A 57,324-nucleotide genomic window follows, 5' to 3' on the forward strand; every position below is an offset into this window, starting at 1 on the left:
GTATCCCCCCGCGGCTGTGCCGCTGCCCCCGGTCGGGGGCGGGTACCATGGGCGGCGTGCTCCGAAAAAGGGGATGCGGAGGTACCGCATGGTTTAGAGGAGTCCCCCCTCTGTCGCCTGCGGCGACAGCTCCCCCGCTGGGGGAGCGGACCGTGCACAAGGCCCCCGCCTGTGTTTGCCCCGTGGGTCCATAAACATCGAATGTATGTCCGCTGCGACAGCTGAGAACCATACGATTGCGGTATGATTTTGAGAAAGGATGAATCTTGCTATGGCTGACAACAACTCTCTGAACTTTGACTTCGACATGCCCGCCGCCCCCAGCCTGACTCTGGACCCTACCGGGGACCTGAGCGCCCCCGCGCCGGAGGAAGAAAAAAAGCCGGAACCGGAACAGAAGGAAGTCCGCCTGTCCCCTGAGGAACAGAAGATGGTGGATGACTTCGCGGCGAAAATCGACATCACCAACAGCCAGCAGGTCCTCCAGTATGGCGCCGCCAGCCAGAAAAAGATCGGCGACTTCTCCGAGGCGGCCCTGGCCAAGGTTTCCACCAAGGACCTGGGCGAAGTGGGCGGCATGATCACCGACCTCATCAGCGAGCTCAAGAGCTTTGACGCCGCCGAGGAGGAAAAGGGAATTTTCGGCTTCTTTAAGAAAAAGCAGAACCAGCTGGAACAGATGAAAACCAAGTACAACAAGGTGGAGACCAACGTGGAGAGCATTCAGTCCATGCTGGAAAACCATCAGGTTCAGCTGCTCAAGGATATCGCCATGCTGGATAAGATGTATGAGCTGAACATGGCCTACTTCAAGGAACTGTCCATGTATATCCTGGCCGGCAAAAAGAAGCTGGCGGATGTGCGGACCGGTGAACTGCAGGCCGCCATGGACAAGGCCAAGCGCAGCGGCCTGCCCGAAGACGCCCAGTCGGCCCGTGACCTGGCCGACCAGTGCGAGCGGTTTGAGAAAAAGCTCTATGACCTGGAGCTGACCCGGAACATCAGCCTGCAGATGGGCCCCCAGATTCGCCTGCTGCAGAACAACAATACCATGATGGCCGAGAAGATTCAGTCCACCATCGTGAACACCATTCCCCTGTGGAAAAACCAGATGGTGCTGGCCCTGGGCCTGGCCCACAGCCAGCAGGCCATGGAGGCCGAGCGGGCTGTCACCAATATGACCAACGACCTGCTCAAGAAGAATGCCGAGGCCCTCAAGCTGGGCACCATCGAGACGGCCAAAGAGAGCCAGCGGGGCGTGGTGGATATCGAGACCCTGCAGCAGACCAACAAGAGCCTGATCGAGACCCTGGACGAACTGAACAAGATCCAGACCGAGGGCCGCAGCAAGCGCCAGGCCGCCGAGCAGGAGCTGACCCGCATCGAGGACGAGCTGAAACAGAAGATGATGGAGATCCGCAGCTGATATGGCAAACGCAGATTTTGAACCGAAAAAGGCGGCATCCGGAGGCTTTGACGCGTCCAGCTACCGCACAGTGGAACAGGACGCGCCGTCCCGCAGCCTGACGCCCTTTCAGAAAAAGCTGGCCGGCCTGGAAAAGGCCCTGCCGGGTGCTCTGCGCACCCGGGCGGCGGCTCTGCTGCTGGCGTTGGTGATTGTGGCGGGGGCTGCCGTCGGCGTGGGCGGCTTCAAGCTGCGCAGCCGCTACAACGAGGCCAGGAGCTGGTACACCGTCGGCGTGGCCGCCGACAACGGCTACACCCTCAGCGATGAGCTGAACGAGCGGGCCTATACCGCGGCCAATGTCATCACCACTGCCCTCAACACCCCGGGCCTGGGAGCCGACAGCGCCGCTGTGACGGCGGCCCAGCAGGCTCTGGATGCCTTTGAGGACTGCCAGGAACGGGTGGCCCAGGGAACCGCAGGGATGGGGGAGATGTACGACGCCGACGAGGCGCTGGACTCGGCCATCAACCTGCTGTATGGCGAAATGCAGGCCCTGGCGGATGATCCCCTGAACATGGGCGCCGTCCAGACCCAATACGGCCGCTTCAACAGCGCCGGCACCGTCCTGGGCAGCCTGCACTACAACGAAGCAATCACCGCGTACCAAAACGACACCGACGGTTTCCCGGCAAGCCTGCTCAAGGGTCTGTTCGGTGTGAAAGAACTGGAGGTGTTTGGATGATCCATCTTTGGAAAAAGATTGCCGCCGGCACAGCCGCCCTTGCGGTGGCCGTGGCGGTGGTGGCGGTTCCGGCTTCGGCCGCCGTCACCCTGCCCAGCCTGCCGGCCGACCAGTGCGTGGTGGATGACGCCGGCGTCCTGTCGGAGTCCACCACCGCCTATATGAACGAGCTGAACGGCAAGCTGGAGGCCAACTGCGAGGGCGCACAGATCGGCGTCCTGACCGTCCAGTACACCGGCAGCGCTTCCACCGAGGAGTACGCCCTGGAGGCCTTCAACACCTGGGGCATCGGCGACAAGAGCGAAAACAACGGCGTTTTGATCCTGTTGGTGATGGAGTCGCCCCTCTACGCCGACGGCGACTACTATGTGACCTACGGCGACGGGTTCCGCAACAGCACCCTGGACCGTCAGGCCAGCACCCTGGCCCAGACCATGGAAGATGACTTCGTGGCCAAAGACTACGATGCGGCCATCGAGACCTGTGCCTCTGCCGTCGCCAACACCATCGCCGATATCTACGGCGTGGACCTGAACAGCGGGGAAGCCGTGCCCCAGTCGGGCGGCTTTGTCAACGTGGGCGCCATCGTCATCGCCCTGGCCCTGCTGGTGGTCATGGTAATTCTGGTCTTTGGTCCCCTGCTGAACAGCATGTTCCCCTTCTGCTTTGGTTTTGGTCTGGGCAGCGCGTTCCGCGGGCCCCGCTATTACCACCACTACCATCATCACATGCCCCCGCCCCCTCCGCCCCGTGGTCCTCGCGGGCCCCGCGGGCCTCGTCCGCCCTATGGCGGCGGATTCGGGGGAGGATTCGGCGGCGGTGGTTTTGGAGGCGGCGGCTTCGGCGGCATGGGCGGCGGTTCCAGCCATGGCGGCGGCGGTGGCCGCGGCCGCTAACTTACTTTTCTGGAAGTTTTCACTGTGTACCATGCAGTTTCTGGGTCTCCGAAGGCTCCACGGGGCCTTCACGCTTCGGCTCGCTCCCGGCGTTTGGGCCTGCGGCCCGGTACGATGCAAACTCCTTCATAGCCTGGGTTATCCTTTTTACAGGGTACGGTATACTCTGGCTGCGCATAGGTCCGAACTTTCAAGCGGACTATATCCGGCGCAGAAAATCGGCTAAGCGCAAGAGGTTTTACCTGGTACCATCGGCTGCTGCAATCCTCACCGGGCCCTGCTGACAATCAGGTTCCGGCTGCTTTACAAGGCTCCCGGCCTGCGGCCCGCTTCACCGCGGGCAGAGTGGTTTATTGAATCAATCCTGAGCTGGGTGACCGGCTGCCCCGATGACACCAAGCGGGACCTGTCCCGCTGGATGGAAAGGAGATGAGGGCATGGAAATTCTCATCGTAATCATCATTGCGGTGGTGCTTCTCGCCATCCTGATGCCCCGCGGACCCCGCGGGCCCCATGACGGACCTCCGCCTCCGCCGCGCGGCGGTGGTGGATTTGGCTTCGGCCTTGGGCTGGGCATGGGAATGGGCCGGCCCCATCGCCACTATCATCCGCCCCGCCCGCCCCGTCCGCCTCGCGGACCCCGGCCTCCCATGGGCGGTGGATTCCGCGGGCCCCGGCCGCCGCACGGCGGATTCGGCGGACCCCGCGGCGGCCGTCCCGGTGGTTTTGGCGGCATGGGCGGCGGCAGAAGCCACGGCGGCGGTGGTGGCCGCAGCCGGTAATCAGGTTCCAGCCGCTTTACAGGGCTCCCGGCCTGCGGCCTGCCTCAAATGGTAGGATAGCTGCTGGCGGAGAAAAGGACGCCTGGATCGGTAAAAAAGCAAAAAGAAAAACCCCGTTCTGCAGCTGTGCAGAGCGGGGTTTTGTGGTCTTTGGGGGAAGGGGTTTACTTGGTGCCGTAGATACGGTCGCCGGCGTCGCCCAGGCCGGGGACGATATAGCCCTTCTGATCCAGGTACTCATCCAGGGCGCCCAGGTAGATCTGGACGTCGGGGTGAGCGGTGCGCAGAGCCTCCACGCCTTCGGGAGCGCCGATCAGGCCGATGAACTTGATGTGCTTGGCGCCGCGCTTCTTAATCATGGTGATGGCGTCCACAGCGCTGCCGCCGGTGGCCAGCATGGGGTCCAGAACCAGGACGTCGCGCTCGCTGATATCGGTGGGCAGCTTGCAGAAGTATTCCACAGGCTGGAGGGTCTCCTCATTGCGGTACAGGCCGATGAAGCCCACCTTGGCGGCGGGGATCAGGGTCAGCATGCCGTCCAGCATGCCCATGCCGGCCCGCAGGATGGGCACCAGAGCCAGCTTGCGGCCTGCCAGGACCTTGGTCTTGGCCATGGTGATGGGGGTCTCGATCTGGACTTCTTCCAGCGGCAGGTCGCGGGTGGCCTCATAGCACAGCAGGGTGGCGATTTCGCCCACCAGGTCGCGGAATTCCTTGGTGCCGGTCTGCTTGTTGCGCAGCAGGCTGATCTTGTGCTGCAGCAGGGGATGCTCAACGATCATCGGGTTCATAAATACACTCTCCTTTAAAAGGTTTGGTACAGAGGATGTTGGGTCCGCTCAGCGCTGCTCCAGCGCCATCAGTTTTTCGATGCGGCGGTTGTGCCGGCCGCCCTCAAAGGGGGTGGACAGGAACAGATCCACCAGCTGGCAGGCCAGGCCGGGGCCCACCACACGGCCGCCCATGCACAGGGCGTTGGCGTCGTTGTGGCGGCGGGTATACTCGCAGCTGAAGCTGTCCGAGCAGCAGCAGGCACGGATGCCCTTGACCTTGTTGGCGGCCATGCTGATGCCCACGCCGGTGCCGCAGAACAGCAGCGCCTTGTCGCACTGGCCCGAGACCACGGCGTCGCAGGCGGGGACGGCCATATCGGGATAGTCCACGCTGTCGGTGCTGTGGGTGCCGAAATCAATGTAGGGGATGCCGGCCTCGTCCAGATGGGCGCGGACCGCTTCTTTCAGCTCAAAGCCGCCGTGATCGGCAGCGAGCGCGATGGGTTTTGCCATGAAAAATACCTCACTCACTCTTGTTCAGTTTGGGCAGCGGCCAGGCGTTCGGCGCGTTCCCGCTCGGCCTGGCTGAGCCGATGATAGTCGGGCAGCAGGGCCGCCGGCGGGACGGTAAGGCCGGCCTCGGCCATCCGCTGGGCGGTCAGGGCCACCCCTGCCCCGTGCCCGCCCCGCAGGGCAGGGGGAACAGGCAGGACGCCTTCCGCCTCACTGTAGATATTATAACACAGATGGGCCCCGTCACCAACAAAAAATAGGGGCTTTTTGCAGCTTTTTACAAAATCCTCAAGGCTGGCGGCGGCCCGGGCGTCGTCCTCCATCAGGCGGGCGTGGGTTTCCAGGTCAAAGGCGGCGCAATAGACCTGTCCGCGCCGGGCGTCCAGGGCACAGAGAACCGTTCCCACGCCGGCATGGCAGGCAGCCAAAGCCTCCAGGGTGGAGACCGGGGCACAGGGGGTCTGGCGGGGCAGGGCCAGGCCCTTGACGGCGGCCAGGCCGATCCGCAGGCCGGTAAAGCTGCCCGGTCCGGCGTTGACGCCGTACAGGTCAATGTCGGCGCAGCTCATCCCGCAGGTTTTCAGACAGGTGTCGATCATGGGCAGCAGGGTTTCGCTGTGGGTCAGGCCGCCGTCCAGAAAGGCTTCGTACAGCAGGCGGCCGTCCTTCATCAGGGCGACGCTGGCGGTCTTGCCCGCGGTGTCTACGGCAAGGATGTTCATAGCTGCACCCCCTCAATGGTGATCCGGCGGGTGGTGGGGTCCAGCGGCTGGATGTCCACCCGGACGGGATTTTCCTGGTCCAGCAGAGGGGCCAGGTTTTCGCTCCACTCCGCCGCCACAATGGCGCCCTGGTCCAGATAATCGTAGAAGCCGGCGGCGGCCAGGTCGTTTTCGGTGTGGATGCGGTAGAGGTCGAAATGGGCCATGGGGCGGGGGCCCCGGTAATAGTTGACAATCGCAAAGGTGGGGCTGCTGACCGGGTCGGTGCAGCCCAGGCCTTCGGCCAGGCCGCGGCAGAAGGCGGTTTTGCCTGCGCCCAGCCCGCCGGTAAAGGCGATGATCGCCCCGTCGGGGAGGACATCGGCCAGGCGGCGGCCCAGCGCGGCGGTCTCCTCGGGGGAGCGGGTGATAAATTCAGCCATGTTGTCACCTCAAAAACAAAGATGCAGCGGCCAGGCACAGCCGCTGCATCCAGTATAGTATAAATCGGCAAAAAGTGCAATCCGGTGCTGGGCGGCGGAAGGGCCGTCCGGCCCGGATGGCGGGGATTAGGCGGCTGCGCTGCCCTCATCCAGCGTGTAGAGGGTGGCCTGGTCGTTGCCGTGGACCAGGACAAAGGCCGCATAGCGGTGGGGCGAGGTGCCGCCCTGGGACAGGTACCAATAGACGTCGTCGGAGCCGTAGGTGGCGACGGCGGAGTCCACAGCCTGCAGAATGTTCTTGCCCATGATCAGCTGGTTGACGGTGCCCCAGAGGATGTTGCGGGAATAGATGGTGTAGACGTTGTTCACAAAGCCCACCACCGCGCTGGCGCCGCCCTCCAGCAGCGCCTTGGACATGGCCAGATCCAACTGGTTGCTGCCGCCGAAGAACTCACAGGCCTCCGAGAACACCATGGTGCCGTTCAGCTGGCCGCCCCGGTAGGTGGAGGAGAAGAAGGAGGGGGTGATGCAGTAGACGCCGTTCACCTTGATGACCCGATGGGTCAGCAGGTCAAAGCCATACCGCAGGTCGTTCCAGAGAGAGGACTCCTCCCGCAGGATCAGGACGGGGGCGGTGGACAGGCGCGGGAACAGCCAGCCAGAATTGTAGGTGTAGTAGGCGCCGTGGGTGCTGAGGATGCACAGGTCGTAGTCGTCCATGTGCTTGAGGTCGTTGACGGTGACCTCGGTGTCCAGGGTGGTGTTCAGCCCCCACTTGGTCCAGTTTTCCTGCATCACGGTGTAGTTGGGGTAGCGGCTGGAATTGACGGTGTTGTCAAACGCATAGTAAATGATGGCGTTGCCCAGAGGAAGGGTGTCGTTCTGCTCGTCCAGAGGGCTGACGGCCAGCTCCTCGGGCATATCCAGCGGCAGCTGGACCAGGGTCTCGTCCTCTTCCTCCCAGTCGGTCAGCAGGATGCCGCCCAGAACACCGCAGTCGTAGGTGAAGGAGTACATCCCGTTTTCTTCATCGTAATAGATGGAGTCGGCCCGGATCAGGCCTTCCTCCGCCAGAGCATCCAGCTGGGTCTGGGCGGCCTCCTGGCGCTGGTCCAGCTCCATTTCGGCGTAGGCCTCGCTTTGGACCAGGGCTTCCACGGCGGCGTCCGCCTCCGCCATCTGGGCGGCGTCGGCCTGGGTCAGGGTTTCAGCGGTGCCGGAAGCAGCCGCTTGGTCGGCCGCAAAGGCGGCCGGGCTGGCCACGGTGACCAGCAAGGTAAGAGCACACACGGCGCACAAAACGCGCCGTCCGAGGTGCGAACGATTCAAATTCATGTTCTGTCCTCCCAAATCAAGCGGGCCGGTCAATCCGGCCCTTCGGGATATTCAGGAATCATTTCCAAATATCTTGGTTCCATTGTAGATTCATCCAAAGTCTTTGTCAAGAATCGAACTTTGCTTTTGGGTTGTTTTTGCAAAGCTGTCACAGTTTGGCTGGGGGCCCGGCTTGAATGGGAGCGAAAAATGCGGTATACTGATGGAGAATCAACTTTTTTCGCCCTGTGCCGCTGCGCAGGGCCGCGCGGCGCAGTGCGCCCTGGCGGGCAGGAACGCCGCAGGGCCGGGGGAGCGCCGCCTGAAATCGTTGGATTTGCTGTGAGAGGTGGTGCTTTTTTGCTGGAAAGCGTTCGACTTTATGTCAAGCGGACCGACAAGGTCTTTTGGTTTTTCTGCCTGTTCAGCAGCGCCATGGCGGTGCTGATGCTGGCCTCCTGGGCGGCGGAACAGGGCGGCGGGTTTGCAGTGGATGAGATCACAGGCCAGATCACCGGCATCGGCGATTTTCGCCGGGCCATGGTTCAGGCCGCATCGGCCGGGCTGGGCATTGTCATTGCCCTGATTTTGTCTACGGTGGATTACCGGAGCCTGGTGAAGGTGTGGCCCTTTCATGTGGTGTTCACCTGGGGCCTGGTGCTGCCCACCCTGTTCATCCACAATCTGAGTCTGGGTCCTCTGACCATTGGATACAATGCAGGCGACACCGACAACTATTCCTGGTATAAGCTGGCGGGTTTTACCTTCCAGCCCACCGAGCTGGCCAAGATCAGCTTTATCCTGACCTTTGCCATGCACCTGAACAACGTCCGCAGCCGGATCAATGAGCCCAAGGAGCTGGCAAAGCTTCTGGTTCATCTGGCGGCGCCGATTCTCCTGATTCACATTCAGGGCGACGACGGCACCGCCATCATCTACGGCATCATCGGCTGCTGCATGATGTTTTCCGCCGGACTGAGCTGGAAATACATTGTGGCGGCCCTGGCGGGGGCGACGGCGGCCATTTCGGCGGCCTTCATGTTCCTCAGCGACAGCATCGGCAAGAGCTATCAGTGGTACCGGATTCTGGCGGTCATCGACCCCGAAAACGAGACCAACTGGGCCCCCAGCGAGGATGTCTGGAAGAACATCGTCTACCAGCAGGACCGGGGCGAGGTGGCTCTGGGCTCCGGCAGGGTGTTCGGAAACGGATTGTTCAGCGGGGGCTATTACAGCGTCCCCAACGCCCACAACGACTTTATTTTCAGCTGGGTGGGCAACGCCCTGGGCTTTGTGGGGTGTCTGGTGGTGCTGGTGGTGCTGATTGCCCTGGTGATCCGCACCTTTGCCATCGGGGCCCGCAGCGAGGATATGCTGGGCAGCTTCATCTGTGCCGGTGTGGGCGGGGCCTTCCTGGCCCAGATCGCCGTCAATGTGGGGATGAACCTGCGGGTGCTGCCGGTCATCGGCGTGACCCTGCCCTTCTACTCCGCCGGCGGCAGCTCGGTGACCATGCTGTATATCTGTGTGGGCCTGGTTTTGTCGGTTCACATGCACAACAAGAAAAAACTGTTCGGCTGACGCCGGGCAGAAACGCAAAAGGCGCGCCATTCCGGCGCGCCTTTTCCTTTTGTTTACTTCTGGGCTGAGAAGGCGGCGGCTTCTTTCAGCCAGTCCATCAGCTGGTCGTCGATCTGGTCGGGGGCCGACACCACGATATGATGGGTCCACCGGCCGGGATAGGGTTCTGTGGCCACCGCCACCCGGGGAGATTCCAGCTTTCGGGCCAGGCCGACGGTCACCATAATATAACAGGGCGGCATCTCTTTCTTCTTTTTTACCCGCAGGAAGGAGACGCAGCCGAACAGGTGGCGGTTATAAAAGGAAATCTGGCTTTTCTGCACCTTGATGCGGACGTCGGGGATTTCGTCCAGGATGCGGGCCTCCAGGGCCTCGTAGAGGGGCAGAGCTTCCTTTTGCAGTTCAAAAAAGTGCAGGGTATCCCAATCCATGGTCCGGCCTCCTCTCACCCTTGACGGAGAATCTTCTCCATGGGGCGGCCCTTGGCCAGCTCGTCCACCAGCTTGTCCAGACGGCGGATCTCCTGCATGAGGGGGTCTTCGATGGTCTCCACCCGCACCCCGCAGACCACCCCCTGGACCAGTTCCCGGTTGGGGTTGGGAGCGGGGGCCTGGCGGAAGAAGTCCCCATAGGTGACTCCGGTTTCCACCGCCTGGGCGATCTGGGCCGGGGTGTAGCCGGTGAGCCAGCTGGTGACCTGGTCCACCTCGTCGGCGGTGCGGCCTTTTTTGACCGCCTTGTTCACCAGGAGGGGATAGACTTTGGCGAAGGGCATGGCGTAGACTTTTTCGTTTGTCATGGCAGGGGACTCCTTTCCGGTTGGTTCTGTTCCTATCATAGCATGGAAGGAGCCCCGGGGCAAGGCAAAAGGGGCGGGAGAGCACAAAAAAGCCCGGAACCTGTTTTGCACAGGCTCCGGGCGGGATGGTTGAAAATCAGCCGGGGTAGCGGTCCACCATCAGCAGCTCCTCTGCGCGGCGAACTTGTTCGTCGGTGGGGGGCTGGGCGTCGGTGAGGGAATAGGGGATGCCCAGCTTCTGCCACTTGAACAGGCCCAGGGTGTGGTAGGGCAGAACTTCCACCCGCTGGACGGTGGGCAGGCTGGCGATGAAGGCGCCGGTCTGGCGGAGACCCTCCTCGTCGTCGGTGAGGCCGGGAACCAGCACATGGCGAATCCAGAGGGGAACCCCCAGGTCGGCAATGTGCCGGGCCATGGCTAGAATGTTCTCGTTGGACTTGCCGGTCAGACGGCGGTGCTTTTCGGGGTCGATCTCCTTCAGATCCAGGATCACCAGGCTGGTGACCTCCATCAGGGCGTCAAAGGCCGCCAGATAGGCGGGGTCGTCGGGCCGGAAGGGCTCGCCGGCGGTGTCGATGGCGGTATGTACCTTTTTGGCCCAGGCCAGCCGGAACAGTTCGGTGACAAAATCCATCTGGAGCAGCGGCTCTCCGCCGCTGACGGTGATGCCGCCCTTTTTGCCCCAGTAGTTCCGGTAGCGCCAGACATGCTGGAACAGGTCGCCGGCGGTCCAGGGCTGGCCGCAGCCGCAGGCCCAAGTCTCGGGATTGTGGCAGTAGCGGCAGCGGAGATTGCAGCCCTGGAGAAAGACCACAAACCGGACCCCCGGCCCGTCCACCGAGCCGAAGCTCTCCAGGGAGTGGACCAGCCCCTGTGTATTACATCCGGGCATGGCAGGTGCGGCTGATGACATCCAGCTGCTGCTCGCGGGTCAGGTCGATGAACTTGACCGCGTAGCCCGAGACGCGGATGGTGAAGTTGGCGTACTCTTCCTTCTCAGGATGCTCCATGGCGTCCAGCAGCTTCTCCTTGCCGAAGACGTTGACGTTCAGGTGGTGTGCACCCTGGTCGAAGTAGCCGTCCATGACCTGGACCAGGTTCTCCACACGCTCGCCCTCGCTGTGGCCCAGGGCGTCGGGGTTGATGGTCTGGGTGTTGGAAATGCCGTCCAGTGCCCAGTGGTAGGGCAGCTTGGCCACCGAGTTCAGAGAGGCCAGCAGGCCGTTCTGTTCTGCGCCATAGCTGGGGTTGGCGCCGGGGGCGAAGGGAGTGTAAGCCTTCCGCCCGTCGGGCAGGGCGCCGGTATACTTGCCGTAGACCACGTTGGAGGTGATGGTCAGGATGGAGGTGGTAGCCTCGGAATTGCGGTAGGTGTGGCGCTTCTTGATCATCTCCAGGAAGGTGCGCAGCAGCCAGACGCCGATCTCGTCGGCGCGGTCGTCGTCGTTGCCGTACTTGGGGAAGTCACCCTCGGTGACAAAGTCCACCACCAGGCCCTTCTCGTCCCGGACGGTCTTGACCTTGGCGTACTTGATGGCGCTCAGAGAGTCAATGACGTGGGAGAAGCCTGCAATGCCGGTGGCAAAGGTGCGGCGGACGTCGGTGTCGATGAGGGCCATCTCGGCTTCCTCGTAGTAGTACTTGTCGTGCATGTACTGGATCAGGTTCAGCACGTTGACGTACAGGCCGGCCAGCCAGTCCAGCATCCGGACAAACTTGGGCAGGACCTCGTCGTAGCTCAGGTACTCGCCGGTGACGGGGGCGTACTCGGGGCCCACCTGCTCGCCGTTCTTCTCGTCCACGCCGCCGTTGATGGCGTACAGCAGGCACTTGGCCAGGTTGGCGCGGGCGCCGAAGAACTGCATTTCCTTGCCGGTCTGGGTGGCCGAGACGCAGCAGCAGATGGAGTAGTCATCACCCCAGACCGGCTTCATGACGTCGTCGTTCTCGTACTGGACCGAGCTGGTGTCGATGGACACCTTGGCGGCGTACTTCTTGAAGTTCTCGGGCAGGGCCGAGGAGTAGAGAACGGTCAGGTTGGGCTCGGGGGCGGGGCCCATGTTCTCCAGGGTGTGGAGGAAGCGGTAGCAGGTCTTGGTGACCATGCTGCGGCCGTCCATGCCGATGCCGCCCACCTCCAGGGTGGCCCAGACGGGGTCGCCCGAGAACAGCTGGTTGTAGCTGGGGATGCGGGCAAACTTGACCATGCGGAACTTCATGACCATGTGGTCAATCAGCTCCTGGGCCTGGGTCTCGGTGAGGGTGCCGTTGTCCAGATCCCGCTGGATGTAGATGTCCAGGAAGGTGGAGATGCGGCCCACGCTCATGGCAGCGCCGTTCTGGGTCTTGATGGCGGCCAGATAGCCGAAGTAGAGCCACTGGCAGGCTTCCTTGGCGTTCTTGGCGGGCTGGGAGATGTCGTAGCCGTAGATCTCGGCCATCTTCTTCATCCCCTTGAGGGCGCTGATCTGGCGGGCCAGCTCCTCGCGCAGGCGGATGACGTCGTCGGTCATGGTGCCGTCGCCGCAGTTGGCCAGGTCGTTCTGCTTGGACTCGATCAGGTAATCAATGCCGTACAGGGCCACACGGCGGTAGTCGCCCACGATGCGGCCGCGGCCGTAGGTATCGGGCAGGCCGGTGATGATGTGGCTGTGACGGGCCTTCTTCATCTCGGGAGTGTAGGCGTCAAAGACCGCCTGGTTGTGGGTGCGGGCGTACTCGGTGAAGATCTTGTGCAGCTCGGCGCTGGGCTGGTAGCCGTAGGTGGTGCAGGCCTGCTCCGCCATCTTGATGCCGCCGTAGGGCATGAAAGCACGCTTCAGGGGTTTGTCGGTCTGCAGACCCACGATCTGCTCCAGATCCTTCAGGCTCTCATCAATATAGCCGGGGCCGTAAGAGGTCAGGCTGCTGACCACTTCGGTCTCCATGTCCAGAACGCCGCCCTTGGCGCGCTCCTCTTTCTGCAGCTTCTGCAGAGCGCCCCAGAGCTGATTGGTGGCCTCGGTGGGGCCGGCCAGGAAACTCTCATCCCCGTGGTAGGGGGTGTAGTTCTTCTGGATAAAGTCCCGGACGTTGACCTCTTCCTTCCAGATGCGGCCCTCAAAGCCTTCCCACTGCATATAATCCTTCATTGGTTGCCTCCTCTAGGATTTGGGTAGATAAAAGTTAGGATAAACTAACTTATCGGAATAATAGAAAGGGCACTGACCAACGGGCAGCCCCTTCTGACGACATATGCGCCGCCCGGCACGGGTCGACCACACCATTTTGTGGTTGGTGAGTTTGTCCCTGCCTTATTTATCATAGCATGAAACGACGAAAAATCAAGAGGAAACCACTAGGATTTGTCGCCCGGTCACAAAACTTGGTGCTTTGCACAAAGCCGGGGGAGCGGCGCGGCAAGGATTGTGCGGAACATCCAGACAGAAATTTTGGAAAATTTGTTCTGGGGTATTGACAGATACCCACAGGTATGGTATCCTTTTGACGCAGAGGTTAGAAAACACTAACCGATGAAGCCTCAGCAGGAACAGCGCGAGGATTCCTGCTGATACGAGAACTCCTCCATTCCATTCTCTCTTTATATCTGGGGGCAGCGGACGGTTTTTTGGTTTGCACCGCAGCCGCGCCCCACACGGCAAAACAAAAAAGCGGGTCGTCCGGTCTGACCAGCCGGAGGCCCGCCTTTTTGTTTGGTTCAGCCGGATTTTTTGGGGCGGGCGCGGGTCCAGCGCCGCTGGATGAAGAAAAAGCCCACACAGCTCACCACAAAGGGGAGATAATAGGTGGCGGCCCGGTAGACCACCAGGGCGGACATGGCGGCGCTTTCCCCAAGAAAGCCGGTGAAAATCAGATAGAAGGCCGTCTCGATGGAGCCCATGCCGCCCACGTTGGGCAGGGCGTTGGACAGCAGCATCATCAGGGCTGCCAGGGTCTGGACCTGTCCGAAGGTGAGGGGAGCCAGACCCATGAACCGGATGCTGAACCAGGGGATGGTGTACATCAGGGCCAGCTTGCACACCTGCAGAGCAAAGACCTGCAGGCAGAGGAACCGGTTCTGGAGCAGACGGCGGCTCTCGGTGCACAGGCCGTCCAGCTGGGCGGTCCAGCTCTGACGCCGGGCCTGCCACTTGTCGGTCCGGGGCAGCAGACCCAGCAGGCAGTAGGCCAGCTTCTGGATGGTGCGGCTGGTGCAGACCAGCACCAGCGCCAGAATGATGACGGCCACCACCAGACAGGCGGGCAGCAGATAGCGCATCAGCCCGGCCGAATCGGCGTCCAGCAGCCAGCGGCCATAGAACAACAGCAGCACCGCCGCATACAGCAGGACGGCTCCCTTGTGAAAGACATACTCCAACGTCATCAGGCCGATGCCGGGGCCCACGTCCAGGCCGTTCAGGCTGATGTCATAGCCCTGCATGGGCATGGTGCCCGCGCCGAAGGTCACCACATTGCCGAAAGCTCCCAGAAAGGACAAATCCAGACCCCGGAGGAAAGGATAGTCGGGCACCCGGCTGGAAAGAACCCGCTGGTTGATGATTCCCTCCATGAGGGGATAGGTGAGGCCCAGCAGAAGCAAAAGGGCAGTCTGGCCGACGGTCAGACTGTGAAGGGCGGCAGAGATCTCGGACAGATGGTCCTTGAAGATGTAAAACATCAGGCCGGTCAGGGCTACAAGGGTCAAAACCGAGAGCAGGCCCCGCCGAAGAGAGAGTTTGTTGTCGGGCTGGGCGGGATGAGGGGATGACATAGAGGACAGACTCCTTTCCAAAATGGGACATCCGGACGGGATGAATACAGGATAAGTATACCACGCATGGTCGGGAAAGTTTATAAACAGAATGGAATTTTTGTGGAAAAAGGCCGCCCCGGCGCGAAGAAAGCAAAAATACAGCCCGGAGAGAAGCGCGAACTTCTTCCGGGCTGTAAAAATATACGCGAGTAACTTTTGTAATATTTAAATGAGATATTACAGATCGGCGGGATGGCTCTGGGCCAAAAGGGTCTCCACCTGCTGCCGCAGGGTGTTGGCAAAGGCCTCCTTGGAATAATACCGCTGGTAGAGGGCGCGGCAGGCGGGCGCCATCCGGGCCGGGAGGCCGGGGTTCTCGATCATCTTGGTCATGGCCTCGGCCAGCTCGGCGGGGCTGTCGTTGTGGTAGACGAAGCCGTCCACCCCCTCGGTGATGAGGCCGGCGGTGCCGGTATGTTCGGAGACAATGCCCGGCTTGCCGAAGATCAAACCCTCGGTCACAAAGGTGGGCATGGGGTCATCCCGGGAGCTGCACACGGTGCAGGCGCACTGATCCATCAGGGACTTGATCTCCCCGCGGGTGAGGCGGTTGACATAGAAGACGTTGGAAGGATAGTCGGCCGCCAGCTGCTTGACGTCGGCCAGCAGCCGCTTGTCGGCCCCCTTGCCCACAAAGAGGAAGGCCGCTTTGGCCCGGGTTTCGCCGGGCAGCATCCGGATGGCCTGGACCAGCAGGTCCTGGCCTTTCCGGATCTCAAAGGCGCCCACGCTGACCAGCAGGGGCAGACCGCCCGCAAAGCTGATGTCGTAGTGCTCGAAGTCGTCCTGTGCGTAGTCGGGCAGGCCGTAGATCAGCTGGCCGATTTCAAAGTCGGGGCGGTGTTCGTGCATGGCGGCGGTGGCATGGCTGCCCACCGCGCAGACCCGAATGTTGGAGGACAGGGTCCGGGGAATCAGGTGGGACAGATACCCGTACCCCACAAAGGCGTCGTGCAGCCACCAGAGGATGGGCACCGGCGCGCCGTTCAGGGCGCGGATGGCCTTGACTTCCACAATGGTGTTGGCCACCACCAGGTCGGCGGAGGTGGCCAGCCCCCACAGCATGGGGGAGCTGACGCAGTCGGGGTGGGTGATGACGGTGGCGCCCGCCTCCACAAACAGGGGCAGGGAACCGCCGTCTCCGGGGCCCAGCACCACCACTTCATAGCCCATCTGGCGGAGGACCGGCACCGCGCTCACCAGCACGATGGGGGCGCCGGTCATGTCCAGCACATGGCTCAGCAGCAGGGCCCGCTTGCCCTCGGCAGAAAAGAGGTCGGAGGCGTCGGGCTCCCGGCGGTAGCGCAGCAGGGCCTGGGGAATGTGGGCCGGCTTGTCCGCCAGGCGGAAGGCCAGCCGCAGCAAAGAGGCGGGATCGTCGGGGTCCCGGGCCTGGGCCCGGCAACGCAGCAGCAGATCCCGGGAGACCACGGCGCACTTGGCGCCGGAGGGCTGATGGGCGGCGCGGTAGACCAGGGTGTCCCCTTCAAAGCCGAATACCGCATCACAGAAGGCCAGGTCAGCGCCGTCCTGCAGGGCGGCTGCAAAATAGGTCAGGGTGGTGCTCAGGCATTCCACATCTTCGGCCGCCAGCACCACGCCGTCCAGACCCTGGGGCAGGGCGTCCAGGCTCTGGATCAGCCGGAATTTCCGGTGGAGCTGCAGCTCCATGCTGCAGGTCAGCGCCGCACAGCGCCCCGGCGCATAGACCGCCAACCAGGTGCGCTGGGTGTCCTGGTAGGGCTGGTTTGCCAGCTGGAACTGCTGGAATTGACTGTAACTGGAAAACATAAGGTACCTCGTTGGACGTCCCTTTATTTTTTGCGGCCCAGAAAGGCACGGAGCGGGGCGGTCAGTTTCCAGCAGGCGCTGGACAGCACCGCTTCATAGCTGACCCGGAAGTGTTCTTTTTCCGCGATGGCAGCCGCCAGCTGTTCTTCCAGATGGGCGGCCCGGCGCTCCTGGCCGGCCAGCTGTTCGCCGAAATTCTCAGCCAAGGCCCGCTGCTCGTCGGCCGCGGCTGCGGCCGCGGCGGCCCGGTCCTGGACCTGCTCAATGCCCCGGCGCATGGCAAAAAAGACGGTGTCGTCGGCCCCCAGCTGAAGGGGGTAGTAGGTGTAGGACACCGAGAATTTGGTTCCGGCAGGCAGACGCTCCGGGCATTCCGCGTAAAACTGGGGGTCCACATTCAAAAACAGGGTTTTCTCCTCGTCGAGGGAGAGGGCGGTGACGGGGGCGGCATGAATCCGCTCGTCCGAAATCGTCATTCCGACCACATAGCAGGGCAGCTCGCCGGGGTCCAGACGGATGGCCTTGGCCTCCCGCGGCAACTCAAAGACCGCCGATACCGTGTGGTTGGCGGCGGAGTAGGCCGACACCGGCGCGGGAATGGTGTCTTGCTCCGAAAAGCCCAGGCCACAGTCGTAGTAAAGGGTCAGGCGGAACAGGGACATGTTGTCGTAGGACTCGTGCTTTTCCAGCTGGGCAAGCTGCTGCTCCAGCGCCAGGCACCGCTGTGCCAGCTTGGACACGCCTTGATCCGAGAGGGAGAGCTGTTCTTTCAGTTCAGCGATCTGCTCCTCCGGAGTCTGTTTGGTTGCAGGGGGCATGAATCTTCACCTCATATCCATAGTCTATCCGGGCCGGCGGCCCGGGAATCACTTTGCTGAATAAAAAGCCGCAGAAGGGAAAGCCGGACCCCTGCCCGGCCGTCTGGAGACATGCAAAAATTCTGCGGCCAGGGGCAGGCCCTGCCGCAGAAACAGTCAGGAACGACGGATGTTCGATTTCAGGAGGATTTGGCGCCGAGAGGGCCGGCCTCAGTGGCGGGCCACATAGCGCTGGAAACGGGCCCGGCTGCGCTCCATCCGGGCCTTTTTGGTCCGGGGCGGGACGATCCGCTTGCGCAGCTCCAGCAGCACGCAGCTCAGGGCAATGAAACTACACCGGATGGCGTACTGGGACAGCAGGCCCACAATGGGGCTGGAAGCAAACTGGGCGGCGTACAGATACCAGGGCACCGCGGTCAGCTCCACCGTGTGGAGACAGAAAATGTTCAGAGAACGGCGGCCCACCGCTTCCAGGAAGTGGGTCAGGAAGTTCTCGCTCCGTGCGCTGAGACGGACAAACAGGTTGACGATCCACAGGCCGATGATGCCGTTGATGAAGATGCCCACCGGGCCTAGGGTCCATTCACCCATGGACATGTTGTCGGTGGTGCCGGACACCAGGGCGCCTACGGCCGAGATCACCATGCACACCATGGCGGAGGGGAACAGCCAGGTCAGACGGGGCTGGTCAAACCAGCGGCGCTTCTTTGCGATGTGGCCGATGTACAGGTAGGGGACCACAGCCATGCCCTGGGACAGGCAGAAGGGCAGCTCCCATACCAGACAGGTACCCCAGCCCAGAATGGCGGTGACCGCCACGGCGCAGGGTATGTACCGCTCGGGGAAGGCGTTGAACAGGATATCCAGAATGATCCAGCCCACCGCCATGGTCAGCAGGTACCACATGGGCCCGCAGGAGAAGATGCTGAAACCGAAATAGGTGGAGGTGTGGGGCAGGCCCAGCAAAAAGCCCGCCAGCACCTTTTGGCTTTCCGAGATGGCCGCCGGCCAGGAGCCGAAACAGTAGTGGTGCAGGATCAAATGAAAGCCTGATGTGGCCAGCGCTGTATAAAGAAAGGGCGGCAGGATGCCCCGCAGCTGCTGCTGGACACATTTGCCCACCGACCTCTTGCGGAAGCCGAAGCCGCTGGCGATGTAGAAAGCCGACATCAGGGCTTCGCGGTAGATGAAGAGCAGAAAACTGGAAACCGACAGCCCGCTGCCCAGATTCAGCGAATACGCCTCCGCTGTGTGGACAAAGATGACGGTTGCCATGCCTATGCCTTTGAACAAGTCAAACATCCCGAGGGAGTTGACGGTGCGCGTTTTGGTTCCTTTCATCAAAGGGGTCCTCCTCGCAGAAATAAAATTCCTTCCAGCAGGCCCGGCGAAAAAAGGAAGGATTGGCAGGTTCTACACATCATACCCGGATTTTCAGACAAAGATTGTTCAAATCTAGTATAATGCTTTTTCTTCCGGCTGTCAATTTGAATCGGGTTTTGAGGCGATTCGCAGCCGGGTGGCCGGGCGGCCTGGAATCCACTATAACATAAATTTCGTCCTGACCAAGCGAAAGGAAAGATTTACACAAGGGAAGGCGTTCCAGCCGGGGTCAAAAGGACGGCGGCAGGCGGCTTTCTCAAGGTGCGGCCTGCCTTGGGCCCCCGGCGGAACGTCCGGGCGCCGGGGCGGGGCCGCTGTCCATTTTACATAAAAAATGTTTCAAAAAATAGAGAGAACGGAGAAAACCTTGGCCCGGGCCGCCATTGACACCAGGACGGGAACGTGGTATCCTTTCGGTATACCTGTATTACAAGTCGAGACCCGCTGCGGAGAATGTCGGATTCCGGTTGCAATGGGGTGGAGGATTCTATATAATAAGTACAATCTTGCCCAAGGCCCGGGCCGGGCGGCGGGCACACAGACAGGAGGAGAGACAATGATCTCGACAGTCTATCAGCTGGTCAACCATATGGAGGCCGACCAGGCCGAGAAAACGGCCATCCAGTATTACGACGAAGCGAAGGGCGGCGTGGTGAGCATCTGCTATGGGCAGTATGCCCAGGACATCCGCCGGGCAGCGGGCCTGCTGCTCCACCGCAAACCCGACATCAAGGGACAGAAAGTCTGCCTGCTGGCCCGCAACGGCTACGATTATCTGGTCAATCTTCTTTCGGTTCTGCTGGCCGGCGGGGTGCTGGTGCCCCTGAACCTCCAGAAAAACTGGGACGAGATCCAGTATGAGATCGACCTGGTGGAGCCGGCGTACATCCTGCACGACGGGGAGTTTGCCGAGCGGGAACCTGCTCTGACCGCCACCTACGGCGACAAGCTGCTGCCCATGGACGGCTACAAGACCTCCCGGTGGAGCGAGCGGTGCAGCGAGTGCGAGGACGTGGACGCTTTGTCGGTGATTCTGTTCACCTCGGGCACCACCGGCCGCAGCAAGGGCGTCATGATCAGCCACCGGAACCTCTTTGCCCCCATGGACTTCTTCTGCCTGCCCTTTGAGGACATCCAGAAGCAGACCGGCTGGGACACCAGCAAGTTCCGCTCCTTCTCGGTCCTGCCCATGTTCCATGTGGCGGCCCTCACCAGTTCCATCTCCTGGGCCATCATGGGCAACACCGTCAACCTGTGCAACGACCTGAAACACTTCTACCGCGACCTGGCCGCCATGGACAGCGAGGTGATGGCGGTGGTGCCGGTCCTGCTGCAGAGCATCTATCGGGATGTGAAGCGGGGCCGCCGGGACCGTCTGGGCAGCCTGAAGGCTCTGACCTGCGGCGCTGCCTCCATGGACGCCGAGACCATGTCCGACCTGGTAAAGGCGGGCTTCTTTATCTGCCAGATGTACGGCCTCACCGAGACAGTGGGCGACGGCACCTGGAACAACTCCCAGGACCCCGCCGACATCCATTCGGTGGGCCTGTGCGACCCCAAGCGGGAGTACAAGCTGGAGGACGGCGAACTGTGCATCCGGGGCGACTCGGTCATGATGGGCTACTATAAGGACCCCGAGGGCACCGCCGAGGTGCTGGACGCCGACGGCTGGCTCCACACCGGCGACCTGGCCCGCATCGATGAGCGGGGCTTTGTATTCCTCACCGGCCGCAAGAAAAACGTCATCATCCTGGGCAGCGGCGAAAACGTCAGCCCCGAGGAGCTGGAAGCTCTGCTGAACCAGTGCGAGGCCGTCACCGAGAGCCTGGTCCGGGAAGAAAACGGGAAGATCGGCGCTCTGGTCTACTGCGGCGAAGGCGGCCAGACCAAAGAGGCCGACGTCCAGGCCTACGTCACCGAGATGAACCGCACCCTGCCCCTGTACAAGCGGATTTCGGCGGTGCACTTCTCGGCAGAACCCCTGCCCCGGAACACCGCAGGCAAGCTGCTGCGCTGAGCCGCCGAACCAGAAGAGGGAACAGCCATGGGATTTGAAGGACATCTGGTAGATACCGTCTACCGCCTGATCACCGAGAATATGGAGGACATCTACGCTGACCGTCCGGGCCTGCGCTACCGCGGGGCCGACGGGAAGATTGTGACGGTGACCTTTGGGGACTATGCCAAGGACATCCGCCGCTGCGTGGGCTATCTCAACGAAAAACTGGGCGGCGCCCAGCGCCGCAAGGTCTGCATTCTGGGCCAGAACAGCTACTGGTATGCGGTGGCCATTCTGGGCCTGCTGGCGGCGGACAGCATCCAGATTCCCCTCAACCAGCACAAGCGCTGGGAGGAGCTGAGCTACGAACTGGATCTGGTGAAGCCGGATGTGATCCTCTGGGATGGGGACAATTACCCCTGGCGGGATCAGCTGCTGAAGGAATGGGGGGACCGGCTGCTGCCTCTGGAGGAGTGCACCCGGGCCGACCCGGCGGAACTCCATGAGACCGCCAACCCCTACGCCCTCTCGATGATTATGTTTACCTCGGGCACCACCGGCCGCAGCAAGGGCGTCATGCTGAACCAATGGTCCATCATGATTACCGGCCGCGACAGCATCTGCAGCTGGCGGGCGGCGGTGGCCCGGGCCAAGGAGATGGGCTATACCGAGGAGACCTTCCGCCTGAGCCATTTTTCCACCCTGCCGCTGTTCCATATCGCGGCCTATGCCAACCTGCTCCACTGGCCCCTGTACGGCGCCGCCACCAACCTGGGCGACGCCCGGAGTTTCTACCGGGATCTGGCGGATATGCCCAGTGAGTCCGTGGCGGTGGTGCCCTCCATTGCCGAAATGCTTCACCGGGACATCCTGCGGGACCGCCGGGATAAAATCGGCCCGCTCTGGATTCTGATGTGCAGCTCGGCATCCTTCTCCCGGGAAACCCTGCTGGACCTGAGCCGCCGCGGCATCCTCATTATTCAGAATTACGGCATGACCGAGACCGGCAGCGGCGGTCTGGTCAATGAAGCCCAGGACGAAAAGCACATTGCCGCCGGCCACACCATCCCCTGCATGGAGTACAAGCTGGAAAACGGCGAGCTGTGCCTGAAGGGCGAATGCCTGATGCTGGGCTATTACCAGAACCCCGAAGGCACCGCCGAGGTGCTGGACGCCGACGGCTGGCTCCACACCGGCGACCTGGCCCGCATCGATGAGCGGGGCTTTGTGCTCCTCACCGGCCGCAAGAAAAACGTCATCATCCTGGGCAGCGGCGAAAACGTCAGCCCCGAGGAGCTGGAAGCTCTGCTGAACCAGTGCGAGGCCGTCACCGAGAGTCTGGTCCGGGAAGAAAACGGGAAGATCGGCGCTCTGGTCTACTGCGGCGAAGGCGGCCAGACCAAGGAGGCCGATGTCCAGGCCTACGTCACCGAGATGAACCGCACCCTGCCCCTGTACAAGCGGATTTCGTCGGTCCACTTCTCGGCAGAACCCCTGCCCCGGAACGCCGCAGGCAAGCTGCAGCGCACCTGAAATGCATACTGTCCAGGCCTGGATGAAATACTATCAGGGCCTGCCGTTTGGAATCAATCAAAGGAAAACATGGAAAGGAAGTTATCACTATGAACCGTACCGAAATTATGGCACAGATTGTGGGTATCCTGGAGGATGTGGCCGAGATCAGCCCCGATGAGGTGAACGAGGACAGCGTCCTGATGGACGACCTGGACCTCTCCTCGATGGAGATTCTGACCATCGTGGCCGACCTGGAGGAGACCTTCGGCATCCGCATCCCCGAGAAGGAGCTGCGCAGCTTTGTCACCATCAACGACCTGATTGACTATCTGAGCACACGGGTGGGCTGATTTATGACGGAAACCATCACCCGCGTATCCCAGTATCTCCTGCAGGGAGCCATGTACTTTTACCGCCCCAAGACCATCTACTGCCGGTATCAGTACGCCCTGCGGGATGCCGTGGACCCTGTGCTGCTTCAGGAAGCGGTGGACGCCGCCCTGGAACAGGCGGACTACTTCAAGATGAAGCTGGTCCGGGACAAACGGGAGGTTCGGCTGGAAGAAAACGAACAGCCCTTTACCATCTGCCCCGGCAATGAGCTGCGGGCCATGCCCGAGGAGACCGGCGGCTATCTGTTCAACGTCTCCTATGAAGGGGACACCATCTTTTTTGACTGGTATCACTTTGTGGCGGACGGCCACGGGGTGACCCGGTTTCTGACCCGCATCCTGATGGAGTACTGCAACCGACGCTATCAGACCGGCTTTGCATGCCCGCCTCTGGGTTCGGCTCCGGCCTACGATATGCAGGCCCTGCTGGCCTATGACCCCACCTCGGGGGAGGAGGGAATGCCCGAGATCGAGCCGGTGCCGGTTCAGGAGAGCCAGCTGCGCCGGACCATGATCCGGCTGGACAAGCAGAGCCTGGTGGATGCCGCCCTGAACTGCGGCGTCAAGCCGGTCAGCGCCCTGCTGGGTCTGCTCAGCCTCTCCATCCAGCCCTTTGTGGAGCGGGAAAAGGTGGAGTACTGCTATTCCACCGATACCCGCCGCACTCTGGGTGTGCCCGAGGCCTTCTATAACTGTGTGGCCTCCTTCCGCCATGGAGTGGACGCCGGCCCGGAGGTGCGGCTGGCGGACATCGCCGCCGACATCGACGCCAACCTGCGCGCCAGCCTCCAGCCTGAGGCCCAGCTGACCCAGATGGCCAAGATGATGGGCTGGGTCTGCCGGGTGGACGCCCTCAAGGCGCCCCTGCGGATCAAGCAGCGGGTGTTCCGCATGGGCGAGACCATGGGCAACTTCCCGGCGGATTTCTGGATCAGCTATCTGGGAGACCCGCTGGGCCCCGACCGGGATTATCCCCCCGCCCTCAACGACTATATCCGGGATTTTGAAGTCTGGGTTCCCCCCGACGGCGCGTCGGTGGGCTTTGAGATCGCCAGCCTTCACGGGCAGCTGATTTGCTGCATCCAGGATAAGCTGGGCCGCGCCGGCCTGACCGACGCCATCCGCGCCGTCATGGAGCGGGAAGGGGTCAAGGTCATCGGCACCGCCGACATCGGCCCCGCGCTGCCCTATCAGGAATAAGCATACATACCAACACCAAAGCCCCGAAGGCGTCCTGCCCTCGGGGTTTTTCTGCAGCGGGAAAAAGAAATGTTTTCCAGATTTTTAGAACGCATCCCATCGGAAAAACACGAAGAAACATTTAAAATGGAGGGCGTCGCCGGCCGGAACGCCCCGGCTGGGCCGGGGGCCTGCAAAAAATTTTTGAGATATCTGAAAAAAACTAAAGGCATCCCTCGTATTAGTAGACAGAACGGGCCGTTCATCAGATCCAAAGGAAAGGAGGCGGGGAAGAAGTGATATGACAGCACAGGAATTTACATCCATGGTAAAAACCTATCAGGGGCTTGTGTATACCGTGTGCTTCCAGCTGGTCCAGGATGCAGATACAGCCCAGGACCTGGCGCAGGACACCTTCCTCGCCGCCTGGCGCGCCATAGACCGGTGCCCGGCAGGCTACGAAAAACAATGGCTGGCCCGTATCGCTGCAAACAAAGCGAAAGACCACCTGCGCAGCGGCTGGGTGCGGAAGATGAGCACCCCCGGCGACGAAGTGATGGCACTGGCGGGCGCACCACCCGACCAGGGCCCCGAGGCGAAAGCCCTGGCCGGCGTAGGCATGGACGAACTGGAGCGAAAGATTTTGAATCTGCGGGAGCCCTATAAAACCCCCTGCCGGCTGTGTTTGCTGGAGGGATATACTCCGGCCGAGGCGGCCAGGATCTGCCGCCGGCCGGAAGCAACGCTGAGCGCCCAGCTTTGGCGGGCGAAAAAAATCCTGCGGCAAGAGATCGAACAGGAAAGGAGGACCGAGGATGGAACTATTTCGAGATGATGGATGTCTGACCGACGAGGGGCTGCAGGCCCTGCTGGACGGGACGCTGGATGAACTGGGACGGCTGGAAGCCGCCGAACACCTGTCCTTTTGCGACCGGTGCCTGGACCGCTATACGGCGCTGCTGACCGGCAGCGCGCTGGAACAGCCGGCGCGGGATTTGTCCCGGCCGGTGGGCCGCACCATCCTGATCCGCCTGATGCAAAACGTCTATGGCCGCATGGTGGTGGCCGGCGTGGCGGCGGTGCTGGCGCTGACCCTCTGGCGGGGCGGCAGCCTGGGGCTGATTCTGGCCCGGAACGCTTCCTCGCTGGAAGCCTATGTGCCGGAGCAGATTGATCCCCCGGCAGCGTCTAAGCTGCCCCCCAAGAGCAATTACACCGAGCCGCCCCGGCCGGAAGAGAAAACCTCTGTGGCTCGCAGAGCCCATGAAGCGGTCAGCAGCCTTTGGGATGCCCTGACCGGCGCCGCCGATGAGGCGAACACTACCAACTGATGGGAGAGATAACGATGAAAAAGAACGGTTTCTTTACCTTCTGCTTTGCCTTTGTCCCGGGCGCAGGGCAGATGTACCAGGGTTACATGAAACGGGGCCTGTCCCTGATCGGGATTTGCTGCGTGGCCGTGATTATCGGTTCGCTGTTTCAGCCGCTGGTGGCGGCGGCCATGTGCATCTGCTGCGTGGCGTGGATGTACAGCTTTTTCGACACCTTCAATCTCCGGGCCATGCTCAGCGCCAATATGCCCCCCGAGGATGACTATCTGATCCACCTGGGCCACGATGTGACCCTGGATCAGCTGCTGCATCGCCGGCACAAGCTGTTTGGCTGGTGCCTGGTGGCGGTGGGCGTCTACACCCTCTACGATGAGCTGGTGATGGACTTCCTGCGGGAACTGTACTGGAACACCAACAGCAGCTGGATCATTCGTGTGATCTACAACATTATGAATGAGGTCCCCACCGTGGTGATCTGCCTGGCCGTGATTGCCCTGGGCATCTGGCTGGTGCGCGGTCCCCGGAACAAGCCGTCTCAGGCCGACCCCTTCGATCAGCTGGAGGAGTTCTGCGAGTATGGCGTCAAGGAGGAGGAAAGCCATGACGGAGAAGAAAACTGAGGCTGCCCCCGGCACCGCCGGGCCGGCTCCCAATACCCCGCCCAGGGCTTCCGCCCCTGGGCCCCAGGACGGCCGCAGCATCCGCCGGGTGGGCAGCGTCACCCTGGGCCTGTGCCTGATTGCTGTGGGCATCTGCTTTTTGTGCTATTACTTCCTGCCGGTGTTCAACTGGCTGCTGGTGGTCAAAATCGGCGCGCCGGTGGCCCTCATCGCCCTGGGCGCCGAGGTGCTGTGGTGTGCCTCCCATCCCGGCCGGTGGAAATACGACTTCCTGGCGGTGCTGGGCTGCCTGGTGCTGATGGGCGGCGCCTTCTGTCTGACTCTGCTGCCCCTGTTCTGGCAGACGGCCAACCCCACCAAGCGCATCCAGCTGGACGATCTGGGGGAGGCATACGAGAGCAGCCTCTACCAGGCCCTGGAGGATCAGGTGGAGCTGAACGGGGTGGAAGCCTATCTGGAAACCCGTTTCGGGGTAGATGCGCCCCGGACTCTGGAGGAGATCGGCGGCGCCGGGGTGCGGTTCTGGCTGGATATCGACCTCTATGGACCCTATGAGGGCACCGAGGCCTTTGCCGCCGACTGTGCCCGTGTGATGGAGGCCGTCCGGGCCCAGGGCGTGCTGCCCGACCGGGTGAATATCGAGTGGGTGAGCCCCGACCGTCAGTCCAGCCTGGAACTGAACCTGGACACCCCCGCCAAGATGGCCTGGTCCACCGACCAGATGGCCCAGCGGACCGAGGTATGGGCCGCGGAGGCCTACCCGGCCACCGACGACCAGAATCTGGACCAGGAGAACAGCCCAGACTCTGCCGCCAGCACCGCCCCGGCGGACCGCGTCTCTGCATCGGACAACACCGTGCAGCCCTCGGACCAGGCGGTCCCGGCAGGGGAAAACACCCGTTACCCCGACGAGGCGATGGTGGAAGCGGTCTCCTGAGCGCACAAACCGGAAATAACCCCTTGCAATGAGATAGAGCAGACCCCCGGCCCCGACGGAAAACCATCGGGGCCGGGGGTCTTGTTTTGTGTTTTGTTTTAGGAGATGGGATAGGTTAGTTCTTTTCGGCGATCATTTCGGTGTAGGCCAGGATCAGGGGGCCCACGCCCTTGGCGTCGTTGCAGACCACCGGCTCACTGTAGTAGTAGGCCAGGCTGCCGTCCCGGTGCTGGGCGCCGCCCAGACCGGCCACCAGGCAGATGCCGTCCAGCTGGAGGCTGCCGTCCGGGTTCTTGGACAGGTACTTGTCGCAGGTGCCGTAGAAGGCTTTCTCGGCCCAGGCGGTCATCCGCTTGGGCAGCAGGCCCAGCCGGACGCCTTTGAGGACCGCGTAGGCAAACAGGGCGGTGCCGCTGGTTTCCAGATAGTTGCCCTCCTCGCCGCCGTGGTCGATCACCTGCCAGAACATGCCGGTCTCCTCGTCCTGGTACTTGTGGATGTCCTCGATGGTCTGCTTGAGCATGGCCTGGATGCCGCGGTACTCGTTGTAGAGCTGCTCATCCATCCGCTCCAGCACGTCCACCATGGCCACCATGAACCAGCCCATGGCCCGCAGCCAGAAGTTGGGGCTGCAGCCGGTCACCGGGTTGGCCCAGTACATCTGGCGGCTCTCGTCGTAGCCGTGGTAGTACAGGCCGGTCTTGGGGTCCCGCATGTACTTCTGAATGTTCATGAACTGATGGTAGCTGTCGATGCAGCCGCTCATCTTGTTGAAGCGGGTCTCATACTCCATGTAGAAGGGCTGGGCCATGTAGGCGCCGTCCAGCCACACCTGCCAGGGGTAGATGTTCTTGTGCCAGAAGTTCCCCTCCTTGGTGCGGGGCTGGGTCTGCAGCTGGCTGTCGATGACGTCGATGGCCTTGCGGTACTTCTCCTCGCCGAAGATGTCGTAGAGGATGAACAGGTTTTTGCCCTGATTCACGTTGTCCAGGTTGTACTCCTTGGGGTCATAGGTGAGGATGGAGCCGTCGGGCTGGACGAACCAGTCGATGAACTCCTTGGAGAAGTCCAGATACTTTTTGTCCCCGGTGGTGTTGTACAGGCTCAGGCAGGCGGTAATCATGCAGCCGTCGATGTAGTTCCACTTGTTGGGCTGGCCGCTGCGGACCTTCTCAATGTTCCACATGGGGGCTTCGGCGCTGGAGTTGGCGATGAGATAGTCAACGTACTCCCCCAGCATGGTCAGAATTTCCTGGTGCGTCATGGTTGTCAGTCCTCCTCAAAGCTGCCTACATTGGCAAACTGGAGCCGCTCGCCCTCGTATCCTTCGATCTGGACGTTGTGCAGCTCGATCTTCTCCACGTTCTCGGCGTAAATGGCCAGTTTCTTGACAAGGGGCCGGTTGTCCGCCATGGCGGCCTGGCCGGCTTCGGCGTTGGGATCAAAGGTGATCTTCACGTCCTTCATGATGACTTCCCCGATGGGCATTTCAGGCAGGCCGTCAAAGTAGCAGCCGGCGTACTGGGCGTCGGTGGCCACAATGTTCTCCATGGTCAGGCTGCCCAGCCGCGGGGTGTAGTCGTCCACCTTCATGGCCTGGCGGCACTGGACGTAATCGCTGTGGCCGTCGGGGTCACAGAAGTAGAACATGTTGATGACAAAGGGAGCCTTGACGCCCTTCATCTCCACATTGCGGAACACCAGCCCGTCGATGACGGCGGTTTTGCCGCGGCCCCGGCGGGTCTTGACCCGCAGGCCCCGGTCGGTGTGGTCCATCAGGCACTGGGTCACCACCATATCCTTGACGCCGCCCGACATCTCGCTGCCGATGACAATGCCGCCGTGGCCCTTGTCCAGCAGGCAGTTGCGGATGACGGTCTGTTTGCAGCTCTTCTGGAGCTTCATTCCCAGAAAGACCTTGCTGGCCTTCATGGCGATGCAGTCGTCGCCCACATGGATGTCCACGCCGATGATCCGGGTGTTGACGCAGCTCTCGGGATCGATGCCGTCGGTGTTGGGGGCGTCATAGGGATTGCGGATCTTGAAGTCCAGCAGATCCAGGCCGGTGGAGAACATGGGGTGGATGGTCCAGGAGTAGCTGTTCTTCACCGTCACGCCGTGGAGCACCACGTACTTGCTGTCGGTGATGGAGACCACCCGGGGACGCCAGGCGATCTTTTTCTTTTTGGCGTCCTGCCACCAGTCGCCGTTCTGGGCGTCGGCGTCCAGCTCACCCTGGCCGGTGATGGTGACGTCCTCCGCCTGGGTGACGTTGATGAGGCTGGCCATGCTGTCCAGGGGGTTGCCCTCCCAGCCGGTCAGATAGTATTCGTCCACCTCGTTCTCACTGGGCAGCACACCCGGCAGAATGGGGTAGTGGGTGCGGTCGTTGTCGCCCAGAATCACAGCGCCCTTTTCCAGATAGAGGGTGGTATGGCTCTTGAGGAACAGGCTGGCGCAGCGGTAGCGGCCCGCCGGCAGATAGACGGTGCCCCCGGCCGGGCAGGTGGACAGGGCGGCCTGCAGTTTGGCGGTGTCGTCGGTGACGCCGTCGCCCGCCAGGCCGTACCGGGACGCATCCACAAAGAAGGTCTCGGCCCGGGTGTCAAAGTCCAGGGTCAGTTCCTCGCCGCTGGCCCGGACGGTGAGGGTGTAATGATGGCCGGGCAGAAGGGAGTAGACCGAGAACACGTTGGTGTTGCAGGCATCGTAGACCTCCTGACCGTCCAGCAGAACGGCGAAGGGCTCGGCCGGACGGAAGCACAGGCCGTTCTCCAGCTCAAAGACGGCGCTGCGGGTCATGGAACGAATCAATGTCAGTTTCATAGAAAATCATCCTTGTACTATTGTTTCGTGTGGGCAAAGTGTGTTATGATGAGAAAAAACAACACAGGAAAGGGGAACCCAAGATGAAAAACGACCCGGGCGGCAAAAAGAACAGCCAGGACGGCAAACTGGAAGTCCGGACCATTCAGGTCACCCAGACAGCCCGGCTGGCCAGCGCCAGCAGCAACGAGGGCTGTCTGGTTATGGTGCTGAGCGGCAGCGGAATGCTGTACTGGAACCAGGTCCCGGGCAACGGCGTAGGCGCCGGGCCGGACAGCGTCCTGCTGCTGGGCCGCCGGGACTATGACTTTGAGCCGGCGGGGGGCTGGCCTGCGGAACTGCTGGTCTGCCGGTTTCCCCTGGAGATGATGAGCGAGGTGCAAAAGGCCCAGCTGCTGGACAACAGCAAAGCGCCGGTGGTGCTGCTGGGAGACCCGGTGTGGTCGGGCCGGATGCGCACCCTGCTGGAACTGGCCGCCGGCGCCTGGCAGGAGCCGGACTGTCCCGGGCGGCTGTACCTGGCCCTTTTGCTCCACTATGTAGGCAAAGAGGCCGCCGACGAGAGCGGCAGCGCGTCCCAGCAGCGCAACGAGACCATCGAGAAGATCTGCGCCTACCTCAACGCCAACTATAGCCAGAAACTCAACCTCAGCGGGGTGGCGGCACAGTTTTACCTGTCGCCCTACTACCTGAGCCGGCTGTTTCGCCGGGTGACGGGCCAGTCCATCGTGGACTTCATCAACGTGCGCCGCATCGAGGAGGCCCGCCGCCTGCTGGAGAACACCGACCTGCGGATCAACCATGTGGCCGAACAGACCGGCTTCTCCACCACCGCCCATTTCCGGCGGGTGTTCCGGGAACAGGTGGGGGTCAGTCCGGTGCAGTACCGCAAGGTGCACCGGGGCGGCGAAAAGTGAAAACGTTTGGGTTCCAACAAAAAGTCCCCTGTGCCATGACCACGGCACAGGGGATTTTGTTCAGTGGGTCGTCAGGTGACCGGGCGCGGGGGGATTAGCCCTTGACTGCGCCGGCGGAAATGCCCTCGACGAACTGGTCCTGTGCACAGAAGAAGACGATCAGCTGCGGCAGGATGGAGATCAGGGACAGAGCCAGGATACGGTTCCACTGGAAGCCGGTATCACCGTCCATCGACAGCTTGACGAAGAGGGACATGGGGTACTTGGCGGGGGTGGAAACGTAGAGCAGCGGGCCCATGAAGTCGTTGCAGCTCCACATGAACTGGAACAGCGCGCAGGAAACCAGCGCGGGCAGCAGCATGGGGACGATAACCCGGTACAGGGTCTGGAAGGAGGAGCAGCCGTCGATGGCGGCAGCCTCGTCCAGGTCACGGGGAACGTTGCGCATGAACTGAATCAGCTGGTAGACAAAGTAGGTCTCGGTCGCGAAAGCGGTGTGGACCCAGATTGCCAGATAGAAGGGGCTGTTGATCCAGCCGAAGCTGTTGTACAGCAGGAACTGGGGCACGTTCAGAACCACCTGGGGCAGGAACAGGGTGGCCAGCATGACGCTGAACATCAGTTTCCGGCCGGGGAAGTCGAAACGGCCAAAGCCGTAGGCGGCGATGCAGGAGGAGACCACCGTGCAGATGACCTTGGGCAGGACGTAGCTGTAGGTGTTGACCATGGCCTGCAGGATGTTGATGGAGCCGCCGAAGTCGTTCAGAGCATTGCGGTAACCATCCAGCGTGGGGTTCTTGACCCACAGGCTGATGCCCGCGAAGATCTCACTGTTGTCCTTGAAGGTGGCGCTGACCATCCACAGCAGGGGATAGATCATAATCAGACCCACCAGAATCAGGACGAAGTACTTGAAGAAGGTAGCGATGCGATGTGCAGCTTTCATTCCCATACTCATTCACCTTACCTTTCGTCCGAGTAGTAGACCCACTTCTTCTGGCTGGTGAAGGCGATGATGGTCAGCACGCAGACGATGAGGAACATGATCCAGGCCAGAGCGGAGGCCATGCCCATTTCGTTCTGTTTGAAGGCGTACTGGTAAACCAGCAGGGAGATCAGGGTAGTGGAATTGCGGGGGCCGCCGCCCGTGATGATGTAGGGTCCGTTGAACTCCTGGAAAGCCTGGCAGATCTGGGTGACCAGGTTGTAGAAGATGATGGGGGTAATCATGGGGACGGTGATGGAGAAGAACTGGCGCCACTTGCCTGCGCCGTCGATGGTGGCGGCTTCGTACAGGTCGGCGGGCACGCCCTTCAGGGCGGCCAGGAACAGCACCATGGCCGAACCGAACTGCCAGATACGCAGCAGGCAGATAACCCACAGGGCATAGCTGGGGTCAGACAGCCAGGACGGGCCGTCGAAAGCGCCGAAGGTGACCATCTTGATCAGGGTGTTGATCAGACCGTCGTCACGGAAGACGGCGCGCCACAGCACGGCGATGGCCACCGAGCCGCCCAGAATCGAGGGGATGTAGTAGGCGGTACGGAAGGCGTTGACGAACTTGATGTTGAAGTTCAGGATGTAAGCGATGAACAGGGCGAAGATCAGCTTCAGGGGCACCGTGATGAAGGAGTACTGGAAGGTGGTGATCAGGGCCTTGGTGATACGGGTGTTGGTGAAGGCATCCACGTAGTTCATCACGCCGTACTGGCTGATGCCCGAGAAGAAGTTCATGTCGGTGAAGCTGTAGAACAGCGACTGGCCGAAGGGAATGGCCTTGAACACCACGAAGCCGATGATCCACGGAATCAGATAGAACAGGCCCTGGTATTTGTCGCACCATTTCTGAAAGGGTGTGCGCCCGACCGCAGGCGCATTGTTGGCTTTCATCAAGGGATTCCTCCTTTTTGGCAGGATTTTACGTTATCATGCAGCAACCTGCCGCAAAAATGCCAACAAACCGAAAAACTATCAGGCAAAAAGCTTAGACCTTGGCCTGAAAAAGGGGATACCCGCTTCGGATGAGGGAAACAGGTACCCCCGCTTGGCATTGTCACAGCAGGGCTGCTTTTTTAGAAAAGGAGCCTTTGTGCGTAAATTTTAGGCGTTGATGGTGTAGCCGACGCTCTCCATGCCGTCCAGCAGGATGTCCACAACGTCTGCGCCCGAAGCACCGTCGTAGTCGATGGTGTCGAAGACTTCCTGGTAGATGCCAGTGCCGTCAGCCTTCAGGTTGTTGTGCTCGAACAGGGGATCCAGCTGGAAGGAGCAGAAGGCCAGAACCTTGCTGTTGGCCTCCTCGACCAGGGTGTCCACAGCGCCGGCAGCCTCAGCAGCAGCCAGGCCGGACTTGGAAGCGGGAATGCCGCACTCGGAACCCATGATGGAAGCGCCAGCCTCTTCGTTCAGCAGGAAGTTGATCAGCATGGCAGCCTCGGCGGGGTGCTGGCAGGTCTTGGTGATGGCCAGGCCCATGGAAACCTTGGTGAAGCCGCCCTTGTAGTCGCCGAACTGGATCTCCTCGCCCACGGTGAAGCCGTCGCGGTTGTCGGTGTCCAGAGCGTCACGGTACTTGGAAGCAGCGGAATCCCACTCGAAGATGCCGGCCAGCTTGCCGGTGATCCACTCGTTGGACTGGTTGGCAGCGGTGGAACCGTTGTTGCCGTAGTAGGTGGGCAGGGGCATGATGACGTGCTTGTCCACCAGGCTCTTGATGAAGTCCAGGCCCTCGGCGATCTCGTCGGCGGTGTAGTTCAGGGTGGAGGTGGAGGGATCAGCCCAATCCTTGCCATAGATGGACTCCAGATAGAAGACGGTCAGGATCATACGATCGTAGCCGCCCAGGTGCAGGGGGTAGTAATCCTCGCCCAGCTTGGTCTGGAAAGTCTCGCCTGCAGCGTACAGGTCGTCCAGAGTCTTGGGAACTTCGGTGATGCCAGCCTTGTTGAAGGTGGTCATGTTCCAGAAGAAGATACGGCCGGTCATGGAGACGGGGACAGCCTGCTGCATGCCAGCGACGACGCAGGCGTTCAGGGGGCCCTCATCCCACTGGGTCAGGTCGATGTAATCGGAAACGGTGTTCAGATCAATGAAGGTCTGGCCGTTGCTGGAGTAGTTGTACAGCCAGTTCCAGTTGACCTGGCAGACATCCTCAGCCACGCCGCCGGCGAACTTGGTGGACATGGTGTCCTCCCAGCCGGACCATGCAGCGAAGGTGGGGCTGACGGTGATGTTGGTGTGCTCCTCCGAGAAAGCGGTGATGGCTTCCTGATAAGCAGTGTGACGGGTGTCGCCGCCCCACCAGCTGATGGTCAGGGAGACGTCGCCCTCAGCGGGGGCGGCCACAGAAGTGGCGGTGGAAGCGGCAGTCGAAGAACCGTTGCCGCCGCAGGCTGCCAGCAGGCCGGCTGCGCCAACAGCGCCCGTAACCTTCAGGAAGTCACGACGAGAAATTGCGTTGCTCATTTTTTCTCCTCCTAAATTGAAAAACACAAAACTCCTAGAGGGGCTTTACCGGACCCCCTTGTATACAATTATGATGGCAAAAAACTGCGCGAAAAGAAAGACGCAAATTGTGGATTTACGGCCAAAAACGCGCATATCTTGCTGTGCTGTGGAAGGCTGTTTGTGACCCTTTGCCGAAATATCCAAACTTGCCACAAAAAGTTGTGCAACTTGTACACAACACGGCTTTGTACAAATTTGACAGAAATAAGGGGTCTGAGCTTTTGAAAATACTGATATATTAGCGACTTTCCCGGGATACAACTGGTATTTCAGTTGAAAAAGGCAAAATAAAACGCCGCAGGAACGTGCTGCGGCGCAGTGTAAACCGGGGGCAAAATTTGTGCGGGAAAGCGGGTTTTCGCCCTCCCGGCAGCCCTGGAAAAGGATGGGCCCCTTCCGCTTTGCCGCCGGGGCAGCCCGGACGGCAGAAATGAAGGGGCCGGAAAAGAGAACCATTCTTGTGAAAAAGATGACAAATAAAATTCGCTTTGGAACGGCGCAAAGAGAAAGATTTTACCGCCGGGCGGCATAAAAGGCCCGCCGCTCCCGGAAGTAGCACTGGGGGCACATGCTGACGTACTGGACGTCGTTTTCCATGTCGATGGCCACCTGTTCGCCCTCAAAGACGAACTTTCCGCCCACCTTGCGGGCGTTGCAGATGGCCTTGCGGCCGCAGGAGCAGATGGTTTTCATCTCCTCGATGGTGTGGGCCAGCTCCATCAGACGGGTGGAGCCGGGGAAGCCCTTGAGGGAGAAATCACTCCGCAGGCCGTAGCAGATGACGGGGACTCCCAGGTCCACCGTCACCATAAACAGCTGCTCCGCCTGGGCCGGGGTGAAAAACTGGCTCTCGTCGCACAGGACGCAGGCCAGGGGCGCGTCGTGGGCGGCGCGGTCGGCCTCCACCGCAGCAAAGACGTCGTCGCCGGGGAGGATCAGCAGGTCGGCGGCCCGGCGAACGCCCAGCCGGCTGACCAGGTCGCTGCCGCCCTTGGAGTCCACCTGGGGTTTGAGGATCAGCACCCGCATCCCCTGTTCTTCGTAGTTGTGGGCCACCTGCATCAGGGCGGTGCTCTTGCCGCTGTTCATGGCGCCATAGCGGAAATATAACTTAGCCATAGAATTCCTTTTTATAAAATCGTTGTATGCACAAAGCCGCCCCGCCCGCCACAGGCGGACAGGGCAGAATCTTGGATGCAGAAAATCGAAGGCTTTTGACTTGAGACTTTAAAAAGTAAGGGCGGTCAGTCCCCGTTGCGCAGACGGTAGCCCAGACTCATGAGGCTGTCGCCCAGGTGGACGTTCTCCACCACCGCGTCCGGGAAGGGAACCGACAGGTCGTAGTGGGAGAAGTTCCAGTAACCCCGGATGCCCAGCTGAACCAGCCGGCCGCTGATTTCCTCGGCGCCGCTGCGGGGCAGGCAGAGGACCGCGACCTGGGGGTGATGCTCGGCGCAGAAGGCGTCCAGATCGTCCAGGTGGCGGATGGGGATGCCGCTGATGGTCTGGCCCATCAGTTCGGGCTTGACGTCAAAGGCGGCAATCAGGCTGAAACCGTTGTTGTTGTTGGCAATGAAGCTGCTGACGGCGGTGCCCAGACGACCGCAGCCAAACAGGATGGCGGGCAGACGCTCGCCGTTGCCGAACAGAAGTCCTTCCAGAATGGCCAGCAGGTTGTCCACCGAATAGCCGATGCCCTGGCGGCCGTTGACGTCGCCGATGCAGTTGAAGTCCTGACGGACCTGGGAGGCGGTGGTGCCCATCTGGGCGGCCAGCTCTCGGGAAGAGATGCTGGTGATGTTGGCATCCTTCAGGGCTCGGAGATAGCGGTAATATTTGGGCAGGCGCCGGATGACCGGTACCGAAGCCTTGACGGACGGATTCATGGCAGGACCTCCTCTTGCATTTACCTGAAATTTTGGATAACTTGGCAGGAAAAAGGAAACATTTCTCTCTATAAGTATACGACATTTGCTGAGAATGTCAAACCCTTGTCAATGTTTTTGACAAAATTTTAAATTTTGGTGGGATTCCTCTGTCTTATACAGACAAAATCAATGGGTTTTAACCCAAACAAGACAAATTGCTTCCCAAAAGAAAGCAGAGAAAAAGCCTCTGCGCTGCGGCAGAGGCCAAAACCCGGTCAGGATTCGATCTGACGGTAGAGCCAGCGCATGGCGTCGGACAGACCGCCCAGCTCGTCGATGAGCCCCTCCTCCACGGCGCGGCGGCCGTCCAGCACGGTGCCCATGTCCAGCACCAGCTCCCCGGTGTGGAGCATCAGCTCGTTGAAGCGGTCGGCGGTCATCCGGCTGTGGCCGGTGACAAAGCCGGTGATCCGCTCCTGCATCTGCTCAAACCAGCGCATGGTCTGGGGTACCCCCAGAATCATCCCGGAGTGGCGGACCGGGTGGACGGTCATGGTGGCGGTGGGAACAATAAAACTGCGCTGGGCACTCACCGCCAGGGGAATGCCGATGGAATGCCCGCCCCCCAGCACCAGGGTGGCGGTGGGCTTGGACAGGCTGGCGATCAGCTCGGCCAGGGCCAGCCCGGCCTCCACGTCTCCGCCCACCGTGTTGAGCAAAACCAAAAGGCCCTCAATGGCGGGGTCCTCCTGGACGGCCACCAGCTGGGGGATGACGTGCTCGTATTTGGTGGTTTTCTGGCCCTGGGGGGCCTCCACATGACCCTCGATCTGTCCGATCACGGTCAGGCAGTGGATGGCGTGGGGACCTTTGGTCAGGTTGACGGTGCCCATCTCCTGAATCTGGCTTTGCTCAAAGGCCCGGCGCTCGGTGTCCTCGCCGCTGCCGGGTGCAGGTGCCTCGTCCGCCGGAGCTTCGGCGGCGTGCTTTTTCTTTTTCTTCTCCATAGGTTGAAACAGCCCTCCTTTTTCTGCTGGGGTGTATCTGAGAATGCAAACATGCTGGACCCTTCGCCCCAAAGAGGCAGCTGCGCTTTGGGGCAGAATGGGAGATGTTTTCAGATACATCCTAGGTTGCCCCGTCCGGGGGACGGTCATGCAGGCAGGGCAGGGGAGCTTTATCAGAGGAACCGATGGTTCCCTGATTTTACTATTAAAAAAATTTGTAGATAGCTTCAAAAAAATTGAGAACAAGGCTTGCATCTGGGCCGGTGGGCGGATACAATAGGAACATGCCGCCTGTCGGCATAGGTATTTCTGCGTGATAAAGAGGAGGAAAAACATGAAACGTGAAACATTCGGCTCGCGGCTGGGATTCATCCTGGTCAGTGCGGGCTGTGCGATCGGAATAGGAAACGTCTGGAAGTTTCCGTGGATGGCCGGCGCCAACGGCGGCGGCGTGTTCGTGCTGTTCTACCTGCTGTTCCTGGTGATTATGGGCGTGCCCGTCCTGACCATGGAGCTGGCGGTGGGCCGTGCCAGCCGCAAGAGCGCTGTGCTGGCCTACAAGGCCCTCGAACCCAAAAAGAGCAAGTGGCACATTCATGGCTGGTTCTGCATCATTGGCTGCTGCCTGCTGATGATGTACTACACCACCGTGGCCGGCTGGATGCTGGATTACTTCTATAAGTTCGCAACAGGCGCCTTTGTCGGGGTTCCCAATGATGCGATCAACGATGTGTTCAGCTCGATGCTGGGCGACCCCGTGGAAATGAGCATCTTTATGGTCATCATCGTTCTGGCGGGCTTCCTGGTTTGCTCCTTCGGCCTGCAGAAGGGTCTGGAACGGATCTCGAAGTGGATGATGCTGGCTCTGCTGACCCTGATCGTCATTCTGGCCGTCAACAGCATCCTGCTGGAAGGCGGTTCGGAGGGCCTCAAGTTCTATCTGCTGCCCGACCTGGAGCGGGCTGCCGAGGTGGGTCTGGGCAATGTGATTACTGCGGCCATGAACCAGTCCTTCTTCACCCTGAGCCTTGGCATTGCCGCCATGGAGATTTTCGGCAGCTACATGAGCCGGAACAATACCCTGCCCGGCGAGGCCATCCGCATCTGCGCTCTGGACACCTTTGTGGCCCTGATGAGCGGCCTGATTATTTTCCCGGCCTGCTTCGCCTTCGGCGTGCAGCCGGATGCAGGCCCGTCCCTGATCTTCCAGACCCTGCCCCGGGTGTTCGTCAACATGGTGGGCGGCCGGATCTGGGGTGCGCTCTTCTTCCTCTTCATGACGTTTGCCAGCTTTACCACCGTCCTGGCCGTCTTTGAGAACATTATCTCCAGCAGCATTGATACCTTCGGCTGGAGCCGGAAGAAAACCACCATCATCTGCTGCATCTTTATCCTGATTGCCAGCATGCCCTGCGTGCTGGGCTACAATGTCTGGTACTTCTCCCTGCCTCTGCCCAATGCTCCGGCAGGCGGCCAGATCCTCGATATCGAGGACTTCCTGGTTTCCAACCTGCTGCTGCCTCTGGGCTCTCTGGTTTACCTGCTGTTCTGCGTGTCCAAGTGGGGCTGGGGCTACGACAAGTACCGCGCCGAGGCCAACAGCGGCGAGGGCATCAAGCTGCCTGACTCGATCCTGCTGAAGCGGTACCTCCAGTTCGTGCTGCCGGTGCTGATTCTGGTGATCCTGATCCAGGGCCTGGTCTGATAACCTGCCGCACGCCAAAACCTGAAACAACAAAACGGAGCCGCACCCGGCAAGGGGTGCGGCTCCGTTTTTCTCTGGGTGAACCGTCCCGTCAGAACAGTCCGAAAAAGCTGATGTGGTTGACCCCCAAAAAGACAAAGATGGCGATGAGGGCCACCAGGACGGCGATGAGAATATCCATCTGGTGGACGCTGAGGGGAAAGTGATCGTAGATCTTTTCCTTGGAGTTCTTGAACCCGGGGTCGCCGTTGTTCAGCAGGCCCTGCTTTTCGGCGGGGCCGCTCTGGGCGGCCCGGGCGGCTTCGGCTTCCCGGGCTTCCAGCTCCGCTTCCCGGGCGGCAAGGGCGGCCTCCCGGGCCGCCAGCTGGGCCTCGCGGTCGGACAGGGACGGGTCATTGGAATGATCGGGCATGGAAGTTTCCTCCTTCCTTTTGCTATCCGTAGTATAAGCGCAGACGGCCGGAAATGCAAGTGAAAATACAGCAGGGGGCTGCCGGGTGTTCCGACAGCCCCCTGTATCATCAAAAGGTCCCTTGGGAAAGGTGCTTACTTCTTGGCCAGGTACTTGCGGATATCGATGGCGACAGCCAGGATGATGACCAGGCCCTGGACAATGTAGGTGTAGGAAGAGTTGACGTTCATGAACTGCAGAGCGACCTTCATCAGCTCAAAGACCAGAACGCCCACCAGGATGCCGGGGACGGTGCCGACGCCGCCGGTGGTGGAAACACCGCCGATGGTACAGGCAGCGATGGCGTCCAGCTCATAGCTCATAGCGGTGTTGACGGATGCGCCGCCGGACTTGGCAGCCAGCAGGCAGCCGGCCAGACCGAACATGCAGGAGGCCAGGATGTAGATGCGGATCTTGGTGGCAGCGACGTTGACGCCGGCCACCTCAGCAGCGGCCTCGTTGCCGCCGATGGCGTACATGTACTTGCCGTGACGGGTCTTGTTGTACAGGAACCAGAAGCAGACAGCCACGATGACAGCGATCCAGATCAGGACGGGGATGCCGATGATGGTGTTGGATGCCAGAGAGGTGAAGTCGCTGTTCAGAGAGCCGATGGGGGTACCGCCGGTGTAGACCAGGCAGATACCGTAGACCACCTGCTGCATACCCAGGGTAGCGATGAAGGGCTGAACCCGCAGGTAGGAGACCACCAGGCCGTTGCACAGACCCACGACGGCGCAGATGGCAACCACCAGGATGAAGACCACGGGGGTGGGCAGGGTGGGCAGGTTGGGATAGAACTTGCCGGCGGCGCCGGAAGTCTGGGCGAAGATGCAGGCCAGGCAGGCTGCGAAGCCGGCCAGACGGCCAGCCGACAGGTCGTTGCCGGTGGTGATCAGACAGCCCGAAATGCCCAGCGCGATGATGTAGCGGATGGACACGTTCTTCAGCAGGTTGATGATGTTGGCGGCGCCGAAGAAGTTGGGGTGGATGATGCCAACGATGAGAGAAACGAGGACCATCAGGACGATGATGGCGTTGTTGCCCAGCCAGGTCTTAATCAGACGGCCGGTTGATTTCTTGGTAGCTTCCACGATTAGACTGCCTCCTTATTTACTGGTTGGCCGCGGCCTTGTCGGGTGCGGTCTCAAACTGGGTGGCGAGCGCCATGATGTTTTCCTGAGTGGCGTCCTTGCCGTCGATGAAGCCGGTGATGCGGCCGTCACACATGACCATGACCCGGTTGGACATACCGATGATCTCGCTCATTTCGGAGGAGATCATGATGATGCTCTTGCCCTGCTTGGCGAGCTCGGCGATGATGCAGTAGATCTCGTACTTGGCGCCGACGTCAATGCCGCGGGTGGGCTCGTCCAGGATCAGGATGTCGGGGTTGTTGGCCAGCCAGCGGGCGATCAGAACCTTCTGCTGGTTGCCGCCCGACAGGCTCTTGATCTGGGTCCGGGGGCTGGGCACCTTGATGGCCATTTTCTCTTTGTTGGACTGGACCAGATCCAGGATCTTCTTGTTGTCCAGCATGATGGGGCCCTTGCGCAGGTCGTCGAGGGAGGCGATGGAGATGTTGTCGGCGACGCTCAGCACGCCCATGATGCCGGTGGCCCGGCGGTCCTCGGTCAGCAGGGCCAGGCTCTTGGAGATGGCGTCCCGGGGCTGCTTGATCTGGACCTCCTGGCCCTTGATCCACACTCTGCCGGTGGTGTGGGCGCGCAGGCCGAAGATGCCTTCCATCAGCTCGGTGCGCTGTGCGCCCACCAGGCCGGCCACGCCCAGGATCTCGCCCTTGCGCAGCTCAAAGTTGCAGTGGCGGAAGCTGCGGGGGTGAATGGAGGTGAAGTCCTCCACCTTGAGCATGATCTCGTCGGAGGGGTGGTTCTCCAGCGGGGGATACTGGTTGGACAGTTCGCGGCCCACCATCTTGGCGATGATCTCTTCCTTGGTGATGCTGGCCACGTCCCATTTGCCGATGTACTGACCGTCGCGCATGATGGTGACTTCGTCGGCGATGACCTTGATCTCGTCCATCTTGTGGCTGATGTAGACCAGGGCGACGCCCTGCTCCTTCAGCTCATGCATGATGCGGAACAGGGACTCGACTTCGTTGGCGGTCAGGGAGGAGGTGGGCTCGTCCAGAATCAGGACTTTGCAGTTGGCCGAGACGGCCTTGGCGATTTCCACCATCTGCATCTGAGCGATGCTCAGGGAGCCCAGCTTGGCGTAGGGGTTGATATCCAGTTTCAGGTGATTCAGCAGTTCTTTGGTGTCCTTGTACATTTTGGCGTGGTCCACCGTGACGATGGGGCCAAAACGCTTGGTGGGGTAGCGGCCCAGCCAGATGTTCTCGGCGACGGTCCGGGCCGGGATGGGCTGGAGCTCCTGGTGCACCATGGCGATGCCTTTTTCCAGCGCGTCCAGCGGGGTGGGGATGGTTACCTTCTGTCCATCGTACTCGATCTCGCCCTCGTCCATCTTGTAAATGCCGAACATGCATTTCATCAGGGTGGATTTGCCGGCGCCGTTCTCGCCCATCAGGGCCATAACCGTGCCGGGGCGCAGCTCAAGCCGGGCATGATCCAGAGCTTTGACGCCGGGGAAGACCTTGACGACGTCTTTCATTACCAGACGGTACTCTGCCATTCCGTAGAGCCTCCTTTTGTTCACTTGATTCCCGCAAGAAAAGGTGCGTACGGGGGGAAGAAGCCGCTCCCACGCACGCACCTCTCATTCCTTACAATTCGTTCCGCTCAGGCAGCCGGAGGATCAGAGGTAATCTGCAGCGTTCTCCGAAGTAACCTTGACGTAGTCGACCCAGTAGTACTGCTCCACAGCCTCGCCCTCGACGTACATCTTGGTGGCTTCGGTGGCAGCGGTGGCCTGGCCCACGTCATCGTTCAGAACGGTGCCGGTCATGCGGCCATCGACAACAGCCTGGACAGCCTCAGCCAGAGCGTCAACACCCACCAGGTAGATGTCGGTGCCCACGGTGCGGCCAGCCTGCTCGATGGACTGCAGAGCGCCCAGAGCCATGGCGTCGTTGTTGCAGAAGACAACCTCGATCTGATCGCCGAACTGTGCCAGAGCGTTGGCCACGTCCTGCTGAGCCAGAGTCTGGTCCCAGTTGTCCAGGTACTCATACAGGCAGTTGACGGTCTTGCCGGCGTCTTCCAGAGCCTTGATGGAGTACTCGGTGCGGTACTGGGCGTCGATGTTCTCGGGGTCGCCCTTGCACATGATGTAAGTGATGACGCCGTCGCCGTTGATGTCGCCCTCGGTGTCGGTGGCCAGGATCAGCTCGCCCTGGTAAGTACCGGACTGACGTGCGTCAGCGCCGACGTAGCAGCACTTGTCGGGATAGCTGTCCAGAACAGCCTTGTCGGGCTCACGGTTGATGAAGACGATGGGGATGCCGGAGGGAGAAATGGTGTCCACGATGGTCTGGGCCGAAGTGGTCTGGACCGGGTTGATGATCAGGACGTCCACACCCTGCTGCAGGAAGGTGTTGATCTGCTCGGTCTGGGTGTTCTGGTCGTTCTTGCCGTCCATGATGGTGACGCCATAGCCCAGCTCGGTGAGGTACTCCTCCAGGTCGGCGCGGTACAGGGTCATGAAGTTATCAGCAAACTGATAGATGCAGACGCCGATGTTGGCGCTGCCGGCAGCAGCAGAAGCTGCAGAAGTAGCAGTGGAAGCAGCAGAAGATGCGGTCGAAGCAGCAGAGCTGGAATCGCCGCCGCCGCAGGCAGTCAGGGCAGCAGTCGTGCCGACAACGGCAGATGCCTTCAGAAAGTCGCGGCGAGAAATCATTTTCATAATAGCATTCTCCTTCATCAAAAAACAAAATCGGGTGCGGGCAGGCCCCCCACACGCTAAGGGGCATGTCCTCTCTGTCTCTTATTATACCCTCGCCGTGAAACTATGTGCAATAGTAAAAACAAACAAGCTTGAAGAAAAAGTTTTAGGAGATTTTGACAACAAAAAGCAAATTGGTCTGTGGATTTTGCGGCATGTGGCACAAAACTGCATTTCAACGCATCATATGTACAAAAAGTGCGGATTATGTATCCCAGACGGGCCGCCGGAGCCGGCCTGAAAACCGCCCCGAAAACAAAATTTTATTTGATTTCCGTTGTTATACGAATATGTGACTTTGTTTGATATATATGGACTTTTTATGCCTGTTTTCACAATACCGAAAAAACCCGCTAAACAAACGGGAATAACAGGAATAAAAGCGCCGGAGCGGAGATTTTGGGCCTGGTGAAGGGGCCGTATGCAACAAAAGCCCCTGCCGGGCGGGCAGGGGATTGGGGGTGAAACATCAGGATTGCACCGGGACAACGGCGGCGGTGCGGCTGCCGCGGCGGGCGCTGGCAGCCCGCTTTCTGGGCTGGGCGCCGGAGGCGGCGGCCGGGGGCGCCGGCGGGGTCTGCCCGGCGGACTCTTGTGCGGGAGCCGATGTCGGGCGGCGGGCCTTTTCGGTCATAATCAGCATCTGGAGACGGTTCTCCAGGTTGGCGAAACTGACGTCGGGGTCGTAGTCCAGGGGCAGGATCTGGGCGTCGGGATAGATTTCCTTCAGCCGCTTGGCCACGCCGCGGCCCACCACATGGTTGGGCAGACAGCCGAAGGGCTGCAGAATGATGAAGCTGCGGCAGCCCTCCTTGGCGTGGTGGAGGATTTCGGCGGGGATCAAAACGCCCTCGCCGGCGTCAAAGGTGTGGTGAATGATGGGGTCGCTGGCCCGGACAATGTCCTGCATCCGGGCGGCCCGGTGGTACAGGGGATGCCGTTTGGCGATGGAATCGGTCATGGCGTGGGCCGCGTTGAACACCTCGTCGGCGGTGCGGTACCAGATCTTTTCGCCCAGAGGCTTGGAGATGTGGTACTCCTTGATCTGAGCGTCCATATAGAAGTAAGTCTTGCGGATGACGTCGGTCATCCGGGCCTCGATGATCTCGAAGCCGTTGGTTTCCAGATACTTCTCGATGTCGTGGTTGGCGCCGGGGTGGAAGTTCAGCAGGTACTCGCCCACGATCAGGACGGTGGGGCGGGGGTTGGAGCGGTCGTACTCCACCGCCTTCATCCGGTCAATGGCCTTCTCAAAGCCCTTTTTCAGGCCGGGAATGCCGTGGCGGGTCATGCCGTCCACAATGTCGTCCATGCCGGTCTCAAAGGCCTGATCGGCTGCGCCGGGCACCTTCTCATAGGGGCGGATTTTCCGCAGCAGCTCCTCCATGACGTCGATCATGGGCAGAGAGAACACCAGATTGAAGGAGGACGCCAGATTCATCTTGAAGCCGGGGTGCATGTTGTGGCTGTCCTTGTCGTCGTTGGTCAGAATGGGAATCTGGGCGAAACCGGCGTCGTCCAGGGCTTTCCGCAGCAGGGCGCTGTAGTGGGTCAGACGGCAGTCGCCAATGTACTTGGCCATGGCCACGCCGGTGTGGTCCAGATCGTACTTGCCGCTGCGGAGGGCCGCCAGGATTTCGCCGATGACAATCTGGGCGGGGAAACAGATGTCGTTGTGCACATACTGCTTGCCCAGACGGATGGCCTCCTCCCGGCCCACTTCCAGCGGAACAGCCCGGACGTGCTGGGCGGCAAAGGCCGCCGACATCACCCGGCAGAAGGCGTGGGAGGTGTTGGGCACCAGGACCACCCGCTCCTGGATGTCGGCCTTGGTGAACTTGACGGGATAGGGATCGGGCAGGGGATGCACCTCAGCCCGGGCGCCCTGGGCCCGGCGCAGGGCCGCCGTCTCCACAAAGGACCGGACCCGGATCCGCAAGGAGCCCTGGGCGTCGCTCTCGTCCAGCTTGAGGATCAGAGGGCTCTTGCCCGAGATCTCGTGCATCATGCGAGTGATTTCGTCCGACAGATAGGCGTCGTGGCCGCAGCCGAAGCTGACGATCTGGACGTACTCCAGACAGTCATCCCGGGCGGCCAGAACGGCGGAGGCCAGCATCCGGGCGTGGTAGTTGTTGACGATGTCCAGACGGCTGCGGGACAGGTCCACCTTGTTCACGTCGGGCAGGGAGTCGTTGGTCAGCACCGGAATCCCCAGGCTGACGAACAGGTCGGGCAGAGCGTGGTTGACCAGTTCGTCGTTCTGGTAGGGACGGCTGGCCAGCACCACCGCATAGCGGTTCTCGGCGTGGCAGCGGTCCAGCACCGCCTGGCCGGCGGCCTTGAGCTGGTCCGAAAAGCTGGTCTGGGCGGCGTCGCCCAGGGCAATGGCCCGGCGGGTCAGCTCTTTGTCGATGCCGAAGGTGGCGGCCATGTAGTCGGTCAGCTGGCGGTCCCGGTCGGCCCGGCGGTGCCAGTGGAACAGGGGAGCGTCAAAGGGGATGCCCCAGCGCTTCTGGGGATCGTCCGAGTTGCGGATGACAATGGGATAGCCCTTCACCACCGCGCACATGGACTCGCTGGTGGAAGCGGTGCCCTCGGGCTGGACGGTGGTGATGGAGGGCATGAAAATCCGGTCCACCTTCCGCTTGGCCAGGTCCCGCAGATGGCCGTGAACCAGCTTGGCCGGGAAACAGACGGTGTCGGAGGTCACCGCCGACAGGCCCTCCTCGTAGAGGGGACGGGTGCTCTTGCCCGACAGCTGAATCTTGAAGCCCAGGCTGCGCCAGAAGGCATTCCAGAAGGGCATGGTCTCCCAGAAGGAGAGAACCCGGGGAATACCGATGGTCACCCCGCGGTCGGGGGCCAGTGCGGGAGCGTCGTAGTCGGCGAACAGAAGTTTTTCCCGCAGGGCAAACAGGTTGGGAATGCTCTGGATGTTCTGATTGGTCTGGCGGACCCGGGCCTGGACGGCGCTGTCCTTGGGGTCGCCCAGAATCTCGCCCCGCTCGCACCGGTTGCCGGTGACAAAGCTCTCCCCGCTGGGGAACCGGATGACGGTGCGGGTGCAGTGGTTCTGGCAGAAGGGGCAGGGCTCATTCTGGCTCTGGGTGTATGTAAAGGTGTCCAGGGCCTCAAAGCCGATGAAATGGCTGGCGGGGTTGCCGTTGGCTTCGGCCTGACGCTTGGTCAGGAGGGCCGCGCCGATGGCGCCCATCTCGCCGGGGTAGGGGGCGCGGGTGACGGTGCAGCCCAGATACTGTTCCAGCGCCCGCAGGACGGCGTCATTTTTGAAGGTGCCGCCCTGCACCACAATCCGGCTGCCCAGCACGTCGGTGTTGGGGATGCGGACCACCTTGGTAAAGACATTCTTAATAATGGAACGGCACAGGCCCGCCATGATGTCGTCGGGGGTGCGGCCGTTTTTCTGTTCGGTGATGATGCTGCTGTTCATAAAGACGGTGCAGCGGCTGCCCAGCTCGGCCGGGTTTTCGGCCCGGAAGGCTGCGTCGGCGATGTCCTCCACCGGAATCCCCAGCCCGGCGGCAAATTCCGCCAGGAAGGAGCCGCAGCCTGAGGAACAGGCCTCGTTCAGCAGCATATTGGTGACCACGCCGTCCTTGATCCAGATGGCTTTCATGTCCTGGCCGCCGATGTCCAGCAGGAAGGTGACGTCCGGCAGATAGTGGCAGGCCGCCGAAGCGTGGGCCACCGTCTCCACCGTGTGATAATCCCCGCCGAAGGCCTTGCTCAGCATCACTTCGCCGTAGCCGGTGGTGCCCAGACCCAAAACATCGAGTTTTACACCCTTGGCAGTATACTTTTTGTACATCTCCTGCAGGCCGCGGCGGATCACTTCGATGGGATCGCCCCGGTTGCTGGCGTAGAAGCGGTCCAGCACCTGCTCGTTCTCGTCCATCAGAACCAGCTTGCTGGTGGTGCTGCCGGCGTCCACGCCGATGTACACCCGCAGGGTGTCCCCGGGCTGGGTTTCCGGCTCTGCCAGCTGGGGCAGGGTGTGGCTGGCCTTCCAGGCGTCCCGCTCGGCGTCGGAGGCAAAATACCGCTGGGCGGTGTGCTGTTCGGTGACCTCGGGGGCGGAGGACAGCCGTTCCAGCGCGGTCTCGGGGGTCATGGGAGCGGCCCGGCCGGTGGGCAGGGGATACAGCTCATCCATGGCCAGGGCGGCGCCCAGGGCCACAATGGTGTCGGCGTTGTCGGGGCGGATGACCTGTTCCGGGGTCAGGCCCAGACGCTCAGCAAACACCCGGATCAGGGTGGGGTTGTAGGTCAGAGGGCCGCCCTCAAAAATGACCGGCGGGGTCATTTCCAGGCCCTGGGCCAGGCCGCCGATGGTTTGCTTGGCGATGGCGTGGAAGGCAGACAGGGCAATGTCGGCCCGGCTGGCGCCCTGGTTCAGCAGAGTCTGGATGTCGGTCTTGGCAAAGACGCCGCACCGGCCCGAAATGCTGTAGACCTGCTTGCCCTGGGCGGCCAGGGCGTCGAACTGCTCGGAGGGAACCCGCAGCAGGGCGGCGATCTCATCGATAAAAGCGCCGGTGCCGCCGGCGCAGCTGCCGTTCATCCGCATGTCGGAGGTGGTCAGGGTGCCGTCCTCCTCCTGGCGGAAAAAGATGACTTTGGCGTCCTGGCCGCCCAGCTCCACGGCGGTGCGGGCGGCAGGGTAGAGGGCGCGGACGGCGGCGCCGTTGGCCACCACTTCCTGCACGTAGCAGGCGCCCATCTGGTCGGCCAGGGGCCGGCCGCCCGAGCCGCACACCGCAATCCGCATGGGCAGCCCGGCGAACTTTTCACACACGGCGCTCAGCAGCTCGCAGAGGGTGCGCCGCTGCTCGGCGTGGTGGCGCTGGTAGCGGCGGAACAGAATCTGCCCGGTCTGCCGGTCGGTGAGGACGGCCTTGACGGTGGTGGAGCCAATGTCCAGGCCGAGACTTAAACGTTTCATGATCTCTTTCATTGTATACCCATATTTATAAATCCAAAAAGGTTGTCTGGCGTCTCGAACGGACCCGTCGGGGTATATCGTTCGATATCATACAGAATAACACCCCATTATGAACATTTCAATGTTTTGAGGGATAACGGGCTGGATTTTGTCGCTTTGCTTAGAATTCATACGAATAAAGCAATCTTTTTGGGCTGGATGCAAAGAGCCTCCCCGCGTATGTATGTGAATTTTACACAGAAAACCGCCTTTTTACATTGGACGGCAAAACAGGCTGTTACTTTTTACCAAAGTTTTGCGCAGACATGGTTTCACCAAAAAGCGGCTTAGGATACAATAAAGCCGTCCCAAAGAGGACCCGGGATCACCCGGGGAACAAGACATGAGGGCCCGAACAGATGGGCCGGGGCAGGGCTGCGAGGCCCGCCGCATATTGGGTACGAGAGAAAGGAAATTGGTATGAAGAACGTGAAATTTTCCCGCCGCAGCTTCCTGAAGGCCGGCGCTGCCGCCTCGGTGGCCAGCCTGGTGGCTGCCAATGCCGCCGTCGCCTCGGCCGCCGAGCCCAAGGCTGCCGCCCAGGAGAACGGCCTGTTTGACGGTATGTTCGGCGGCAAGACCCCCAAGTACATCTTCCTGTTCATCGGCGACGGCATGGGCGTGGCCCAGATCCAGTCCGCCTCCTTCTACAAGGGCACCGTCGAGAACAACGGCGCTGTGACCCCCGCCGAGCTGAGCTTCATGAAGTTCCCCTTCGTCGGCAGCGTCACCACCTATGACTCCACCTCCTTCTGCCCCGACTCCGCTTCCACCGCCACCTCCATCGCTTCGGGCGAAAAGACCGAGTCCGGCGTCATCAACATGACCCCCTGGACCCGTGACGTCCCCTTCGAGACCATCGCCGAGAAGCTGCACAGCCAGAAGGGCTACAAGGTCGGCATCCTGAGCACCGTCAACATCGACCACGCCACCCCCGCTGCCTTCTACGCCCATCAGGCCAGCCGCAAGAACTACTACGAGATCGGCGAGGAGCTGGCCAACAGCGGCTTTGAGTACTTTGCCGGCGGCGACTTCCAGGATCCCCGCGGCGGCGCCGTCTCCAACTACGACATGGCCATCGCCAAGGGCTACAAGCTGGTCACCACCCAGGCCGGCGCCGCTGCCCTGAAGGCCGGCGACAAGGCCCTGGTCATCGCCGAGCAGCGCGCCGACGCCGCCGCCATGAACTACTCCATCGACGCCGCCGCCGGCGAGTGGCAGCTGTCCGACTACGTCCGCAAGGGCATCGAAGTGCTGGATAACCCCAACGGCTTCTTCATGATGGCCGAGTCGGGCAAGATCGACTGGGCCTGCCACGCCAACGACACCGCCGCCTCCATCCACGATGTGCTGGAGATGAGCAACGCCGTCCAGGTGGCCGTCGACTTCTACAACCAGCACCCCAACGACACCCTGATCCTGGTCACCGCCGACCACGAGACCGGCGGCATGACCATCGGCTTCACCACCACCAACTACGACACCTATCTGACCAACCTGACCAAGCAGACCATGTCCTTTGTCAAGTTCGACAGCATCATCGACACCCTGCGCGCCCAGGGCGCTTCCTTCGAGGCTGCCATGGCCGAGGCCAAGAAGGCGTTCGGCCTCATCACCGCGAATGATGCCGACGCCGCCAACCCCGAGTACGAGAACCTGATCCTCACCGACTACGAGCTCGAGGGCCTGCGCACTGCTTACGAGCGCAGCATGACCGTCGGCGCCGCCGGCCAGGGCGACATGACCCAGCGGGATTACGAGCTGTACGGCACCTATCAGCCCTTCTCGGTCGAGCTGTGCCATGTGCTGAACCACAAGTCCGGCATGGACCACACCACCTGGAGCCACACCGGCGCCCCCGTCAACATCTACGCTGTGGGCGCAGGCTCCGACAAGTTCACCGGTGCTTTCGACAACACCGAGATCTTCCACAAGCTGGCTGAGCTGACCGACGTGAAGTAAACCGCGTCCCGGCTCTCCCAAAACAAAACACGAGACTCCTTCTTCCTTAATCTTCTTAACATACACCAGGCATACATGCTAAAGCCCCCGCCCAACACCGCGCGACACGGTGCAGGCGGGGGCTTTTCGGTTTGAAAAAATCAAAAAGTGTTACGGGGCAGGGGGATCAATCATCGAGGTGCAGTGGGGGCAGCGGGTGGCCTTGATGGAGATCTCGCTCTGGCAATAGGGGCAGATGCGGGTGGTGGGAGCGGCAGGGGTCTCCTTTTTCTTGCGGAAGGAGGCGGCCTTGTTGGCCGCTTTGATCACCACAAACAGGGACAGGGCGACGATCAGGAAATTGATGACGGCATTGAGAAAGGACCCGATGCCGATGGATACCTGCCCCACCTGAATCACCACATGGGAGAAATCCATGTTGAAAAACAGGCCGATGACAGGGGAAATGATGTCGTTGACCAGGGAATCCACAATGCTCTTGAAGGCGGCGCCAACCACGACGCCCACAGCCATGTCCAGCACGTTGCCGCGCATGGCGAAAGCCCGGAATTCCTTGAAAAAACGCTGGATGCCTTGGGTCATAGGGTAATGATTCCTCCTGAGGGATTAGATCTGGTGCTCCGCAATCCAATTTGCCACCGGCTGGGCGATGGCCTTGACGCTGCCCTCCTCAAAGGGGGTGCGGAGGCCGGCGGTCTCGCACAGCTCAGTGTAGCTGGCGGTGCCGCCGCGGCGGCAGAGCCGGAGATACCGCTGCCATGCGTCGGCGTGGTCGGCCTCGTTCAGCAGGAAGAACTGGAGAGCCGCCATGGTGGACAGGCAGTAGTCGATATAATAGAAGGGGCACTCGTAGATGTGGAGCTGACGCTGCCAGCCTGCGCCCCGGCCGTAGAAGGGCAGACCGTCAAAGTCGATCCAGGGACGGTACTTCTTCTCCAGCTTGAGCCAGACGTCGTTGCGCTGGTCGGGGGTCAGGTTGGGGTGCTGGTACATGATATGCTGGAACTCATCCACTTCACAACCATAGGCCAGGAAAATCAGGCTCTCCTCGGTGTGGGTGAGGGCGTACTTGGGGGTGTCTGCGCCGAACAGCAGATGATGCCAGGGGGCGGTGAGGAACTCCATGGCCATGGAGTGGATCTCGGCGCTCTCCATGCTGGGGCACTTCAGGTCCTCGGGCATGGCCTCGTCCAGGGCGGCCAGATAGCCCTCGAAGGCGTGGCCGGCCTCATGGGTCAGGACGTCCACATCGGCGGCGGTGTCGTTCCAGTTGGCAAAGATAAAGGGGGCCTTGTAGGTGGGCAGGATGGTCATATAGCCGCCGTTGGCCTTGCCGGGACGGCTGAGGACGTCAAACAGCTCGTTGTCCTGCATGAAGTCGATGAACTCGGCCGTCTCGCTGCTGAGCTCGTGGTACATGGTGCGGGCAGCGTCCATGCGCACCTGATAGCCCTTGACCGGGACGGGGTTGCCGTCGGGAAAAGCTACGTTCAGGTCGGCAAAGGTGGGGTGCTCGATGCCGGCGCGGCGGGCGCGGCGGGCCACCACTTCGGCCAGCAGAGGCACCACGTCCCGGGCCACCTGGTCCCGGAAGATGCGGATTTCCTCGGGGCCGTAGCCGATGCGGTTCATTCGGGCATAGGACAGTTCGCTGTAGTCCTTGTAGCCCAGGATGGCGGCCTGCTGGTTCAGGTTGTGGACGGTGCGCTCGTACAGCTCGTCGAACTCGCCGCGGTGGGCGTCGAAATAGCTGGCCTCGGCCTCAAAGGCAGCGCGGCGGACGGCGGGGTCCAGGCTCTGCTTGTAGGGGCCCAGCTGGGGGATGGTGAGCTGCTGGCCGTCCAGCTCCACCAGAGCGCCGCCGTACAGACGCTGGTACAGGCTGGAGATGGTGTTGGCCTCCTGCTGAAGGGCGGTGACCCGGCTGTCCACCGACAGGACTGCGTTGCGCATGCCGGGTACGCAGGTGGAACCGTAGGCAGCGGTGAGGGCGTCCAGATGGGGATTGGCCAGGATGGCGCGGTAGATCTCGGTGACGGCGTTGGAAACGGCAGGGCCGTTGGCGTCGAAGAAGTCCTGCTCAGCCTGCCAATAGGGATCGCGGGTGTCGCAGGTATAGTGGATGTTGGCCAGGTTGGCGGCGGTGGTGTAGTCGGCCATGGCGGCGCTCTGGTCGTAGTAGAGTTTCACCAGAGCCTCGTCGGAGTCGGCCGCGGCTGCGTCGGCGGCAAACTGGGCGCACCGCGCCAGAATGGCGTCAATATCGGGGCGTGCATAAGGCATTTCACTGAATTTCATGAGCGTTCATTCTCCTTCCTTGTGGCCCCGTGGGGGGCTTTATCCTGCCATTAGGATACCACAACCGAATGCAAAAGAAAAGCCGGGCACAAAAAAGTAAAAGTGAAATCCTTTCAGCCGGTGCAAGTGGGCATGAATACTCACTTTTTGGCTTTAATCAAGTACAGTGGTGAAGACGCCTGAACCGGCGCCCTGACGCCCCGGCTTGGGGCTGTATCCCTGCCGTGAAATATAGCCGGTGTGCCTGTTCCCAGTGGAAACGCCGTACCCGGTGGGCCGGAAAAGCGCCTTGTCCCAGCCGGAGACAGAACCCCGGCCCAGCCATGGAAAATCCTTTCTTTTATCTAAGGAAAAACCTCTTTTTCGGAAGAACCGGTGCGGCGTGCCGGTGCTGTGAACAGCAAAGGGAGAGAGGAATAAAACGGCAAGAAAAAATCCCCGCCCCGGAGTAGGAGCGAGGATTTTGTGTGGCATAGGTGTTTACGCTTGGTATAGATCGAAATGGAATTAACTCTCAGAACGCATTGGCTTGCGGGAAATGGCATTTTCCAGCAGTTTGCATCGTACCGTGCCGCAGGCACAAACGTAACGAACGAGCCGGAGCGAAACGGCTCCGCGGAACCTTCGGAGACCCGGAAACTGTATGGTACACATTGAAACCTCTTGCGCTTAGCCGATTTTTGCGGCGCGCCGCGGTGGTCGCTTGCAAAAATCGGAGCGCTGCGCCAGCCATAGCTCCCTGTTTCGTCCACAGGACGCGGTCGCTATGGCTGCCTTGCATCGTACCGTGCCGCAGGCACAGACGCAGCGAGGGAGCCGGAGCGAAACGGCTCCGCGGAACCTTCGGAGACCCGGAAACTGTATGGTACACAGTAAAAAGTCTTTTGCTTACTTTTCTTCCAGAAAAGTAAGGCGGACGGGGCCGGAGAAGTAGAGGGTGCCGAGGGCGGCGACGGGCCCGCCGTCAGCCAGGGCGTCGGCCCGGTGCACACCGGCCGGGATGGTGTCCGCCGCCTCCGCTACGCCGCCCAGGGCCGTGATCTGGGCCGCCAGGTCAGCCGCCGGAATGGCCCGGGGACTGGGGGCCGTGACGGTCACAAAACACTTGGCCAGAGGCAGAAGCAGCTTGAGCATGTCGTCGGAATCCTTGTCCGCCATGATGCTGATGAGGAAAACGAACTTCTCGCCCGGGAACCGCTCCCGCAGACTGGCCACCGTGGCCCGCATGCCGTGGGCGTTGTGGCTGCCGTCCAGCAGGAAGGGCGGGTCTCGGCGAAGCAACTCAAACCGGCCCGGCCAGCTCACCTGGGCCAGACCCTGGCGGATGGCCTCGTCCGGAATGTCCCAGCCCCGGTTCCGGAGAACCCGCAGGGCCGTGATGGCCACGGCAGCGTTGCGGGGCTGATAGCTGGCCAGCAGGGGAAGGGTCAGCCCTTCCATCCCGTCGAAATCAAAGACCAGGCCGTCCAGGCTGGCGCTGGTCCGGTGCAGACGTCCGAAATCCACCACCGACAGAGGAGCGTGCCGGGCCCGGGCGACGTCGGCAATGACCTTGTCGGCCTCGGGCTCTCCGCCGTAGCTGACCACCGGACAGCCGGGCTTGATGATGCCGGCCTTGGCAGCGGCAATGTCCGCCAGGGTGGGGCCCAGCTCTTTGACGTGGTCCATCCCCAGGGCGGTGATGACGGCGCATTCAGGGGCGGCGATGACGTTGGTGGAATCCAGCGCGCCCCCCAGCCCTACCTCCAGCACCACGATGTCACAGTGCTGCTGGGCAAAATAGAGCATTCCAAGGGCGGTGATGAGCTCAAACTCGGTGGGCAGGTCGGTCATGGCCTGGGCCACCGGCTGCACCCGCTCCACCAGCCGGACCAGGTCCTGGTCCGGGATGGGCTGGCCGTCGATCTGGATGCGCTCATTGAAACGATTGATGAAAGGGGAAGTAAACAGTCCCGTCTTGTAGCCGGCCTGCCGCAGACAGCTGTCCATCATGGCGGCGGTGCTGCCCTTGCCGTTGGTGCCCGCTATGTGGACAAACCGCAGCTTGTCCTGGGGCCGGCCCAGGGCTTCCAGCAGGGTCTGGGTTCGATCCAGACCGGGCTTGTGGCCCTGCCAGTGGATGGCATGAATATAATCCAATGCCTGTTCGTAAGTCATTCCGAACGCCTCCCGTTCAGGCTGCCCCGGGCTGCGGCCATCAGGCTGTGATTGGCCAGCAGGGCCCGCATCAGGAACCATTCCGCCACCGACAGGATCAGGGCGTTGGGAATGCGGGCGGCCAGCACGCTCCAGGGATAGCCATAGAACAGCCACAGGGCCAGCGAATTCAAAATCATGGAACCGATGACGTGGCCCAGCAGGATGCCGCCGGCCAGTCGGACGCCGTCCCGGCGGGCGGGCAGGTAGCGCCAGCCCAGACCGGCAAACAGGCCCACGGCGCCGGCCCCCAGGGTGATCAGGGGATTGATGGCGTAGCCGGCCAGGACGCCGCCGATGATGTCGGCGATGGCGCCCACGGCGAAGCCGGCTGCCGGTCCGAACAGGACCGCCGCCAGCACCACCGGCAGGCTGCCCAGGTTGAACCGCAGAAAACCGGTGGAAATGCTGAACACCCGGCTGAACACGATGCTCATGGCGATGAGCAGGGCACAGAAGGTCAGACTGCGAAGGGATTTGGGACGATTCGGATTCATGGCAATGCCTCCTTTTCTGAATCCAGCCAGAGGAGGACAAAGAAACGGCCCTCCCCATGCGACAAAACCGCACAAAGGAGGGCCGTGAAATCCGGCAGCGTTCACACCGGGCCACGGGCATACCGCGGCCCGCGCCCAGGTCCATGCAGCAGCGGGATGCAGGCTGTGCACCGCGGGAAAACTTCGCCTTCGTCCGCAGCACAACTCCCCGTTGATGCGGCACTTAACGCGCACAGCCTTACTCTGTTGATCTTTTGGCAATCAGGGGGCCGGGATGGCCCCTTCCGGCCGGGCGGCCGGCATCCGCCCTGCCGGGGCGGACGGCGGCAGGCGGATGGCCTGCACTGTCTGTATTATACACGCTTTGCAGCCGGGGTGCAAGGCGCTGGAAGAACATCTTTCCCAATGGAACGACTGTCTTTTCGTGCAAGATGCCCAGAATCCGCCGCCGTCCGGCAAAAGAAAAACGGCGGCCCGTGCAGGTTGGGCCGCCGCTTTGCCCTCGCGGGCAGGCAGGGTAAATGATAAGAAGGTAAATGAAGAAAATAGCAACATTCAGGGCGGAGCGCAGGGGCCAAAGGGCCTGGGAAGCAGGGGGGATACCATTCTTGTATCCAAGGCGCTCCGTTGGGATACAACATACCACTTTTCACGGGGAAATGCAAGACTTTTTTGAACAAAAAAGCCTTTGAAACAGCGTAAAAACGTATTTTCGTGAAAGCGCACAAATATAGGGGAGCTTTGCTGCAACAAATGCCGAACTTGCGCAGGGGCGTCTGTCGTTCCGGGACGGACAGCCCGCCGGCAGGGCCGGGGAGCGGGCTTTACATTCCGGCGGGGCTATGTTATGATAATCAGGTACGTTTTTATGATCTGTGGGAAAATTTGCCCGCCCGGAAGGTCGGGTCGGGACGAAAGAAAAGCGAATGGAACAAGAGTCAGAGGTATATACACCCAAAATTTTGAAGAACGGGCCAGGGGGCCCGATTTTTACCACCAATGACCTGCTGCGGCTGATTGTGCCGCTGCTGATCGAGCAGCTGCTGGCCACCACGGTGGGCATGGCGGACACCATGATGGTATCCCGCTGCGGCGAGGCGGCCATCTCGGGCGTCAGCCTGGTGGACATGATCAACAACCTGATTATCAACCTGCTGGCGGCCCTGGCCACCGGCGGCGCGGTGGTGGTGAGCCAGTATCTGGGCGCCGGCCGCAAAAAGGAGACCGACGACAGCGCCGGTCAGCTGGTTCTGCTGAGCCTGCTGCTGGGCCTGGGCCTGGGACTGTTCAGCTGGGCGCTGGCCCGGCCCATGCTGCGGCTGCTTTACGGCAACATCGAGGCGGACGTGCTGGACGCCGGCGTCCGCTATCTGCAGGTGACGGCCCTGAGCTATCCCTTTCTGGCGCTGTACAATGCGGGAGCGGCCATCTTCCGCAGTATGGGCAACTCCAAGATTTCCATGCAGATCAGCCTGCTGATGAACGCCATCAACATTGTGGGCAATGCCGTCTGCATCTTCGGATTAAATATGTACGTAGAGGGCGTGGCCTGGCCCACCGTCATCAGCCGCGCTCTGGCCGCCGCCCTGATTCTGGCCGCCTGCGGCCGCAAGTCCAACACCGTCCAGGCCCGGATGACCCTTCGGGTGGACGGAGGCCTGGCCCGGCGGATTCTGGGCATCGGCATCCCGTCCGCCTTTGAGAACAGCCTGTTTCAGGCGGGCCGGATTGTGGTGGTGAGCGTGATCTCCCTGTTCGGCACCGTTCAGATCGCCGCCAACGCGGTGGCCAACAACCTGGACGGCATGGGCTGCATCCCCGGCCAGGCCATCAGTCTGGCCATGATTACGGTGGTGGGCCGGTGCGTGGGCGCCCAGGACAACGAACAGGCGGCCGCCTATGCCCGCCGCCTGCTCAAATGGACCTATCTGACCATGGGCCTGTTCAACGGGGCCATCCTGCTGTTTGTCAAACCGCTGGTGGGCATCTATGCCCTGTCGGGGGAGACCATGGAGCTGGCCATCCTGCTGGTGCGGATTCACTGCGGCTGCGGCCTGCTGCTGTGGCCGGTGGCCTTTGTCCTGCCCAACGCCCTGCGGGCGGCCAACGATGTGCGGTTCACCATGACCGTCTCGGTGCTGAGCATGGCGGTCTGGCGTCTGGGCTTCAGCTATCTGCTGGGCGTCCAGATGGGCTACGGCGCCGTGGGCGTCTGGATTGCCATGGTCATCGACTGGATTTTCCGTTCGGCCTGCTTTGTGGGGCGGTTCCGCAGCGGCGTTTGGAAAACCAAATACCTGGCGTGACGCCGGCTCGGTGCGGGCGGCGGCCATGCCCCATGCTTTAAAGCAAAAGAAGGGAACACTGTATGAAGCTAGTCAGCTGGAATGTCAACGGCCTGCGGGCCTGCCTGTCCCATGGCTTTGCCGAGAGCTTTGCCGCCCTGGACGCAGACGTCTTTTGCCTGCAGGAGACCAAAATGCAGCCGGGTCAGGCTGATTTCCACCCCGAG

48 protein-coding genes and 1 riboswitch (1 of these 49 only partly in view) are annotated in these 57,324 nt (G+C 61.3%); of the genes, 17 read left to right on the plus strand and 31 right to left on the minus strand.

All coding sequences use genetic code 11. From position 1 onward, the window contains the following. Positions 1–271 precede the first annotated feature (271 nt). Genes B5E67_RS07525 through B5E67_RS07535 form a run of 3 tightly spaced genes read left to right on the plus strand, consistent with a single transcriptional unit; the run spans position 272 to position 3,046 of the window. Entirely contained in the window at positions 272–1,426 is a 1,155-nt protein-coding gene (locus B5E67_RS07525) for a toxic anion resistance protein (protein WP_087246420.1), read from the plus strand. Between the two features lies 1 nt (position 1,427). Continuing rightward, positions 1,428–2,150: a hypothetical protein gene (locus tag B5E67_RS07530; RefSeq protein WP_087384469.1), complete on the plus strand. Its 723-nt coding sequence runs from the start codon at positions 1,428–1,430 to the stop codon at positions 2,148–2,150. Beyond that, the gene (locus tag B5E67_RS07535; protein WP_087384471.1) at positions 2,147–3,046 is read left to right on the plus strand and encodes a TPM domain-containing protein; all 900 of its coding nucleotides are present in this window, start codon (positions 2,147–2,149) and stop codon (positions 3,044–3,046) included. Before B5E67_RS07530 ends, B5E67_RS07535 begins: the two co-directional genes overlap by 4 nt. Before the next feature lie 946 nt (positions 3,047–3,992). Here B5E67_RS07535 and upp read toward each other — a convergent pair. The 5 genes from upp to B5E67_RS07565 all read right to left on the minus strand — a co-directional run bounded on the left by upp (position 3,993) and on the right by B5E67_RS07565 (position 7,593). Further along, positions 3,993–4,619: a uracil phosphoribosyltransferase gene (gene upp, locus B5E67_RS07545; RefSeq protein WP_087246417.1), complete on the minus strand. Its 627-nt coding sequence runs from the start codon at positions 4,617–4,619 to the stop codon at positions 3,993–3,995. A gap of 48 nt (positions 4,620–4,667) precedes the next feature. Further along, on the minus strand, positions 4,668–5,114 hold the full coding sequence (rpiB, locus tag B5E67_RS07550) for a ribose 5-phosphate isomerase B (RefSeq protein WP_087246416.1): 447 nt from the start codon (positions 5,112–5,114) through the stop codon (positions 4,668–4,670). 14 nt (positions 5,115–5,128) lie between these two features. Further along, positions 5,129–5,836: a tRNA (adenosine(37)-N6)-threonylcarbamoyltransferase complex dimerization subunit type 1 TsaB gene (gene tsaB / locus B5E67_RS07555; protein WP_087367234.1), complete on the minus strand. Its 708-nt coding sequence runs from the start codon at positions 5,834–5,836 to the stop codon at positions 5,129–5,131. Continuing rightward, positions 5,833–6,258 carry a tRNA (adenosine(37)-N6)-threonylcarbamoyltransferase complex ATPase subunit type 1 TsaE gene (tsaE, locus tag B5E67_RS07560; protein WP_087384473.1) on the minus strand — a complete coding sequence of 142 codons (426 nt, stop codon included), beginning with the start codon at positions 6,256–6,258 and terminating at the stop codon, positions 5,833–5,835. Before tsaE ends, tsaB begins: the two co-directional genes overlap by 4 nt. A 126-nt stretch (positions 6,259–6,384) precedes the next feature. Further along, positions 6,385–7,593, minus strand: coding sequence for a hypothetical protein (locus tag B5E67_RS07565; RefSeq protein ID WP_087384475.1), 1,209 nt, complete (start codon positions 7,591–7,593; stop codon positions 6,385–6,387). Between the two features lie 339 nt (positions 7,594–7,932). Between B5E67_RS07565 and B5E67_RS07570 the strand changes: the two genes are divergently transcribed. Continuing rightward, positions 7,933–9,153: an FtsW/RodA/SpoVE family cell cycle protein gene (locus B5E67_RS07570; RefSeq protein WP_242956868.1), complete on the plus strand. Its 1,221-nt coding sequence runs from the start codon at positions 7,933–7,935 to the stop codon at positions 9,151–9,153. A gap of 53 nt (positions 9,154–9,206) precedes the next feature. Here the strand turns inward: B5E67_RS07570 and B5E67_RS07575 are convergent, their stop codons facing one another. The 8 genes from B5E67_RS07575 to B5E67_RS07610 all read right to left on the minus strand — a co-directional run bounded on the left by B5E67_RS07575 (position 9,207) and on the right by B5E67_RS07610 (position 18,694). Next, the gene (locus B5E67_RS07575; protein ID WP_087384477.1) at positions 9,207–9,584 is read right to left on the minus strand and encodes a DUF5655 domain-containing protein; all 378 of its coding nucleotides are present in this window, start codon (positions 9,582–9,584) and stop codon (positions 9,207–9,209) included. 14 nt (positions 9,585–9,598) lie between these two features. Beyond that, on the minus strand, positions 9,599–9,952 hold the full coding sequence (locus tag B5E67_RS07580; protein WP_087246411.1) for a DUF2200 domain-containing protein: 354 nt from the start codon (positions 9,950–9,952) through the stop codon (positions 9,599–9,601). Positions 9,953–10,088: 136 nt separating this feature from the next. Next, entirely contained in the window at positions 10,089–10,844 is a 756-nt protein-coding gene (pflA, locus tag B5E67_RS07585) for a pyruvate formate-lyase-activating protein (RefSeq protein ID WP_087384478.1), read from the minus strand. Then, on the minus strand, positions 10,831–13,083 hold the full coding sequence (pflB, locus tag B5E67_RS07590; protein ID WP_087384480.1) for a formate C-acetyltransferase: 2,253 nt from the start codon (positions 13,081–13,083) through the stop codon (positions 10,831–10,833). The genes pflA and pflB overlap by 14 nt, the downstream gene beginning before the upstream one ends. Before the next feature lie 566 nt (positions 13,084–13,649). Then, on the minus strand, positions 13,650–14,702 hold the full coding sequence (locus B5E67_RS07595; RefSeq protein WP_087384482.1) for a lysylphosphatidylglycerol synthase domain-containing protein: 1,053 nt from the start codon (positions 14,700–14,702) through the stop codon (positions 13,650–13,652). A gap of 219 nt (positions 14,703–14,921) precedes the next feature. After that, positions 14,922–16,535 (minus strand): glycosyltransferase family 4 protein, encoded by a 1,614-nt coding sequence (locus B5E67_RS07600; RefSeq protein ID WP_087384484.1) that lies wholly within the window; start codon positions 16,533–16,535, stop codon positions 14,922–14,924. A 23-nt stretch (positions 16,536–16,558) separates the two neighbouring features. Next, complete coding sequence (locus B5E67_RS07605; protein WP_087367255.1) at positions 16,559–17,353, minus strand: hypothetical protein; 795 nt, start codon at positions 17,351–17,353, stop codon at positions 16,559–16,561. Positions 17,354–17,563: 210 nt separating this feature from the next. Next, positions 17,564–18,694, minus strand: a complete 1,131-nt coding sequence (locus B5E67_RS07610; protein ID WP_204246534.1) for an acyltransferase family protein — start codon at positions 18,692–18,694, stop codon at positions 17,564–17,566. Positions 18,695–19,292: 598 nt separating this feature from the next. On the opposite strand from B5E67_RS07610, the gene B5E67_RS07615 reads away from it, so the two are divergent. The 8 genes from B5E67_RS07615 (at position 19,293) to B5E67_RS07650 (ending at position 26,709) form a co-directional block, all read left to right on the plus strand. Next, a complete protein-coding gene (locus B5E67_RS07615) occupies positions 19,293–20,753 on the plus strand; it encodes a class I adenylate-forming enzyme family protein (RefSeq protein WP_204246535.1) in 1,461 nt (486 codons plus the stop codon). Between the two features lie 27 nt (positions 20,754–20,780). Continuing rightward, positions 20,781–22,268, plus strand: coding sequence for a class I adenylate-forming enzyme family protein (locus B5E67_RS07620; protein WP_087384486.1), 1,488 nt, complete (start codon positions 20,781–20,783; stop codon positions 22,266–22,268). Between the two features lie 89 nt (positions 22,269–22,357). After that, a complete protein-coding gene (locus B5E67_RS07625; protein WP_087246405.1) occupies positions 22,358–22,600 on the plus strand; it encodes an acyl carrier protein in 243 nt (80 codons plus the stop codon). A 3-nt stretch (positions 22,601–22,603) separates the two neighbouring features. Then, complete coding sequence (locus B5E67_RS07630; protein ID WP_242956870.1) at positions 22,604–23,842, plus strand: hypothetical protein; 1,239 nt, start codon at positions 22,604–22,606, stop codon at positions 23,840–23,842. Between the two features lie 280 nt (positions 23,843–24,122). Further along, on the plus strand, positions 24,123–24,656 hold the full coding sequence (locus tag B5E67_RS07635) for an RNA polymerase sigma factor (protein ID WP_242956872.1): 534 nt from the start codon (positions 24,123–24,125) through the stop codon (positions 24,654–24,656). After that, positions 24,637–25,152, plus strand: coding sequence for a hypothetical protein (locus tag B5E67_RS07640; protein ID WP_087384488.1), 516 nt, complete (start codon positions 24,637–24,639; stop codon positions 25,150–25,152). Before B5E67_RS07635 ends, B5E67_RS07640 begins: the two co-directional genes overlap by 20 nt. 14 nt (positions 25,153–25,166) lie before the next feature. Continuing rightward, positions 25,167–25,772 carry a hypothetical protein gene (locus B5E67_RS07645; protein WP_087384490.1) on the plus strand — a complete coding sequence of 202 codons (606 nt, stop codon included), beginning with the start codon at positions 25,167–25,169 and terminating at the stop codon, positions 25,770–25,772. After that, positions 25,753–26,709 (plus strand): hypothetical protein, encoded by a 957-nt coding sequence (locus tag B5E67_RS07650; protein WP_087384492.1) that lies wholly within the window; start codon positions 25,753–25,755, stop codon positions 26,707–26,709. The genes B5E67_RS07645 and B5E67_RS07650 overlap by 20 nt, the downstream gene beginning before the upstream one ends. Before the next feature lie 115 nt (positions 26,710–26,824). On the opposite strand, the gene B5E67_RS07655 is transcribed toward B5E67_RS07650, so the two are convergent. Beyond that, complete coding sequence (locus B5E67_RS07655; RefSeq protein WP_087246400.1) at positions 26,825–27,973, minus strand: glycoside hydrolase family 88 protein; 1,149 nt, start codon at positions 27,971–27,973, stop codon at positions 26,825–26,827. Between the two features lie 5 nt (positions 27,974–27,978). Beyond that, positions 27,979–29,535, minus strand: a complete 1,557-nt coding sequence (locus tag B5E67_RS07660; protein WP_087246399.1) for a glycoside hydrolase family 28 protein — start codon at positions 29,533–29,535, stop codon at positions 27,979–27,981. 83 nt (positions 29,536–29,618) lie between these two features. Between B5E67_RS07660 and B5E67_RS07665 the strand changes: the two genes are divergently transcribed. Further along, a complete protein-coding gene (locus B5E67_RS07665) occupies positions 29,619–30,452 on the plus strand; it encodes an AraC family transcriptional regulator (protein ID WP_242956874.1) in 834 nt (277 codons plus the stop codon). 94 nt (positions 30,453–30,546) lie between these two features. Here the strand turns inward: B5E67_RS07665 and B5E67_RS07670 are convergent, their stop codons facing one another. From B5E67_RS07670 to B5E67_RS07695, 6 genes are all read right to left on the minus strand, one after another. Continuing rightward, complete coding sequence (locus B5E67_RS07670) at positions 30,547–31,404, minus strand: carbohydrate ABC transporter permease (protein ID WP_087246447.1); 858 nt, start codon at positions 31,402–31,404, stop codon at positions 30,547–30,549. An 11-nt stretch (positions 31,405–31,415) separates the two neighbouring features. Next, positions 31,416–32,342, minus strand: a complete 927-nt coding sequence (locus B5E67_RS07675) for a sugar ABC transporter permease (protein WP_087246398.1) — start codon at positions 32,340–32,342, stop codon at positions 31,416–31,418. Positions 32,343–32,552: 210 nt separating this feature from the next. Continuing rightward, the gene (locus B5E67_RS07680) at positions 32,553–33,917 is read right to left on the minus strand and encodes an extracellular solute-binding protein (RefSeq protein WP_087384494.1); all 1,365 of its coding nucleotides are present in this window, start codon (positions 33,915–33,917) and stop codon (positions 32,553–32,555) included. Between the two features lie 555 nt (positions 33,918–34,472). Next, positions 34,473–35,078 (minus strand): thymidine kinase, encoded by a 606-nt coding sequence (locus B5E67_RS07685; RefSeq protein ID WP_087367277.1) that lies wholly within the window; start codon positions 35,076–35,078, stop codon positions 34,473–34,475. 125 nt (positions 35,079–35,203) lie between these two features. Next, positions 35,204–35,845 (minus strand): redox-sensing transcriptional repressor Rex, encoded by a 642-nt coding sequence (locus B5E67_RS07690; protein ID WP_087246395.1) that lies wholly within the window; start codon positions 35,843–35,845, stop codon positions 35,204–35,206. 257 nt (positions 35,846–36,102) lie between these two features. Beyond that, a complete protein-coding gene (locus B5E67_RS07695) occupies positions 36,103–36,720 on the minus strand; it encodes an ATP-dependent Clp protease proteolytic subunit (RefSeq protein WP_242956876.1) in 618 nt (205 codons plus the stop codon). A 448-nt stretch (positions 36,721–37,168) separates the two neighbouring features. Between B5E67_RS07695 and B5E67_RS07705 the strand changes: the two genes are divergently transcribed. Beyond that, the gene (locus tag B5E67_RS07705) at positions 37,169–38,539 is read left to right on the plus strand and encodes a sodium-dependent transporter (RefSeq protein WP_087384498.1); all 1,371 of its coding nucleotides are present in this window, start codon (positions 37,169–37,171) and stop codon (positions 38,537–38,539) included. Between the two features lie 91 nt (positions 38,540–38,630). Here the strand turns inward: B5E67_RS07705 and B5E67_RS07710 are convergent, their stop codons facing one another. The 5 genes from B5E67_RS07710 to B5E67_RS07730 form a co-directional block, all read right to left on the minus strand. Then, positions 38,631–38,951, minus strand: a complete 321-nt coding sequence (locus B5E67_RS07710) for a hypothetical protein (protein ID WP_087246392.1) — start codon at positions 38,949–38,951, stop codon at positions 38,631–38,633. Positions 38,952–39,085: 134 nt separating this feature from the next. After that, positions 39,086–40,084 (minus strand): beta-methylgalactoside transporter, encoded by a 999-nt coding sequence (locus B5E67_RS07715; RefSeq protein WP_087367286.1) that lies wholly within the window; start codon positions 40,082–40,084, stop codon positions 39,086–39,088. Positions 40,085–40,103: 19 nt separating this feature from the next. Further along, positions 40,104–41,645: a sugar ABC transporter ATP-binding protein gene (locus tag B5E67_RS07720; RefSeq protein WP_087384500.1), complete on the minus strand. Its 1,542-nt coding sequence runs from the start codon at positions 41,643–41,645 to the stop codon at positions 40,104–40,106. Between the two features lie 123 nt (positions 41,646–41,768). Beyond that, a complete protein-coding gene (locus tag B5E67_RS07725) occupies positions 41,769–42,818 on the minus strand; it encodes a substrate-binding domain-containing protein (RefSeq protein WP_087384502.1) in 1,050 nt (349 codons plus the stop codon). A gap of 508 nt (positions 42,819–43,326) precedes the next feature. Continuing rightward, positions 43,327–47,820 carry an acyl-CoA dehydratase activase gene (locus B5E67_RS07730; protein ID WP_275539314.1) on the minus strand — a complete coding sequence of 1,498 codons (4,494 nt, stop codon included), beginning with the start codon at positions 47,818–47,820 and terminating at the stop codon, positions 43,327–43,329. A gap of 459 nt (positions 47,821–48,279) precedes the next feature. On the opposite strand from B5E67_RS07730, the gene B5E67_RS07735 reads away from it, so the two are divergent. Next, positions 48,280–49,821, plus strand: a complete 1,542-nt coding sequence (locus tag B5E67_RS07735; protein ID WP_087384505.1) for an alkaline phosphatase — start codon at positions 48,280–48,282, stop codon at positions 49,819–49,821. A 150-nt stretch (positions 49,822–49,971) separates the two neighbouring features. Here B5E67_RS07735 and mscL read toward each other — a convergent pair whose 3' ends face one another. The 5 genes from mscL to B5E67_RS07755 all read right to left on the minus strand — a co-directional run bounded on the left by mscL (position 49,972) and on the right by B5E67_RS07755 (position 54,812). Then, positions 49,972–50,403 carry a large conductance mechanosensitive channel protein MscL gene (gene mscL, locus B5E67_RS07740; RefSeq protein WP_087368294.1) on the minus strand — a complete coding sequence of 144 codons (432 nt, stop codon included), beginning with the start codon at positions 50,401–50,403 and terminating at the stop codon, positions 49,972–49,974. Between the two features lie 24 nt (positions 50,404–50,427). Beyond that, a complete protein-coding gene (locus tag B5E67_RS07745) occupies positions 50,428–52,119 on the minus strand; it encodes a M3 family oligoendopeptidase (protein WP_087246385.1) in 1,692 nt (563 codons plus the stop codon). A gap of 153 nt (positions 52,120–52,272) precedes the next feature. Next, positions 52,273–52,593 (minus strand): hypothetical protein, encoded by a 321-nt coding sequence (locus B5E67_RS15450; protein WP_143405404.1) that lies wholly within the window; start codon positions 52,591–52,593, stop codon positions 52,273–52,275. 414 nt (positions 52,594–53,007) lie between these two features. Then, complete coding sequence (locus B5E67_RS07750; RefSeq protein ID WP_087384507.1) at positions 53,008–54,276, minus strand: folylpolyglutamate synthase/dihydrofolate synthase family protein; 1,269 nt, start codon at positions 54,274–54,276, stop codon at positions 53,008–53,010. After that, a complete protein-coding gene (locus B5E67_RS07755) occupies positions 54,273–54,812 on the minus strand; it encodes a folate family ECF transporter S component (RefSeq protein ID WP_087246383.1) in 540 nt (179 codons plus the stop codon). Before B5E67_RS07755 ends, B5E67_RS07750 begins: the two co-directional genes overlap by 4 nt. Before the next feature lie 147 nt (positions 54,813–54,959). After that, a riboswitch (THF riboswitch) is annotated at positions 54,960–55,060 on the minus strand. A 678-nt stretch (positions 55,061–55,738) separates the two neighbouring features. Here B5E67_RS07755 and B5E67_RS07760 point away from each other — a divergent pair. Then, positions 55,739–57,118: an MATE family efflux transporter gene (locus B5E67_RS07760; RefSeq protein WP_087384510.1), complete on the plus strand. Its 1,380-nt coding sequence runs from the start codon at positions 55,739–55,741 to the stop codon at positions 57,116–57,118. Positions 57,119–57,180: 62 nt separating this feature from the next. Then, positions 57,181–57,324: the 5' portion of an exodeoxyribonuclease III gene (locus B5E67_RS07765; RefSeq protein ID WP_087384512.1), read on the plus strand. The gene runs 609 nt beyond the window's last position; the window shows 144 of its 753 coding nt (coding positions 1–144); it begins with the start codon at positions 57,181–57,183; its stop codon lies off the right edge, out of view.

The organism is Faecalibacterium sp. An122 (genome assembly GCF_002160895.1).
Classification (GTDB): domain Bacteria; phylum Bacillota; class Clostridia; order Oscillospirales; family Ruminococcaceae; genus Faecalibacterium.

What these genes read in the sequence shown, in the direction of transcription:
- B5E67_RS07525 (WP_087246420.1), top strand. Translation starts at nt 272, where the DNA reads ATGGCTGACAACAACTCTCTGAACTTTGACTTCGACATGCCCGCCGCC.
- B5E67_RS07530 (WP_087384469.1), top strand. Translation starts at nt 1,428, where the DNA reads ATGGCAAACGCAGATTTTGAACCGAAAAAGGCGGCATCCGGAGGCTTT.
- B5E67_RS07535 (WP_087384471.1), top strand. Translation starts at nt 2,147, where the DNA reads ATGATCCATCTTTGGAAAAAGATTGCCGCCGGCACAGCCGCCCTTGCG.
- upp (WP_087246417.1), bottom strand. Translation starts at nt 4,619, where the DNA reads ATGAACCCGATGATCGTTGAGCATCCCCTGCTGCAGCACAAGATCAGC.
- rpiB (WP_087246416.1), bottom strand. Translation starts at nt 5,114, where the DNA reads ATGGCAAAACCCATCGCGCTCGCTGCCGATCACGGCGGCTTTGAGCTG.
- tsaB (WP_087367234.1), bottom strand. Translation starts at nt 5,836, where the DNA reads ATGAACATCCTTGCCGTAGACACCGCGGGCAAGACCGCCAGCGTCGCC.
- tsaE (WP_087384473.1), bottom strand. Translation starts at nt 6,258, where the DNA reads ATGGCTGAATTTATCACCCGCTCCCCCGAGGAGACCGCCGCGCTGGGC.
- B5E67_RS07565 (WP_087384475.1), bottom strand. Translation starts at nt 7,593, where the DNA reads ATGAATTTGAATCGTTCGCACCTCGGACGGCGCGTTTTGTGCGCCGTG.
- B5E67_RS07575 (WP_087384477.1), bottom strand. Translation starts at nt 9,584, where the DNA reads ATGGATTGGGATACCCTGCACTTTTTTGAACTGCAAAAGGAAGCTCTG.
- B5E67_RS07580 (WP_087246411.1), bottom strand. Translation starts at nt 9,952, where the DNA reads ATGACAAACGAAAAAGTCTACGCCATGCCCTTCGCCAAAGTCTATCCC.
- pflA (WP_087384478.1), bottom strand. Translation starts at nt 10,844, where the DNA reads ATGCCCGGATGTAATACACAGGGGCTGGTCCACTCCCTGGAGAGCTTC.
- pflB (WP_087384480.1), bottom strand. Translation starts at nt 13,083, where the DNA reads ATGAAGGATTATATGCAGTGGGAAGGCTTTGAGGGCCGCATCTGGAAG.
- B5E67_RS07595 (WP_087384482.1), bottom strand. Translation starts at nt 14,702, where the DNA reads ATGTCATCCCCTCATCCCGCCCAGCCCGACAACAAACTCTCTCTTCGG.
- B5E67_RS07600 (WP_087384484.1), bottom strand. Translation starts at nt 16,535, where the DNA reads ATGTTTTCCAGTTACAGTCAATTCCAGCAGTTCCAGCTGGCAAACCAG.
- B5E67_RS07605 (WP_087367255.1), bottom strand. Translation starts at nt 17,353, where the DNA reads ATGCCCCCTGCAACCAAACAGACTCCGGAGGAGCAGATCGCTGAACTG.
- B5E67_RS07610 (WP_204246534.1), bottom strand. Translation starts at nt 18,694, where the DNA reads ATGAAAGGAACCAAAACGCGCACCGTCAACTCCCTCGGGATGTTTGAC.
- B5E67_RS07615 (WP_204246535.1), top strand. Translation starts at nt 19,293, where the DNA reads ATGATCTCGACAGTCTATCAGCTGGTCAACCATATGGAGGCCGACCAG.
- B5E67_RS07620 (WP_087384486.1), top strand. Translation starts at nt 20,781, where the DNA reads ATGGGATTTGAAGGACATCTGGTAGATACCGTCTACCGCCTGATCACC.
- B5E67_RS07625 (WP_087246405.1), top strand. Translation starts at nt 22,358, where the DNA reads ATGAACCGTACCGAAATTATGGCACAGATTGTGGGTATCCTGGAGGAT.
- B5E67_RS07630 (WP_242956870.1), top strand. Translation starts at nt 22,604, where the DNA reads ATGACGGAAACCATCACCCGCGTATCCCAGTATCTCCTGCAGGGAGCC.
- B5E67_RS07635 (WP_242956872.1), top strand. Translation starts at nt 24,123, where the DNA reads ATGACAGCACAGGAATTTACATCCATGGTAAAAACCTATCAGGGGCTT.
- B5E67_RS07640 (WP_087384488.1), top strand. Translation starts at nt 24,637, where the DNA reads ATGGAACTATTTCGAGATGATGGATGTCTGACCGACGAGGGGCTGCAG.
- B5E67_RS07645 (WP_087384490.1), top strand. Translation starts at nt 25,167, where the DNA reads ATGAAAAAGAACGGTTTCTTTACCTTCTGCTTTGCCTTTGTCCCGGGC.
- B5E67_RS07650 (WP_087384492.1), top strand. Translation starts at nt 25,753, where the DNA reads ATGACGGAGAAGAAAACTGAGGCTGCCCCCGGCACCGCCGGGCCGGCT.
- B5E67_RS07655 (WP_087246400.1), bottom strand. Translation starts at nt 27,973, where the DNA reads ATGACGCACCAGGAAATTCTGACCATGCTGGGGGAGTACGTTGACTAT.
- B5E67_RS07660 (WP_087246399.1), bottom strand. Translation starts at nt 29,535, where the DNA reads ATGAAACTGACATTGATTCGTTCCATGACCCGCAGCGCCGTCTTTGAG.
- B5E67_RS07665 (WP_242956874.1), top strand. Translation starts at nt 29,619, where the DNA reads ATGAAAAACGACCCGGGCGGCAAAAAGAACAGCCAGGACGGCAAACTG.
- B5E67_RS07670 (WP_087246447.1), bottom strand. Translation starts at nt 31,404, where the DNA reads ATGGGAATGAAAGCTGCACATCGCATCGCTACCTTCTTCAAGTACTTC.
- B5E67_RS07675 (WP_087246398.1), bottom strand. Translation starts at nt 32,342, where the DNA reads ATGAAAGCCAACAATGCGCCTGCGGTCGGGCGCACACCCTTTCAGAAA.
- B5E67_RS07680 (WP_087384494.1), bottom strand. Translation starts at nt 33,917, where the DNA reads ATGAGCAACGCAATTTCTCGTCGTGACTTCCTGAAGGTTACGGGCGCT.
- B5E67_RS07685 (WP_087367277.1), bottom strand. Translation starts at nt 35,078, where the DNA reads ATGGCTAAGTTATATTTCCGCTATGGCGCCATGAACAGCGGCAAGAGC.
- B5E67_RS07690 (WP_087246395.1), bottom strand. Translation starts at nt 35,845, where the DNA reads ATGAATCCGTCCGTCAAGGCTTCGGTACCGGTCATCCGGCGCCTGCCC.
- B5E67_RS07695 (WP_242956876.1), bottom strand. Translation starts at nt 36,720, where the DNA reads ATGGGCACCGTCAACCTGACCAAAGGTCCCCACGCCATCCACTGCCTG.
- B5E67_RS07705 (WP_087384498.1), top strand. Translation starts at nt 37,169, where the DNA reads ATGAAACGTGAAACATTCGGCTCGCGGCTGGGATTCATCCTGGTCAGT.
- B5E67_RS07710 (WP_087246392.1), bottom strand. Translation starts at nt 38,951, where the DNA reads ATGCCCGATCATTCCAATGACCCGTCCCTGTCCGACCGCGAGGCCCAG.
- B5E67_RS07720 (WP_087384500.1), bottom strand. Translation starts at nt 41,645, where the DNA reads ATGGCAGAGTACCGTCTGGTAATGAAAGACGTCGTCAAGGTCTTCCCC.
- B5E67_RS07725 (WP_087384502.1), bottom strand. Translation starts at nt 42,818, where the DNA reads ATGAAAATGATTTCTCGCCGCGACTTTCTGAAGGCATCTGCCGTTGTC.
- B5E67_RS07730 (WP_275539314.1), bottom strand. Translation starts at nt 47,820, where the DNA reads ATGAAACGTTTAAGTCTCGGCCTGGACATTGGCTCCACCACCGTCAAG.
- B5E67_RS07735 (WP_087384505.1), top strand. Translation starts at nt 48,280, where the DNA reads ATGAAGAACGTGAAATTTTCCCGCCGCAGCTTCCTGAAGGCCGGCGCT.
- mscL (WP_087368294.1), bottom strand. Translation starts at nt 50,403, where the DNA reads ATGACCCAAGGCATCCAGCGTTTTTTCAAGGAATTCCGGGCTTTCGCC.
- B5E67_RS07745 (WP_087246385.1), bottom strand. Translation starts at nt 52,119, where the DNA reads ATGAAATTCAGTGAAATGCCTTATGCACGCCCCGATATTGACGCCATT.
- B5E67_RS15450 (WP_143405404.1), bottom strand. Translation starts at nt 52,593, where the DNA reads ATGCCACACAAAATCCTCGCTCCTACTCCGGGGCGGGGATTTTTTCTT.
- B5E67_RS07750 (WP_087384507.1), bottom strand. Translation starts at nt 54,276, where the DNA reads ATGACTTACGAACAGGCATTGGATTATATTCATGCCATCCACTGGCAG.
- B5E67_RS07755 (WP_087246383.1), bottom strand. Translation starts at nt 54,812, where the DNA reads ATGAATCCGAATCGTCCCAAATCCCTTCGCAGTCTGACCTTCTGTGCC.
- B5E67_RS07760 (WP_087384510.1), top strand. Translation starts at nt 55,739, where the DNA reads ATGGAACAAGAGTCAGAGGTATATACACCCAAAATTTTGAAGAACGGG.